Raw genomic sequence first — 57,671 nt, forward strand, 5'->3', positions numbered from 1 at the left:
CAAGTTAGGGCTGTTTCAAAACCAGCTAATAGATAACTAAATGCCTCCATCCTTATCCCCTCCTTACCATCCCCATATATTAACTGGTAATGGAATATTCAATACTATCTTGAAGCCGAAAAATAACACAAACGTAATTGCCGTAGAAATACCAAATGCCGAATACCATTTGTATTCTGGAGCAAGCAATATAAGCAAAACAATGATACTCGCAATGATAAACCCTGTATAAGGAGAAATGATGATAAACAAAAAAATTGAACCTACAATCGTTAATAGCTTAACTAATACCTTCCCTTTTGGAAGTAAATCGAATAGATTGACATGTCCTTCTTTTAAACTATTGATGATATATAGAATAGATAGCACCGCCAGTAAACCACTTAACCAAATCGGGAGTAATCCTGGCCCTGCACCATATTGCCCATAATACTCAAGGGATAGCGATTGCCAAAATATCATACCAGAAAATATCAAAAGCAAAGCGCCTACCCAGACACCGATATTTTTCAAGATAACCAACTCCTTCCGACTTCCAAAATTGCATCAAGTTAAATTTCCATCATATAAACCCGAGTGTTTATAACCCGGGCTTATTCATTTTACCAGCCTAATAAATCTTTTAAATCAGTAATATCCTTTATATCCTGTTCAAGCATGCTAAGATAGTCATCACTATTTGCATAACTTACCTGTGTTCCTAACTTCTCCATTTTCTCAATATGTTCAGCATTGTTGATCGCCTTTTCTAAAGCATCCTGAAGGATTTTCACCTTTTCAGGATCAACACCCTTTGGAGCAGCCAACCCTCTTGTTGCTTGAGAATAAACACCTTCATATCCTGCTTCCTCTAGAGTTGGAACTTCAGGTAAAAATGCTGATCTTTCTTTTGCTGCTACACCTATGACCTTTAATTGCCCACTATTATGAAGATTATAGGCTTCACCTGCACTTGTTACTAAAATATCAATATGACCACCTAAGAAAGCGGTTGAGCTATTTGCCGTTCCTTCAAACTGAACTGCATCAATCTTTGTCCCAAGCTTTTGATTCATTAATAAAGATACCAAATGTTCATCACTTGCAACTCCAGATCCATTTGCTTTTAGTTTATTTGTTTTCGCATATTCAATTAACTCTTCAATGTTTGTAAAACGATCCTCATCTGTACGAATCGCTATGACGCCTGGGTCTGCCACATGATTTGCAAGCACTTGATAACTATCAAGATTCACATCACGTTTAACAGAAGGATTTACAAGTCCACCTGCTATATTAGGAGAATTTAGATAGCCAATTGTATAACCGTCTGGCTTTGCAGTTGCTAGTGCCGTCCAGCCTACCCAACCACTTCCACCCGGTTGATTTATGACGTTTACAGGAACACCCAATTCTTTTTCAAGATACGGTGTTAACGTACGAGCAGTTGTATCTGTCCCACCACCTGCATCATACGAAACAATGACAGAGATTGGCTTAGTTGGGAAATCACTTTCTTTTGAACCTTCACTCTCATTTCCTGATGAATTTGAAGCTGTCCCATGATGAGCTGAGCATGCAGATAGTAGTCCAATTATTAAGAGCATAGTTACAAAATACAATAAACGCTTCATTTTACATCCCCCTTTGATATCTATAACAATTAAGTTGTACACACTTTTGTGGATAACGCTTACATTTTTACTGATATCACCTATGTTGAATTTTAGAATTTATTGCATCAGCGAACTAAGCATGGACGTTTATTATCAAATTTCCAGCCCGGAATTAAATACTGCATCACAAGCGAATCATCACGTACACCTAGCTTCTTATCTTTATAAAGCTTATTTGCCTTCTCGATTTGATCCATGTCAATTTCGATTCCTAAACCCGGCTTTTCAGGGACAGCTACCTTGCCGTTAACAATTTTTAACGGATCATGCGTTAAACGTTGCCCATCTTGCCAGATCCAATGTGTATCAATCGCTGTTATTTTACCAGGTGCTGCTGCTGCAACATGAGTAAACATTGCTAATGATATATCAAAGTGATTATTTGAATGAGATCCCCATGTTAATCCCCAATCATTACACATTTGTGCAACTCGGACTGATCCCTGCATTGTCCAAAAATGTGGATCTGCTAGTGGAATATCAACCGAATTTAGTTGGATCGAATGGCCCATCTCACGCCAGTCTGTGGCAATCATATTAGTAGCGGTCGGTAGTCCTGTAGCTCTTCTGAATTCAGCCATCACTTCACGAGCTGAATAGCCATTTTCTGCTCCACATGGATCTTCAGCGTAAGCTAAAATATGCTGTTTATTCGAACAAAGTCTAATTGCTTCCTCCAAAGACCATGCTCCATTTGGGTCCAACGTAATCCGCGCATTCGGAAATCTTTCAGCTAACGCAGTGACTGCTTCTATCTCTTCTTCTCCATGAAGAACGCCACCCTTTAATTTATAATCGTTAAATCCATATCGTTCATATGCGGCTTCAGCAAGTCGTACAATTGCCTCTGGGGTTAGTGCTGCTTCGTGACGTAGACGAAGCCAATCATCTACAGCATCATGTTCACTTAAATATGGTTGATCTGTTAATTTGCTATCACCTATGTAAAATAGATAACCGAGCATTTCGACAGTTTTACGTTGTTGTCCTTCTCCAAGCAATGCAGCAACAGGTACACCTAAGTATTTACCAACTAGATCTAATAGTGAAGCTTCTATTGCGGTAACTGCATGAATTGTGATCCGTAGATCAAATGTTTGCAGCCCCCGTCCAGCAGTGTCACGGTTAGCGAATTTCTTTCTTACATTGTTTAAAATATTGTTGTATTTACCGATAGACTCCCCGATAACCAATGACTTTGCATCTTCTAATGTTTGGCGAATTTTTTCTCCACCCGGTACCTCACCAACCCCGGTATTTCCTGCATTGTCCTTTAAAATAACCACATTACGAGTAAAAAAAGGGCTGTGGGCACCACTTAGATTTAATAACATACTGTCATGACCAGCAACAGGAATAACAAGCATTTCAGTAATGACAGGAGTGCTAGAAGAGATGTAATCATTTATCTTTTGATTTGTAAGTTGTTGATTCATCGTAACACCGCCTTGTTTTAGTAAAAAATAAACTTGCAATTTATATATAGAAATTTATTTAGGTCGAGGAGAGTAATTTCTTCCCTCCTCATAAATCATTACTTTACAAAAACAGTTTTAATAGCTGTGAAAAATTCCTTCGCGGCTTCTCCTTGCTCACGTGAATGTGAGCTTGATTGCTTCATACCTCCAAATGGCGCTTGAAGTTCAACTCCAGCACTTTCTGCATTGACACGGACAAGCCCAGCATCCACCTCATCAATAAATGACAACATATTCTGTATATTGCTCGTGTAAATTGAGGCACTTAATCCAAACTTCACATCATTTGCAATTGTTATCGCTTCTTCTATTGAATCCACTTTAATTAACGCAATAAATGGACCAAATATTTCTTCTTGGGCAATAATCATGTCTGATGTTACATTATCAAAAATTGTTGGTTCCACAAAATATCCATGATCATATGAAGCTCCGTTTAATCTCTTTCCACCTGCAAGAAGTGTTGCACCATCTTGCTTCCCTTTCTCTATGTAGGAGAGCACTGTATGAAGCTGATTTTCATTGGCCACTGGTCCCATCCAGATACCTTCTTCTAGACCATCACCAATCGTAATATCTTTTACTTTTTTTAGTAGTTTTGTTTTGAATTGTTCATATACTTCACTATCAATAATGACACGACTAGTCGCTGTACATTTTTGACCTGATGAACGAAATGCTCCATTAATTGTACCTTCTACTGCTAAATCTAAATCTGCATCAGCTGTCACAATAACAGGGTTTTTCCCACCCATCTCAAGCTGGTATTTTGCGCCCCTTGCTAAAGCACCTTGGCCCACCCTTTTCCCAACTTCATTTGAGCCAGTAAACGTAATTCCATTTACATCTGGGTGATCGACCAATCCTTGGCCAATAACAGAGCCAGAACCTGTTACCATATTTAAAACACCAGCAGGTATCAAAGCGTCTGCAAAGCATTCAATCACCTTAGCACATGTAACAGCCGTTTCTTGCGCTGGTTTAATAACAACTGAATTACCATAAATTAATGCTGGTGCCATCTTCCAAATAGGAATAGCTACTGGAAAATTCCAAGGCGAAATAACTCCTACAACACCTAAAGGAACTCTACTTGTAAACATTATCGCTTTTGGATCTGTTGATGGTATGACATCTCCAACTTTACGCATCCCTTCACCTGCATAATAGCGAAGAATTGCAACTCCTCTTGCTGTTTCTCCTTTTGCCTCTGGTAATGTTTTCCCCATTTCACGAGTCATTGTTTTTGCAATATCCTCTAGTCTACTTTCTAAAATGTCAGCAGTTTTGTATAAATAAGCTCCCCGCTCACTTCCAGTTAATGCTCGCCACTTTTTTTGCGCACTTTTAGCAGATAATACAGCTTGATCAAGTTCTTCTCTTGTTGAATTTTGAACGAAGCCAACGATATCGTTTGTATTTGCAGGATTACTACTTTCACCAATATTACCACTTGAAGAAGCAACCCACTGACCATTAATATAGTTTAAGTATGTGTTTACCTTTGTTTCTACTGCCATTATAATCCTCCTAATCTATCAAAAATCCAATATATAAAACGCTTACAACTACTAGACTTAATGACTTACTTCCTTATTATCCACAGGATATTTTTCAAAGGCTGATCTAACTATTTGCTCTAATGCCTTGTAATGCTCTTTCTCTACTTGACTGATAGGTGGTCTAACTGTATTTCCTACAGGAAGTCCTACAATTTCCATACCTGCTTTGATAAGTGATACAGCATAACCTTTTCTTGATTTACGAATACGATTAATTGGTAATAGGACGTCAATATACAAATCTCTTACCAATTGATAATTACCTTCTAGTAATGATTTAAAATACAACCGAGAAATATGTGGAATATAGTTTGAAATCGCTGATGAATACGTGTTATAGCCTAAAGGAACATAGGTTGGCATTGTAATTTCCGCAAATGGCATTCCATTGATCCATTCTAAGCGATCTCCGATTGTTTGCGTTTGTTCTACAGTTAATTCCATATTTCCATGTCCATCTTTAAACCCGACAACTTGGGGAAATTCTATTAATCTTTGAAGTGTATCTACTTGTAAAATAGCAGTATCTCGTTGATAAACAATAGCATTCAAATCACTACGCTCTAGGATGGCCTTATAATAATTGAAAATGCCCTCTTGTTCACCTTCTATTAAGTAAGGGGGAAGAATTAAGTATCCATCAGCACCTAAATCTTCAGATAGTTTTACTTGCTCTATAGTTTGAGAAATATTCCCGCCAACGCCTGTATAGACTGGGACCTTGCCAGATACCACAGAGAGCGCCACCTCTATCATTGTCTGATATTCACCTTTATCTAATGCGTGAAATTCTCCAGACCCGCAAGCAATAAAAATAGATGATAGTCCTTCATCTATCAGGAACTGCACATTTCTTTCAAGCGCCTTTTCATCTAGCTTTCCGCAATTAGTAAAGGGTGCAACTGGAAATCCTAAAATACCTGTTGGAGCTTTTTTCTCAATCGTCATCATTGAAACCTACCTTTCACCTAATAAATATATTTTAAGATGATGAATCATCTTGAAATCTACATGTCCTTTATATTCATAAGAACTTTCTTTCTAACATAATCTAGGTGGCGATACATAGCTGTTGATGATTGAATAGGATCACGTTTTTTTAATGCCTCGTAAATATCAATGTGCTGCTGGATTGTTGCTTTAGAATCCCTATGGCGATTTGGTATTTGCTCTAGGGTACGATCATAGAGATTCAACAATGGAGTAATAACACCTTCTAATAAAGGATTACTTGCACTGTGTGCAATAATCTTATGGAACTCCTTATCAATTTCCGTATAATCACTTGTTGCAGAAGACATTGCGTCAATTGTTTGCTTTAATTGTTCAAGTTCCTTATCTGTTATTTTTTCTGCTGCTAACGTAACAAATCCCAATTCAAGTGATAATCTAGTTTCAATTATTGAAGGTAAATTACCCGCAGAAAGCGCTAACATCATTGAGAACGGTTTACTACCGATCTTATCCGAGAAGAATGTACCATTACGAGTTTTACGGTTAACGATCCCCATTGATTCTAATGAGGTTAATGCTTCACGGATAACCGATCTACTTACGTCAAACATTTCCATTAGCTCTAGTTCAGAGGGCAATCGATCACCAGATTTTAATTGACCGCTTAATAATAAATCGATAATTTCATCCAGTACTTGTTTAGAAAGTGTTTTACGATTAACTGATTTAATCTCCACGTTTATCACTTCTTTCTTTTGTCCTTTATACTCAGTCCAGGCAGAATATCCTTTTGTTCATTTGTCATACAATTAACTTTTCTTGTTTTAATTGTATGACAAATGAAATTAACTGTCAATTCTAAAAAGTAAAAAAATAGTTATTGACCCAAAACTTTTATTTTTTGCTAACGCTAAAAACTTAAATTGCACTTTGAGCCAAGAAAAAACCCCATTTCTTACAAAAGGGGCTTAAAACTTTTTAAAAGTATTAGAATTTATAACTTTTCTTACTCAGTTTTGTTGTCTAGCTCTAGCGCCTAGATCCTCGGGTCTGAACAAGGCGCGCCTTGAGCTTTTGTTAATTATTTGCAACTGGCAAGTGCAGTGAAAAAATTGTCTGCTCCCCAGTACTTTTCTTCAAATACATTTCTCCGCCTTGAGCCTTTGCTAGGAGTAAACTAAACGGCAATCCTAAACCAAGTCCTCTTTCAACATGTTTTTTATTCTCACCACGATAAAACCGTTCAAAAATAAATGGTTGTTCTTGTTCTGGTATTCCATAGCCATTGTCCTTTACGTCCATAGTAATAAATTGACCATCCCGGAATAGTTCTACAGAAATTTCCCCATGCTCTCTTCCTTTAACTGCGTGAAGACTATTGTTTAATAAGTTCACTAGGATTTGTTGGAGCCTAACATGGTCAGCTATTGCGAAAAGTTGATCCTCATGAGTAGTAAATTTAAGGTTTATATGTTCAACTTGCGACTGGTAAACAATTTCCCATTGATAGATTATTTCTTTTACTACTCGGCATATATCCATTTTTTCTGGATTTACTTTAATCGATCCAGCACTAAAGCTATTAAAGTCCAATAAGTCTTCAACCATTTTCTGTAATTTTTTCGATTCATTTAATGACATCTGTAAAAATTGTTGTTTCTTATCATCTGATACAACATTATCTTTTACTGCTTGAATCAATGCACTTACAGATGTAATGGGTGTTTTTAATTCATGTGTTACACCAGCTAATAGTTCAGACCTTAATGCTTCAAGCTGCTTTAGTCGATTTGTCATTTCCTTAAAGGAGATCACGAGCTGATGCAGTTCTTTTTCTTGTACATTCTCATTTAGTTCAATCTCATAATTCCCTCTCATTAGCTCTCCAGCAGCATTTGCCACTTCTTCAACTGGCCTAGCTAATTTTCTTGATAAAGAATAGATGACAAACCAGCCTAATACAGCTAACCCTATAAGGAGTAAAGCTAATAACTGATATTCCTCTGTGTTTATATTTGTTAAATCTGCAATGGGTTGAATGATAATAACAGCCCCAATGATCTCTTCATCATAAACAATTGGTGAAAGAACAGCATAAGCCGTGCGGTATTGGTTTGAAGAGATTTTTTCAACCGTTAATTCCTCAGGTATTTCCATTAACTCAACTAGATCCTTATGTTGGTCTTCTTTTTCTTTTTCAGGACCTGGACCTCTAGAACCTGGTGAAAGTAAAATACCATCTTTTGTTTTAATATAGAAATGTAATGGCTCGCGATTATTAAGAAATTTTTCTCGGTCCTCTAAAATAAATGGAAGCTGCGAATTTACCATAATATTTCCTGACGCATCAACAGCTCGATCTGAAAGCTCCTGAGCGACTAATTTGGTCAATTCTAGTTTACTCTCAATCGTGTTATGTCTAATCCAAAGAATCGATACGACCGCGATAATAATGAGTCCAATCACAAGTGTAACTAAATAACGTCTTGTCCAATAATATAATAATGGCGTTTTCGATTTATTTCTATTTAACATAGAATTGGTAACCCAAGCCTCGAAGCGTTTTAATCTCTCCATCCGATGTATCCCACCCACTTAATAATTTGCGAATCCGTTTAATTGCAAGATCAACCGCCCGATCACTTCCTTCATAATCATAGCCCCAAACACTTTCGATTAGCTGTTCTCTTGTAAATGTTTGGTTTGGGTGCTCTGCTAAAAAAAGAAATAAAGATAGATCTCTTGGAGTAAACTGTATTTCAACTCCATTTAGGAAAACCTGATGTGCAAGAAAATTAATTTTAAGTGGTCCATATAATTTTACTTTATCTGCTTCTTCAAGCTGTGGTGATCGTCTTAGAACTGCACTTACTCTTGCAAGTACCTCTTCAGCGATAAACGGTTTAGTAATGTAATCATCAGCACCACCGTTAAATCCTTGTAATTTTTGATTCATATCTGACAAAGCCGTAATCATGATCACTGGACAAGAGCTTTTCTCGCGGATTTTTTCTAATACCCTCCAGCCATCGAGTTGTGGCATCATAACATCTAATAAGATAAGCCCTGGCTTTACTTCCTCAGCCTTTTGTAATGCTTCAATGCCATTGTAGGCATAATGCACATCATATCCATCTTTCTCTAGATATGCGCCAAGCACCATTGAAATCGCGATTTCATCTTCTACAACTAAAATTGTTTTCATAGTCATTTATCCCTTTTTCTTTTGATTATACTTAACTTTTCACAAAACTCCTATCGGTTATCACCACAAGGTGCGGATCGAGCATTCATTAGGAAATTATCAAACAGTAAGAGAATTACATCTCCTCACCTATATAGAAAAAAGGAGTTTGACAACCTAGCATGTCAAACTCCAATCAAAGGAAGCTATTAATGTCTTAAAGCCGCTAATGGACTTAAGCTTGCTGCTTTGTTTGCTGGGAAAATCCCAAAAGCAACTCCAATGATAATTGAGAAGCTCACGGCAACTCCAACAGCTAGCCAAGAGATTGATACGGCCATGTCTAATACTTGAGAAAGCACTTCTGCACTACTAATGCCGATTAGGACACCTAATAATCCACCGAGACTACTTAATACTGTTGCCTCAATTAAAAATTGCGTTAGTATATCTTTCTTTTTCGCACCAATTGCTTTACGAATTCCGATTTCTCTCGTTCTTTCAGTTACAGATACTAACATAATATTCATAATTCCAATTCCACCGACAATAAGTGAAATACTAGCAATCCCCGCGAGTAATAGTGTCATTGTATCTGTTACAGATGTTAAGGCATCTGCTACATCTGATTGATTACGAACATTATAACTTGTTTCATCCCCACTAAATTGGTTGTATAGAAAACGTTCGATTTTTGCCATACCAATTTCGACAGTATCTTCAGAAGTCATCTTTACATCAACTGAGTTAATAACTGTTTGACCTAAAAAACGTTGTGCTGTTGAAAAGGGAATTAGCACCATGTCATCGACAGAGCCTTGTAATTCTTCACCTTGTTCCGCAAGAACTCCAACTACTTTATACGTTGTACCATCTATTTTGACATCATTTCCAACAGGACTCGTAAACCCAAATAATTCTGTTGCCACATTTGAACCCAACAAGGCAATTTTGTTACGATTTTCTTGGTCGATATCTAAAATAAATCGCCCTGAGTTAACCGTAGTATCTTGGACATTTTCATAGGTTGGTGTTACACCGCTAATTGAGACACTATCCATACTTGTTGTGCCATTTTTAACTGTACCGGTTCCAGAAACAGTTGGTGACACAGCCTCTACCTCAGAATAATCCTCAAACGCCATTACTTCGTCATAATCCACGACTTCTTCACTTGTTGAATTTCCTTGAATATTGACAGATACCATTGTTGTACCCAATGATGAAACATCTTCTGATACAGATTGCGAGGCTCCCTGCCCTAGTGATACAAGAGCGATAACAGCTGAAACCCCAATGATAATTCCTAGCATTGTTAAAAAAGCTCTTAGTTTATTCGTCACGATATTTTTAAATGCAATTTTTATAGCTTGATCAAATTTCAATGGACCAGCGCCTCCCTTCGCTCAGAAATTTTTCCATCTTGAATACGAATGACACGTTTTGCTTGTTTGGCAATTTCTAAATCATGTGTAATTAATATGATCGTGTGCCCTTGGTTGTTTAAATCTTTTATTAGATTCATAACTTCTATTCCTGTTTTACTATCTAAAGCTCCTGTGGGTTCATCAGCAAGCAAGATCGGGGGATTTCCAGCAAGAGCGCGGGCAATCGCCACACGCTGCTGCTGTCCTCCAGATAATTCAGTTGGCCGATGTCCAGCACGATCAGCCAAACCAACCTTTTCTAATGCACTCATAGCAATTTCTTTTCTACTATTACTATTTAAACCTCGATAAATAAGAGGCAGTTCTACATTTTCATAGGCGGATTGCTTAGGTAAGAGATTAAACGATTGAAAGATAAAGCCGATTTTCTGATTACGTACATCTGCTAATTGCTTTTGCTTTAGTGAAAAAACATTTTTCCCATCTAGGTGGTATTCGCCTGAGTCAGGAACATCGAGGCAGCCTATCATGTTCATGAGTGTCGATTTACCAGAACCTGATGGACCGATAATCGCGATGAAATCTCCTTTATTGACGGAAAAAGTAACATCATCTAACGCTTTTACCGTTTCACCACCAAGTGAATAATACTTGTTTACATTTCGGATTTCGACTATTCGTTGTTCTTCAATCATTGACTAGTGCCTCCTCTATTACCGCCGCCTTGTCCCATGCCACCTTGAGGCATATCACCACTTGGGAAGCCTCTCATCATATCTTGCATTCCACTTTCAGAATCATCACTTGATTGAAGTGTTGGCAGGACAACTTCTTCTCCTTCACTTAAACCACTAATAATTTCAGCTACTTCTTCATTTTGCAGACCAACCTCAACGGTTTTTTGAGTTGCTTGTGATTCAGTACTTGCTTCTTCACTCGTACTAGAGCCAGAACTTGATTGTGCTTGTTCATTTGTTTGTTCTGTTGTACTTGCTACTTCAGATGACTGTACACGTACATAATATTGATCATCTTGTGTTTGAACAGCTTCAATTGGAATTGTTAAGACATTTGCCTTACTTTCTGTTGTAATCACTGCCTCTGCTGTCATTCCAACTTTAATACCAGTCGGTTTATTGATTTTTACATTTACGGCATATTGTGCAACACTGCTGCTTTCTGATTCATTTGCTTCTTTCGACACGCTTGTAACTGTCCCAGTGAACTCTGAGTCCGTAAGTGCACTAACATCAATTTGTGCAGTTTGTCCCACTTTTACCTTAGCAATATCTAGTTCATCCACGTTTACAACCATTTGTAGATTGCTATAATCAGTAACCTCTATCATTTCTGTTCCCATCGAAAGCGTATCTTCTGCTTCTACATTTAACGTCGTGATTTCTCCAGAGAATGGAGCTTCAATTGGATCTAGATCATCATCTTCAAACGTGATTAAGTCATCACCCTCTTCAACTGTATCACCAACTTCAACTAATACCTCTTCAACAACAGCGTTATTTTCTTCTGCTGTGATGATTTCTTCATTTATTGTTGAAATACTTCCAGTACCACTAACTGTCACCTCAACATTTCCTACTTCAGCGACTGCAGTTTGTGTTTCTATCACAGGTGTACTTGCTTCTTCTTTTTTACTATTGAAAATTCCATATGCTGTTGCCCCGCCACCAATTACTAATACAGCCACTACGACGCTTATTATCCATTTTTTCATTATTTTCTTCCTTCCTATTTATAAAAATATGTTTGGTAGATTTAAAACTTATTAAACCTTCTACTAACTTAGCCTCCTTCTTTTTTTAGTAGATTTATTTGTTTGTTAGTAACTTATGTTGTTTACATTTACTAGAATAAGCTTGGAATGTGTCAGGCGAATGTCAGGATATTATTTTTTTGAAATGGATTTTATGAGGCATATAAATAGCTTTTTCGAAGTTAGGAAAAGTATATAATATAGAAGAAACTTAGATATGAAATAAAAAAAGGCTGACTCACAAACTTTGTTGCTATTTACCAAGTAATGCGGTGTGGTTGATTGCAGCGAGAGTTGCTCGCTTTCCGCGGGGCGGGCGGTGAGCCTCCTCGGCGTAAACGCCTGCATGAGTCTTACCTGACCCGCTACTCCCGCAGGAGTCTCGCAATCCGTTCCAATCAACCAAATAGTTTTTTTAAAAATCAATAATCTCTTAAAAAAGAGTCTAAAAAAAGACCCCGAATTGTCGGAGTCATATCTTCTTATATATGGTTATTATTTCAGCAGATCTTCACGAATAGGTGTAAAGGTATCGAGGAGGATCGATTCTTCTAGTGCAGTGACACCATGTTTTGCATTGCTCGGAATATAAATGGTTTCTCCTTCGGAAATAATTGTTTCTTTCCCGGCAATCCGAAAGGAGATTTTCCCTTTTATACAGTAACTCATTTGTTCATGAATATGGCTATGCTCGTAGCCTTCTGCTCCTTTCTCAAATCGAACCTCCATCATCATTAATCCTACTCCTGGTTGAAAAACCTTACGCTTCACACCAGGCTCAGCATATTCCCATTGTCCAATTTTGCTCATATGTATAACCACTCCAATTTTGTTCTATTTTCTGTATGATCGTGTCACTTGACTTAAAAATGGTTTAACTTTTCCATCTCCATACAAGCAAGAATAAACGCTCCAGCACCATGTAAATCATTTTCACTGCGTTCACGATTTACATAATAATCATAAACTCCAATTGATGTTCCAATACAAATATCTTTGATCACGACTGAATCACTTGTTTCTTCAATTTTATTCTCTACTAGACCCTTGAATCCCAGGCTGGCAATCTCTGCATAATCAGGACCTACATACTTGTTTGTAACAGCTTTCGCAATTGTATAAATAAATAAGCTCGAAGCTGATGACTCAAACCAATTATCCTCCAGGTCACCCTTATCAACGACTTGATACCATAGTCCTGTTTGTTCATCCTGATATTTTGTAAGACCGGCAACTAAATCTTGGATTACCCCAATCCATTCTAATCGTTTCGGATGATCCTCTGGTAATAGCTCAATCATGTCGATAACAGCTAAACCATACCATCCTAATGCTCTTCCCCATATTTCTGGAGCAGTATTTGTCTCAGGATTTACCCATGGCATTTCACCTTTTTCATCCCAGCCATGAAAATACAATCCTGTCTTCTTATCCTTCGTATGCTTTCTCATTAGCTCTTCCTGATGAATCACCATGTTAATTAAATCAGATTCATCAAATTCCTTAGCATATTGCAATGCAAATGGTCCACCCATATATAAGCCATCTAACCACATTTGATATGGATATTTATCTTTATGCCAGAAGCCTCCTTCACTTGTTTTATTTAATGTATGGTATAAGTTTCTAAGTTTATTAGCAGCTATTTTATATTTTTCATTGCCTGTTTCTCTATAAAGTGAGAACAACAGTAAACCAGCTTGAATGGAATCTAATTCGTCTCTTCTAAAATAGAAGTTCCCATTTTCATCAACTAAATGATCTACATATTGTTTATAGTACTGGTAATATTTTTCATTTTTTGTTTTTGTCCAGACATTCATCATTCCACATAAAAAAACTCCTTGATGATAGTGCCAGCTACTTGCTGGTGGTAGTTGTTCTGGAGTGTATTTTTTCATTATCGTATCAGTTAATTTTTCTGCCCAGTAAAGAGGTGTTTTCACTTTTATATTTTCTTTCATTTTTATGTCTCCCTTCTCTTCACCAATGTGATGGGTTTAACATATCTAAAAATTGGTGTGACATCTATAATCATTAGGAAGATATAAGGACTTTAACTCAAATTACTGATGTAATGAATATGATATAACATAATGATTATACCTAGCATCCTAATCTTCATATATAATCAGATTTATATTATGAAAGAATTATAAAAACAATCTGAGTATTTAGGAGGTTTTATCATGACCTATTTTTTATGGCCAGAAGGTGCTCCATTTTTAAAGGCAGAGGAACAGGAATACTCCCCGACAATTACTCCCTACTTAGTTAATCGAGAAGACAAGCATGGTGCAATTATCATTTGTCCAGGCGGCGGCTATCAACATCGTGCCAATCATGAAGGAGAACCTGTTGCAAAATGGCTAAATGATCTTGGTATATCTGCTTTTGTGTTAAACTATCGCGTCTCACCCTTTAGACATCCTGTTCCAGCGCTAGATGCCAAGCGTGCAATTCGCTTTGTGCGTCACTATGCAGAAGAATGGAATCTTGATAAACAAAAAATTGGAATACTAGGCTTTTCAGCAGGTGGACACCTAGCAGCTACTGTTTCTACCAATCATAGTGAAGAGAACACTGAAACTAGTGATACAATAGACCAAGAAAGCTGCCAACCTGATTTAGCGATCCTTTGCTATCCAGTTATCTCATTTACTCAGCACTTTCATGAAGGATCATTAACTAACTTATTAGGAGAAAATTCGTCCGAACAGCTTCGTGCTTTCTTGTCTAATGAACAAAATGTTTCGACTTCTACACCACCTACGTTTTTATGGCATACTGCTGATGATGCGGCGGTTCCAGTTGAAAATAGTCTTCTTTATGCACAAGCTTTAAGTAAGTTTAAGGTTCCTTATGAGATGCATATCTTCCCAAATGGACGTCATGGCTTAGGACTTGCTGAGGATGATTCAGTTGTTGGTAAATGGACTGACTTATGTCAAAGCTGGCTCTCTAAGCAAGACTTTTAAGAGAACTGACCATAACCTTAGCTTTTGGCTAAGGTTATGGCTTGCTTTACTTACTATATTTAGGTTAGAGCGGATAATGTTGGTATTATCCTATTTATTACACAGCTTATAAAAGTCTACCGATTCTTTTAATGGAAAAATGGGGATTCCCACCATTTTGTAAAGTTGCTGACGAATCAATGTTGTTTGTGTGCTAGCATTCATATCACCCTCATATAGCCCTTTGCTTAGTACTACAGGTTCAGGCATATCTGGATAAACCTCTCCTGCTTTTATTTGAGCTACATTTGGAGCTGGTGGTGATGTTTCAATTTCCCGAGAAAACCCACCGTCTGGTCGTTTTAATTTCCTCATATTTTCTATCGTAATATCGATAATTTCCTTTAATTCATTATGTGGAATTTGTAGATTTGCATATGAAAGAAGATCAATAGGATTACGAATATAACACATATCCCCAGCCTCTTCATTACGCAAACAGTGCAAAATACTTTGATAGATTCGATCCGTTTTTGGCATTGGAATTTGAAAACTACTATAAAAGGTATGAAGCTTAAATGTGCCTGATATTCTTACATATAAGCTACCTTCTCCCCATAAACCTGTTTCTGGATCTTGAATACTTTCTAGGAAACTTACTGCTTCCTGTAAAAATGGTATTCTTTCATTCTCTTCCATTTGTCCAATGTATACACATGAGGTTGCTAGTAAATCACAACCTCTCCAACTATTGCCTAAATCAATGCTTTTCCATTTTTTTAAGTAGGTTTCGGGCGATTTTATATAATCCGGTGCTGCCTTTGTCTCCAAAGGAAGTGCATAAAGTGGCTCACTTCCTAAATATTGAAGTGCACTCGTACAATAATTAAGTGCTCTGTGCACCATCACTTCATCTTTTTTCATCGCCGAATGATTATCGAAAAAATAACCTGTAGTCGGATCTTGTTTCCGCTTGAAAAAACTGACCATTGCTTGTTTCATTTTTTCTGGCATATCCTTAAGTAGATTATTTCGAATGATTATATTCAAGGCTTGTGCTGTTGATTCAATATCTGGAGAAAACTGCCTATCAGCAAATGAACTCCTGGCATAGTAAAATCCTCCTGACATTGGATCATACTGCCCTGCAAACCAGCGAAAAAAATCTTTATACACATCCTCCAATTTATCCAAGCGGTCTACCAATTCTTTTTTCTTACTGTCCATCCCAGTACTCCTCACATTGCTTATCATTTTTTAGGATCCCAGCCTTTTAACACATTTTCAATTGTATATAATTTAGCCTCTTCATCCGTTAGCTGCGGACGAGATGGATTAGCTCCTGGTCCTTCATTTTGATATTCATAAAATCGTGCATCCTTTGCACTGAACCCAGACATATCTGTCCATCCTTCCTCATGGATATGAGCTCCTAATTCAGAATTTTTAAAGACAACACTAGCAATTGCACTTGGATCACCACCAGGATGCCATGGTCTTCCTAAGTATACAGTTCCATCTGCTGCTTCACTTTTCAAGCGACTATTTAGAAAGAGGTAGCCATATGGTTCATTAATATTAGTACTTGCTGCTGTAATATATCCATTATTTGTCGTGGATCCTCTATCGACTGAAACGATATCACAGTCCTCAAATACCGCTCTTCCACCTCCGAAAATAAAGTCTACATCACCTTCAATATAACACTGACTAAAATATTGAGTTCCTGAGTTTACATACAGGGTGTCCTGATTTCCGATAAATCGAACATTATGGAATGACATTCTATCACCGCGCGTATAAACGGCAACTGCTTGGGATCCCCCTTCTACTAAGCTTTCATCAAAGGAATTCTCCATTGTTAAATTCTTTGCGACAAAATCACTAGCATAAAGGTACACACTTGCACTTCCACTTGTTCCGTAAGTACCACCTTCTGATTTCGGTTTTTTCGCATAGTTATCATACGTTAAAATTGTTTTTTCAGCACTTTCTCCGATTATTGTAATGAATGGTTTATTAGCAGGTATTTTCACCACTTCTTTATACACACCATTGTGAATAAAAATTTCAACAGGCTCCGTATTATTTGCTGGGACTGCATCAATTGCTTCTTGAACTGTTTGATAGTCTCCACTACCATCCTTTGCAACAACTAGCTTACTAGAGATAGCTCTTAATTCTTCAGTCGCATCTTCCACTCTTTTTAATTCTCCTTTACCTAGTTTTCTACCATAGCTATCCACTGCTTCATTTTGTAAAACTTCAACAAAGACATGATCCTCAAAATATCCAGTTGATTTTGCAATTTCTAACAGCTGTTTTGCGTAGCTGCCTCCCCATGAGTAGCCATCGCGGCGTTCCTTCTCAATTTCCTGGATTGTATGTTTGATCACACCATCTCTTCCAGAGAAAATTGGTTTATTTGTTCCGATCTCATAAAATCTATACCAAGTAACTGCTTGTTGATCCTCAACAAAATACACACCATTCGGGTCTCCGCTTACGTAACGAATTCCTTCCAACTTCACATCATCAAACCATTGAAGCGCACCATTAATGGCTCTTTGAATATCTGGCGTTTGATTAGGACGTGACATTAGAAATTTAACAATCCCAACAGATTCACTTCCTGAAATGGATGGATGCTCGTAGGCACGTGCATGTTGTGGTTCATATGTAACAGGATCATGTTGAGCACACCATGCTGTTAGCTTTCCATCAACCTCAATTTGTGATTTTAGGATATAATCAATCCCTTTTTTCACTGCCATATCCAACTTCTCATCATATTGATCATTTATCAAACTTTGATCAAAAGGATATGCCTCATTTCTTAAATCATCAAAAAGCTCTAAGACATTAATCATCGCATTATCATTAAATGTAACAAAATTCGAATAATACACTGAGTCTTCTGGGGATTCACCACGCATTGGGTATACCTGTGGCCACCCACCACTGTCATACTGCATGGTTAACAGAAATTCAATTCCCTTTAACACACTTTCCTTCAGCTTTTCGTCCTTTGTTTCACGATAAACTTCAGAAATAAACCGAATTTGGTTAATTGTGGCATTATTATCAATGGTACCTAATTCTTCTCCATTTGGTCCAAATTGTTTAGACCGTTTCTCCTGACCATTCCAAGGACGGCTATACTCATTTTCCATACTTTTCGTCCATCCACCATGATCCATTTGCCATGAAACTAAATAGTCTGCTTGTTTTTTCAGCTCTTCTATATTTCCAGAGAATTTATTTTCTTCTTTTCTAACTAGTTTCCCTTCTTGTAATGGTTCTTGTAATTCATAAATGACGACTGTATCACCAAATTTATTTTCTCCTACCGCAGCTCGTGTTGGATACATATTTTGTAAAGACGGATTCAACCCTTTAAAGCTACCGGTTGCAGCGTTTAATGCAAATGTCTTCACATCAAAATCGTCAAATCGACCGTTTACCATCACAGCCACTAAATGTGATGAAACGGCTTGGGCACTTACGACATGAACTTGCTTTGATTGATCGTCTACAGCAGTTGCTATTTTCCCGAAAATGATCTCTGCTTCCTCGAATGTCAATCGATCATTCTTGCCAAATCTTGGTTTACTAGTCATGTAACCATTTGAAACTACCGTACCCACTGCAGCTTCTTCATCCTCTCGGAAACCCTGTTTACCTTTTCCTGGTTGTAAGTCTAATACTTCAACAATGATTTTTGCTGCATCTCTACGGGTAATGCCTTCATTCGGACGGATGTTACCATCTTGATCTGCAGATACATATCCTTCTTGTTTAGCTGTTTCTACAACATAACTCCACCATTTGTCTTTAGGCACTTCCCAAACATTTTGCTCAGGATCAATATTTTTATAGATTTCCTGAGAGTGATAGCCCATTACTTTATTGATATTTGCAAAAAACTCTACTCTGGAAATCTCTTTATCTTTATTTACGTTATTGGATGAGACGATTCCCTCTGTTTTTAGTTTCTTTAAGGTGACTCCCTCAACCAATTCTTCCATCGATACTTCTTCTACCTCCACTGGTTGTGGTCCATCAGTGTTTGAATCAGATTCATTATTATGAATGCGCAAATGGTCAATATTTGCTCCTCCGCTTGCTCCTTTACCTGTCGCGACGATCACATTTTCTCCAGCTTGAAGGGTAGCCTTTGTAATAACCGTTTTCCAAGTTGTCCATTCACCCGTCGAATCAAATGCAAGCTCAGCTTCAATAACTTTGTCATTTACCTTTATCTCTGCTGGTCGATTTTCTGCTGCACCATTTGCATAACGAAATTCGAGTTTGTATTCCCCTGTCACCGGAACATCTGAAGCAGTCCAAGTAATCGTTCCACCAGGAGCATTTGGTTTATAATCAACAAAACCTGTTCCAGTGTATCCTGGATGCTGGGAATCAATAATCGCATCGGTGATAACTGCATCTTCTGCTTCATAAATAGAAGCATATTCTTGAACAATCTCTTCCGCGTAAGCCCTTTCATTTTGAAAAACACTAAATCCTGGTGTCAAAGCCAGCAAAAACATAATCGTAACGAGCAGACCTTTTCGAAAACCTCTCCAACTCTTTCTCAATAACCTTCATCCCTTCAATTGATATTTTCTTGCAAGTATGATTATATACTCGGAAAAATAATAATAAATATAATCAATTTCTTCAGGATAAGGATAAGGTCCTATAAAATGCTAATAAAGGATGCTAGTGAGTATATAAGTTAAAAATGATTATGAACTTTTAACTAGTTCTAAAAGCACTAAATCAAGGTATCTATTATTAATGCCTATTTCCCTTACAAGCATATATTGTTATATTTTCTTTTTAAAAGCGTATGATTATAGTTAATAAGTAAACTATCTGTTAGGAGTGAACTCCTTTTGTGTGTAAAGATGTGCAATCTAACAGCAAATCTAAATAAATTAACCTATTCCCTTTTGTTAGCTGGCTACAAAACTTGTCCTCCAGAATGGCGTAGACAAGGGACACAGCCTAAGCATCATTCTCTGTGGTTTGTCACAAAAGGAAAAGGTGAAGTGATTTTAAACGGTAAAAAACATAAGTTATGTCCTGGTAAACTAGTTGTTTTCACAACTGAAATGGTTTGTGACAAAAAGACTTCTAGGAATCATCCTCTTGAATTTTATTTTGTACGTTTTTCATATGCAATGGCATTTGAGGAAAAAGAAACGTGGCATTTTAAACAATCTGGAGATGTTTCATTTCCTCTTCATGGTGTCTATACAATTAATAATAGCTCAGCAGTCGTTGTACTATTAGAACAGCTCAATGCTTTATCGAAAAGAAGAGGGGAAACGGTTTCTTTTCAGCAGAAGGTTCTATTTCAAGAACTTTTACTAACCATTATCCAAGACTTCCGCTCCCAAACGATTACCGGAGATAGCAAAAAAGCAATTGAAGGAACGATCGAATATATGGTTGATCACTACAATCATCCAATAACCTTGTCTGACTTAGCAAATATAGCAGGATTAAGTACAAGTCACTACTCAAGATTATTCAAAAAATATATTGGATTAAGTCCGATTGATTACTTAACACATCTACGAATTGATCGAGCTAAAGAACTGCTTGTCCTTTCTGATGTTCGTATCAAAGAGGTTAGCCAAAATGTCGGGTATGTCGATGAACTTTATTTCAGTAGAACATTTAAAAGAATTGTCGGTGTATCCCCTTCTCAATTCTGTGATGATCAAAAGTTACTACCTGATTCAATTGATGTCTGAAAGCGATTTCGTATATAAATTAATTTATCGCAACATTCACGGCCTAATAAGCGTTATCGATTCTTATGTCTAAAAGTAAATAGAAAAGGCTCTTTTCTAAGAGATTGCTGCTTTTAAAACGAAAACTATTTAAGGTTGATTGGAGCGGATTGCGAGACTCCTGCGGGAGCAGCGGGACAGGTGAGACTCATGCAGGCGTTTACGCCGAGGAGGCTCACCGCCCGCCCCGCGGAAAGCGAGCATCTCTCGCTGCAATCAACCCCACCGCATCACTTGGTAAATAGCAACAAAGTTTGCGAAAACAGCCATTGAAAATAGCCAAAAGAATAGAACAATATTTTTGCTTAATATTTATAAGCGTAAAATATTGTTCTTTTCCCGTTTTTAAAACATCTATACTTTCAATTTTGTTCGTTGTGATTTGCTCTTATTTTGACTTCTGCATAATTGATAGTAAGCCTGCTTCTTCATCAATAGCTCCTGGTGATTTCCTATTTCTATTACTTTACCTTTTTTTAAGACAAAAATCTTATCTGCATGCTGAATTGTTGAAAGACGATGAGCAATGATAATCGTGGTTCGATGTTTAGAAATGGTTTTCAATGTTTGTTGAACAACGGCTTCTGTTTCTGTATCAATATTAGCTGTTGCTTCATCAAGAATTAATACGTCAGGGTCTGCGATGATTGCTCTTAAAAAAGAGAGTAACTGATTTTGCCCTGTTGACAATACGGTACCTTGCTCACCAAGCATTGTTTCATATTGTTGTGGTAACGAACGGAAAAAGGCATCAATATTAACTGATTTCGCAACTTTAATAATTTCCTCGTTACTTATATTCTGATTGTTAAGACGAATATTATCAAAAACGTTTCCAGAAAACACAAAGCCGTCTTGTTGAATAATTCCTATATGCCTTCTAAGCTCTGATATTTGTACCTCTTTAATATTTACATCATCAAGTGTGATCCTTCCCTTTTGGATGTCGTAGAACCTGTTAATAAGCTGAATAATCGAGCTTTTTCCAGCACCTGTTTCCCCAACAATACCAATTGTTTCACCTGGTTTTATAGAAAAATCGATGTCATTTAGCACCCATTCCCCATTTTTATACGCAAACGAGACATGCTGAAACTCAATTTTACCGCGGACTTTATTTTCAAACGTTTTAGGATGACTTGGATTTACGATTGTTGGTTTCGTATCCAAGGTTTCAAATATTCTTTCAGCTGAGGCAAGAGCAGCTTGAATCTGATTAAACTGATCAGCCAATCCCCTTAATGGCTCAAAAAATTGCCTTACGTAATGGGTAAAAGCATAGACGACCCCAAACGTAATCGCACCTTCCAATACATTACTTCCACCATACCAAACGAGCAAAGCAAGTGAAATATTCCCGAAAAGACCAATAGAAGGGTTAAAAATAGAATTGAGTATGGTTTGACGCATTCCTGCACGGTAATGCTGTTTATTAAGTTCATTAAACCTCTCTAATTGTCTTTCTTCACGTGCAAAAAGTTGAATGACAGTCATTCCTGAGAGATTTTCGGCAAGAAAGGAATTAAGCCTAGAAAGAATAAGACGAATATACCTTTGAGCCTTTCTCATAACTGTCTTGAAATAAAATGTTGTAAGTGCTACAGCTGGAATCATAATTAAACTAATAAGTGTTAATTTTAAACTCATGTGAAGCATAATGAAGACAATCCCAATCAGGATAAGCACTTCTTTTACTAAATTTACAATAACTTGAGAGTATAATTGATTAAGTGCTTCTACATCATGAGTGATCCTTGTTACTAATCTCCCAATCGGATTTTTATCATAAAACGAAATGGGCATTTTTGAAAGGTGGTTAAATATTGTTTGTCTTATATCATAAATAATCGATTGCCCTGTAAATTGGAGTATATTATGTTGATGGTACATGAATACGGATGATCCGATAATTAGTGCGAAATATAAGATCCCTAATAAAATCAGCCCATCGTAATCATTGTTTCTAAAAAGATCAACATCTTTTGAACTTAATTGTGTGACATGATACATCTTTCCATCAATTCTAATTTCATTTGCCGATTTTTCTAGCTGATAGTTTTCTAAGCCCGAGAGACCTACATTCCATCCGTTAACTAGATAATGGACGTTCTTAATCGAAACAATTGCAGCTTTTTCAGTATCTCTTACAAGCCCATCTGTGGATAGGGGATCCTTGATTCGAAAATAGACCCTTTTCTGAAGCGATGCGGTTTTCTCATAGGTAAGCTTTTGTTGTTTCAATTCCTCTTCTAGCTCATTACCTCTAGATTCTTCAACTGAGACCATTGGTGAGTAGATTCCGTTTATATACGAATCGATTGCTACTTTAATTATGTACGGTTGCGCTAAGGTTGCGATGACAATTAAACATGTTAGTAAAATGGATAATAGTATACGCCTCCAATATGGTTTGGCGAAGGAAAGCATTTTATGCAATAACTGGCTATCACTTAGATTTACATTTTTTTTATCTGCTTGGTTACGTATATTTAACCCCTCCTCTTTTTAATCCGAACTGTTCTCTCACTAGAGGACAGGGGAGTTGAATCCTCTAATGTAAACTCATTGGATTGTTGCAAGTACATTTTTTTATATGTTCCATTTCTTTTAAGAAGAGATTCGTGTGTACCTTGTTCTACGATCTTGCCCTCGTCTAACACAATAATTTGATCTGCCTTACGTATTGTCGACATTCGATGACTAATAATGACTGATGTTCTCCCTTTCATTTCTGTTTGTAATGTTTTTAGAATCAGCTCTTCTGTTTTTGCATCAACAGCGCTAAGACTATCGTCAAAAATCATAATTGGCGATTTTTTAATCATTGCACGGGCAATACTCACTCGCTGTCGTTGTCCCCCTGATAATGAAAGCCCTCTCTCACCCAATGGTGTATCAAAACCTTCTGGAAAATCGATGATATCTTTATACACATGTGATTGCTTTGCAGCTTTATAAATATCCTTGTCTTGATAAATAGATGGATCAAATGCGATATTTTCTTTGATGGTTGAGGAAAATAAAAAGTTCGTTTGTGGTACATATCCTATTGAGGTTCGAAGTGTTTTTAATGGAAGATCATGAATATCATAATTGTCTATAAAGATAGATTTTTTAGGGGGATTGTATACACGCAAAAGTAAATTTACAAGTGTAGATTTCCCACTACCAATTTTCCCTACAATTCCTATGCTAGTTCCTTTTTTGATTGTTAGATTAATATTTTGTAATGCATATCCCTTACTATTTTTATATTGAAAAGATAAATTCTGAATCCTAATATCCCCTTCAAATTTGTTTATTGGAATAACACCTTCTTCATCTTTTATATCTGGTGTGGTTGCTAGAACATCGCTAAGTCTTATATCTGCTGCTTTTCCCTGCTGAAATAAGTTAATAACTTTACCTAAGTTTTCAATTGGTGCAACTAAAAAAGATAAATACGTATTAAATGCAACAAACTCACCGAGTGTTATTGTCCCTTTCATAACTAAAATAGAACCAAACACGACAGAGAGTAAATAACTAAGACCAACGATTCCTTGACTAAGTGAGGTAAAAAGTGAATTGGAACGAATTAATTGTTTATTTGCTTTAACATTTTCAACGTTTTCTTTTGTAAACTTTTTCATTTCTTCTTGTTCTTGTACATATGTTTTAATTATTCGTATTCCTGTGCAAAATTCTTGGACTCTACTTGTCAGTGTACCAATTGCTTCTTGAACCTGGCTGGAATGCATCCGGATCTTCGTACGGAATCGATACGCTAGGTAGGTTAAACCAGGTAAAGGGATCAAAACAAGTAAGGTTAAATACAAATCAATGGTTCCCGCCATCATTGTAATAGTGATCGAGATTAAGACCATTGCCTCAACTGTTTGGAATACACCTTGCATGCCAATTTGCCGAAGAATGTTTACATCATTGACAGCATGTGCCATTAAATTCCCAATTCGCTCTTGTTGATAGTAATCAGCAGGCAATGTCTCCCAATGTGAGAACAATTGTGTACGTAAATCTCTTTCAAGCATTCGTGATAATCGGAAAATATAGATGCGACCTGATGAACGAAATAAGAAAATTCCAACACCCAATACACTAAACCAAACTGCCAAGTTCCAGAGGTCTGAGACTTGAATGGATAAATGCTGAATGCCATCTGTAAAATCTTCTAATAATAGCGGGACACCTAATTGGAGGACAAGTGAGATCGTTAATAGCCCTGATCCAAGTAAATAACTCCATTTATGCTTAAAAAGATGCTGATGAAATATTGGCCGTGTTTTCAAAAAACCCCTCCTTCTGCCTTATTGAGTAGTGTTAGATTACAGCACCCTCCCTCAATACACAATGGATTTCCCTATCATGTTATATGGATTATTTTGCTTACTATCATAAAAAAAAGCGACCCTCTATGTATTAAAGGGCGCCATTAGTAAGGAGTATCCTATTTTATTCTGAATCATTCTTTAATACATCCATGGCATTTTTCTTCGAAACAAAACCTAATTCCTGCCTAGCATTTTCAGTTGACCAAGGTTTTCCTGGATTGTCAGAAACACCATAGTATGATCCATATTTAACAGTCGATTGCAGCGCTAAATCAAAGAGCTGTACTGTATCTTCATGTGTTAATAAAGTATGTTGTAATCGTTTCTTTTCTCTCACTGCCTTATGCTCGTCTTCCTGAACACTCCCAATTCGTAAATTTATGACAGAAAGATTATGACCTTTTTCTCTTGCTAAAATATGGCCAATATTTTCTGATGCTAGCTTTAACACTCCGTAAAGCCCTCGTGAAAACGGATAATCACTCGTTGTGATTTCTCTACCTAATGAAGAAACACCGTCTTTTTCATAATAATCTGTTGTATGATTGCTGCTCGCATATACAACCTTTGGGATTCCTAGAGTAATCGCTGCATGTAGTATATAGAAGGAGGAAGTAAAGTGGATATCCGTCATTTTTTGAAACTGATCGATATTTTCCAAGTCATTCTCTGTTTTGATCGTTAGTAAATTAATCAAAGCATGTGAATCCTTAGGAATATATTGTAATAACTGTTCAAAATTTTTTGCATCTATCTGTTTGTAGTTCTCAGTTTGAGAAGGGATGTTTTTATCCAGAACGAAAAATTCATATTTTTCACTTAGACCCTTCATTAAAATACTACCAATTGTTCCTGCTCCACCTATGATGGTTACTTTCTTCTTCATGATGCTCCTCCAATTATGTAAGGATAATGTATAGCCTACTTCTTTTTGCTTTCTTTCATACATGAATTCTATTCAAAATCAAAGTAAAAGGCTCTTTTCTAAGAGATTGTTTCTTTTAAAACAAAAATTATTTCAGGTTGATTGGAGCGGAAGTGCGAGACTCCTGCGGGAGCAGCGGACAGGTGAGACCCCACAGGCGTTTACGCCGAGGAGGCTCACCGCCCGCCCCGCGGAAAGCGAGCATCTGGAGCCGAAATCAACCACACCGCATACTTGGTAAATAGCAACAAAGTTTACGAAAACAGCCAAATAAAAACATGCAAAGGTAAAAACCCTTCTGATTTATCATCTCGTAATCAGAAGGGTTTATTGCTAGCTGTATTTTTTCTTTTGTTTTACTTAAACACAAGATTCGGCTTCTTAGCTAAACGATGTCGACCATCAATAAATCTTGCCGTGCCTGATTTTGTGAAATATAAAAAAAGAGATGAATATTACCTTAAAAGGATAACATCATCTCAACTATTTCTATAAAATAACAAATCTTGCTTATTATGCACTGTACCGTTCTTGTTCAATTTGTTTTAATGATTTTCCTCGTGTTTCAGGAGCCATGACAAACCCAATGACTGCTGCGATTAAAAGGAACCCAATCATGATTAGCCCTGAAATTTTAAATCCTAGAAGCGTAATCATAGTTGGTACGATCAATGAAATCAGACCAACAGCTACACGAGCAATACAGAATAAGAAGCCTTGTGCTTTAGCACGATATTTTGTATGGAATAGCTCACTAGCCCAAAGACCATAAAATGCTTGTGCACCAAAACCAGCTGCAATTCCCCAAAAGATAACAAAGATAAATAATTCGGTTAATCCCATATTACCTAATGATAGTACGGCCCAAGCAATGATTCCCATTACAGCACCAACAGTATATAATACTTTTCTACTTACCTTATCTCCTAGTTTAATAAAGACAAAGTATGTTGAAGCAACGGTTAACACCCATAAAAACGCTTGTAATAAATTCGCTTGTGCAGAAGAAAGTCCACCGACTGTTTCATAAATATATGGCATGAAATAGCCCATTACCCCAGCTACTAGATTCCAGAACACATAAATTCCTAATAATAAAGTGATTGCACGGCGATTTGCTTTTATTGTAAAAAGTTCCTTTATAGGGTTCTCCGTTTTTTGACCTGAGGCCTTTAATTTTGCTTCTTTTTGTTTTTCTTCTTCCCAAATTGTTGATTCATTAATTTGTTGTTGCAAAATCCATGTTACTAAAGCGATTACAAACAATTGTGCAAAGATAATTCTACTGCCTAATAAACCTAATGGAGCTAGTGCTACAGATAGTAATAATGAAACTGCTGGTCCTATTGACCAAGCTAATTGTCCATATCCTACGCGCGCAGCCCGCTCATTATCTGGTGCTTCTTCTGCGATATAAGTCCATGCTGCAGGAATAGCAGCACCTACTGCGATACCTGTAATAATATATCCGATTAATAACATTGGGAAATTAAATGAAAACACAATCAATAATACACCAAGCATATAAACTAATAGATCATATTTATAAATTAATTTACGTCCATACTTATCAACTAAGATTCCACCTACTAATGCACCTACTGCTGCACCAAATCCATTTGCACTTAATGCACCTAGCAAGCCTAATTTAAAATCATCTAAATTTAAATATTCCATCCATAGTGTTAACCCACCAGCACCTGCAACGATCGAACCAGCTTCTAAATAGTTTGACATCGCAACCGTAATCGTAGATTTCATGCCTTTTTTTCCAGCCATGTGCTAAATCTCCCTTCCAAACATAATCAAAGACTATGCTAAGTAAAATACATTCGTTAATTCTTTCGATACTGGACTATTATCTGGGTTTGTTTCCATTAACGGCTCCATATATGCCCACCACTGTTTGCAAATATCAGTTTCAGCCATTTTTCCCCATCTCTCTTCGTCCTCTACCTCTAAATACGCAAATAACTGTCCTGTTTCCTTATCTAAGAAGATTGAATAATTGTGCACTCCATGTGCTTTTAATTCCTTTTCCATCTTCGGCCATAGTTCATCATGGCGACGCTTGTATTCATCAAACTGATCTTTATAAACAAACATAATACTAGATTTTCTAATCAACTTTATTCCCCCTATCCAATTTTCATTTTATATCGCAAATTAGTATCAAACGATAAGGAATACCCTTACATATAGTTGAAAGCGATTGCTGATTGCGCTTTCTCATTGGGTTACTCTTACTATATAAAACTTCCATTATTGATGGTAGGAGACAAAACTAAGGTATGGGGGAGAATATTAAGAAGTTTGGAAAGGTTTACATCGTTACATTTAAATGTTCAAACTATGTTTATCTTCGATTTTGAGAATTTATCTTCGATTTTCGGAATTTATCTTCGATTTTTTATATTTATCTTCGATTTTGGAAATTTATCTACTATTCGACAAAAATACGCAAAAAAGCTTGCGGTACTCCACAAGCTTTTTCCTATGATTTAAAATGAAGTTCACGATACTGTGATGGTGATTGTCCATACCACTGTTTAAAAAGACGGCTAAAATATTTCGTATCTTGATAGCCAAGCTGTGTTGAAATATCATATATCTTCAAATCTGTTGTACCTAATAGGTCCTTTGCTTTTTCAAGACGGCATTTAGTCACATAATCTAAAATCGTCTCACCTGTTTGTGCTTTAAAAAAGTTACTAAAATACGTTGGACTCATATAAACATGTTCGGCGATTTTTTTTATCGTTATGTTTTCCCCAAGATTTTGATGAATCCATTCTTTTGCACGTTGAATGGGGTCTGTTGAGGTCTGCTTCTTTCTGCTCTCTAGTTTCTCCTTCTGCTGTAACACCCAATGTTTAATACTATCTTTAAGCTGATGAAAGTTTGCTGCACGTTTTGTTAACTGAAGAACTTCTGGTAATAGATCTGGTGTTTCTTTAAATATATCGAACTCCATCCATCTATTTACGATCTGAAAGCATAAATAATGGACTGCTTCTTCTATTAATGTTGGTGATTTTAATGTCTCTAGTTCCTGAAAAAATACTTGTAAAGCCTTGATAGTCTCAGCTTCACTGTTTCCTTCTGACGCAGAAATAATTTGTTGAACATGTTTATAAATAGAAGATGTAACATTTTTCGATTGTTGATCAGTAAGATTTTTAAGTAGATCAATCCGAAAAACTTTATTCCCACCTTGGATGATTCGGTATTGCTTTAGTGATAAAAGCTGATCCTTTATACTCGTTAATAAAGTTAAGTCTTCAAACATATCTCCTAATGAAATCGAAACAGTATAAGGAGTCGACCGCTGAATCGAATCCTTACAGTCGTAAATGAATTGAATTGTTTTTTTATCAAAAGAAGGATCATAGCTCTCCTCATTAAAAAGTAATAACCAATAATGAAGCTTACCGCTTCTCCACCACCAATACTTGATAGCTGTATCTCTACATTCATTTTCAATGTGTTGTTGAAAAATAGCTTCAATTTCACGATCCCAGTTTTCAGAAGCAGCTAGTTTTTTGGCTGAAATGGTAAGCTGATCAACGCTTATATAAACTAATTTATATGTTCCTTTAGGAAACTGCTGGGTCCAATCAAGAAGTGATAAGTCCAATTCATCATTCCAGGTTACTTCACTTAATAATTGAATTTGTTTGGCATATGTTAATTGGGAAGCCTTTTCTTGTACTTCAGTCCACTCGTGTTCTTCTGCCCTTTTTTGATAAATTTTGTTTTTGACTTCTTCCATTTGTTCAATAAATTGCTTTTTGTCGACAGGCTTGAGAAGATAATTTACAGCTCCTTCACGCATCGCAGTCTGTAAATAAGAAAAATCATCATACCCGCTAACAATGATGGACATAAATGAATTCGTTTTTTTTAATTGGTTAACTAGCTTTAATCCATCCATTTCAGGCATTTGCACATCTGTTATAAGAAGGTCAAATGAGATTGACTGATTTGTAATGGTGTCAAAGGCCTCTTGTCCATCTGAATACATGCCAATGATCTCCCACTCGTTACCACAGGATTGGACTAGCCGTTCCATTCTTCGACGAATTCTGTTTTCATCATCTACAATAATTGTTTTAATCGTAGACATTATCCATCACCATTTTCTACTTGTTTTTTTGAAAGCTGTGGGATTTTGATTAGAACCTCTGTACCCTTATCTACCGCACTGTTGATGGTCAATCCATATTGATTACCAAACATCATCACGATTCGTGCATGAACATTTGTGATCCCGAAGCCTGAATCTCGATTAATCATTGGATCCTTTTGTAAAAGCTCATTCAATCTCTTCAACTCTTCTTCTTTAATACCAGGACCATTATCTCGTACAACCATGACAATATAATGATCCTTCATTTCGCTTTTTTCATGAATAAAATCGATTTCGATATTTAGTGCTTTTCTTTTCTGCATTCCATATTTAATCGAGTTCTCAACAATTGGTTGCAAAATAAATTTCGGAGTAAAATATACATCATGCTCATAAGCTTTTTGAATGTTGAATGAGATTCTCTCTTCAAATCGGAATTTTTGCAAGGTTAAATAATCTTCAATATGAAGAACCTCTTGTGAGATCGGAACAATTTTATCTTTATTACTTAATGAAAAGCGCAGCATTCTGCCTAAAATCGCCACCATATCAACGACTAGCTCTGATTCCCCATCCTCTATTGATGCACCAATTGTTTCTAATGTGTTGTACATAAAATGAGGATTGATTTGTGATTGTAGTGCATATAATTCTGCTTCCTTTTGTCGAATTTCAATATGATCATTCTTTCTAATTAAGTCTCTAATTTTACTGATCATTGATTGAAAGCTAGAAGCTAGTACGCCAACCTCATCTTTTGAATCAATCGGGATCTTCACATACAGATTACCATTTTCAACATCCTTCATAATCCTACCTAGTAAATTAATTGGTTTTGTTACACTCCAAGCAACAATAATAGAAATCAAGGTTGTAATAACAACGAGGATAAGGAAAATAATGATTGCCACAGTTTTTACGACATCTGTTCCCTCTGTTAAGTAGGTAATTGGAATACTATGAACAAGAACCCATTGCTGTTTTGCTGATTGATTAATACTAATTAATGTTCTATCTTTCTCAATTGTTGTACGAAAGCTTCCATTTAATATTGGATAGTCATCTATTTCTTCAAAATATGTGCCAATTTTCTTCTGAAGTGGATGATAGATGATTTGTCCTTGGTCATCCATTACCCACATCATTGCTCTTTCTTCTTCATCTAGATCTTGAAGAATCTCTTCAATAAACGTTAACTTAACCGCTAAAAACAACGTACCTAGATTTTTCCGGTTATCAAGGTCAACTATCTCTTTTACTACTAGCATATAAGATGGATTTCCCTCAAACGTCAAGTTGACTTCATTTGGAAGTAAGATCTTAGTGTCTCCCCCTAAATCGTGGGCCTCTCCATATGGTAAGGGGGTATTGCTAAAATCAAATCCTTCATATGATACTCTAGTACTAATAAATGAACCATTAGTAGATAATAAAAACGCACCTAAAATGTTCGTGTTATTACTCCCAAGATATGTTCGTGAAAGAAAGCTTTCAACAGTATATTGGTCTTGAAGCATTGATGATTGATCCTTAAATGGATTTGCTCGCAAAACAGCCATCACATCACTAGAGTTGTAAATTAAATTTGGTAAATTTCCTATTTCATTGATTTCATTTTCAATGTTTTTATTTGCCTGATTTAATAGCCTAGGAACATATTCCCCTACCTGTTCTTCGATTGCCTTTGTATTCTGATAGTAAGTGATATAGCCTAATACAGCCATTGGAATTACAGTGAGAAGAATGTAGGTAATGATTAATTTTGTTTTCAGCTGGAAGTTTTTTAATCTTAATCCTTCCATTAATTTAGAAATCATACTGATCAATATTCTCCTTCGTAAAATCAATGGGTTGTCCCATTATGACTGTGTCTTCTTTTACTCTAACATTCCCTATGTTTGAGATATATTGGTTATCACTGATCTCTTGCCCATCTAGCAGTTCCTTTGCAATACTTACTGTTAAATACCCAAGTTTTTTAGGACTCCAAAGAGTGACAACCTGTGCAGAGCCATCTTTTATATATTCCCTCATTAAATTCGGAGTTGATAACCCTACCACTGTAATCTCACCTGATTTCTTAATATCCTTCACAGCTTGTGCGGCTGCGGGTGGACCAACAGATGAACTTCCAATAATCCCGTTAATTTCTGGATACTTTTTTAATAGATTTTTTGAAGCACTATAAGCTTTTTTCGGATCATCATCAGTTTCTACAATATCGACAAGCTTCATATTTGGATAATATTCCTTTTGCTGAACTTTCATCCAATTGATCCACTCATTTAAATTCGCTGCATCGCTAGAGCCAGTTATGATCGCATAACTCCCCTTTTCATTCACTCTTGATGATAATGTATCCATGATATGGCGCCCAACTATTTCTGGATCGACCATATTAATGAACAGCTCTCGATAGTGAGAATTTGTATCTGAGTCCCATGTAATCACTCTTATTCCCTGTTTTCTTGCTTCTTTTAAAACAGTTCCTAGCTTCTCAGGATCATTGGCAGAAATAGCTATTAAATCTACCTTTTGATCAATATACCCTTTAATAATAGCTTCTTGTTGCTTCCAATCGGCAATTAATGAGCCAGAGTAAAGAACATTTATACCTAAATCTTTTCCAGCTTCTTTGACTCCTTCTTCAACTGCATTGAAGTAAGGAATCCCACTAATCTTTGGAATAACAGCAATTGTGTAGTTTTTATGATTTTGAGTTGGCTGAGCTTGCTTTTGTTCGTTATGTCCCTTATAGATGACTTCATACTCCGCTGTTTGCGGCCCTAAATTGCACCCGCTTACAATTAGAAGTATGAAAACACAAAATACAATTCGAAAAAACATGGTATTCTCTCCTAGTTATGAAAAAATTAATGTTAATTTATATTATATCAGTTAAAAATAAATTGTAGGAAAAGTGCTTAGAACTTGTTAAATTCCTCATATTATTTTTTTCATTGACTCAGTTAAAAGCTATGGTTGATTTTTAAGCTGTTGATTGGAGCGTAAGGCGTGAGACTCATGCGGGAGTACGAATCCAAAGGAGTCTCACTCAGGTGCAAAGCACCGAGGAGGCTCCCGGACCGCCCACGGAAAGCGAACGTCTAGGGGGAAACAACAACCAAGTTTTAGAGAGCCTTTTCATTACATAAAAGTTATTCTTATCCTTAGCTTAAGAGCGCTTTACTAATCCTTCCATATTATATATGACATTTGTCATACCTTGTACATGACACCTATGTCTGCAAAAGTAATGATAATAAGATTATAATTTGAGTAACAACTGAGGAAGGGAATTAAAAAATGACTAAACAACTACAAAGAAATTTAAGGAAGCAAGTTGCTCCCTATGAAAAAGCAAATATAAAGGACAGTGTCCGACAACTTATTAATACGATTGGACCATTTCTTATTTTATGGATCCTAGCTTATCAAAGCTTGTCAATTTCTTATTTCCTATCGTTTGGATTTATCATCGTTGCTGCAGGATTTCTAGTCAGAATTTTCATCATTTTTCATGATTGTTGTCATTTTGCTTTCTTTAAAAATCGGACTGCAAATAAGGTGCTCGGAACGATAACAGGGATTTTAACCTTATTTCCATATAGTCAGTGGCAACATGATCATTCGATTCATCACGCAACTAGCAGTAACCTAGACAAACGTGGAACAGGGGATATTTGGGTGCTAACGGTAGATGAATATTTGGCAGAGCCACTTGTTCGTAGGATTGCCTATCGCATTTATCGAAACCCATTTGTAATGTTTGGCATAGGACCAATTTACGAATTTCTAATTAAAAATCGTTTTAACAAAAAAGGTGCAAGAAGAAATGAACGCATAAACACATATATTACAAATCTTTCAATTGTTGTTTTAATTGCATTTCTATGTTGGGCACTTGGAACACAGTCATTCCTTTTAATACAAGGACCAATCTTTCTTATTTCAGGTTCTCTTGGTATCTGGCTCTTTTATGTACAACACACATTTGAGGATTCTTATTTTGAGGAAAATAAAGATTGGGACTATGTGAAAGCAGCTGTAGAAGGAAGTTCTTTCTATAAGCTTCCAAAGCTTCTACAATGGCTTACAGGAAATATCGGCTACCATCATGTTCATCATTTAAGTCCAAGGGTACCAAACTATAAACTTGAAGAAGTTCACAATAATACGCAACCATTACAAAATGTTCCGACGATCACTTTAGCAACAAGCTTAAAATCACTAACATTCCGTTTATGGGACACACAAAACAAAAGATTTGTCGGATTTAATTATTTATCTAAAGTTACTAAGTAAATGAGCATCTTAGTACGACACTAAATGCACCCATCATGGGGTTTCAAGCATTATTTAGATAAAATATGATAAAATGACACTTAAGTTTAAGTATCCTATATAAAGTGGGTTCGATCATGAAAAAAAGGTATGCAATTCTTCAAAAAAGTAATGGAATTTCTCCTTATATTTGGGCGTTTCTTAGCATTTTGCCGTTTTATTTTATTTTTCAATCTTCATCTACAATCGAAATAATTGTCGGGATCATCCTGACAATTTTATTTTTTATCACATTTCGATATGCCTTTATTGCCAAAGGATGGCATGTTTACTTTTTAACATGCGTCCTTATCGGTATTTCGTTTACATCGACATATCTTTTCAACTATTTTTATTTTTCTTTTTATATTGCCTATTTCATCGGTAATATGAAGGATCGATTTCCTTTTATTACTTTGTATATCGTTCACTTAGTCAGCACGGCTGTTTCGATAAACTTCAGCATCGTGCTGCACGAAGAATTACTCTTAAAACAATTGCCATTTGTAATAATAAGTTGTCTTAGTGTAATCTTTCTACCATTCAGTATTTATAATCGCAAAGAACGTGGCCAGCTCCAAGAAAAACTCGAAGATGCAAACAAACGAATCTCTGAGCTCGTAAAAATCGAGGAACGCCAGCGTATCGCCCGTGACCTTCATGATACATTAGGACAAAAGCTTTCTATGATTGGGTTAAAGAGTGATTTGGCGAGAAAATTAATATACAAGGACCCTGAACAAGCACGAAATGAAATGAAAGACGTTCAACAGACTGCTAGAACTGCATTAAATGAAGTAAGAAAGATGGTTTCACAAATGCGGGGCATCAGATTAGAAGAGGAAATGATCCATATAAAACAGATTCTCAAAGCCGCTCAAATTAAATTAGTGACTGATGAAAATTTTACCTTAACGAATGTTCCATTGTTAACTGAGAATATTCTTAGCATGTGCTTAAAGGAAGCTGTTAACAATGTAGTGCGTCATAGTGGGGCCTCTACTTGTAATATCTCCATCGAACAATCGCAAAATGAGACAGTAATTACCGTACGTGATGACGGAATTGGCATTGAAACAAACGACAATTTCACTAAAGGAAACGGACTTGCTGGAATGAAGGAACGTCTAGAATTTGTAAATGGAACCCTGGACATTCTTTCTCAAGAAGGTACTACTTTATTAATAAAAGTACCGAATGTCGTTAAGCAAACAGATTAGGAGGAGCATTTATGATTCGAATTGTCATTGCTGAAGATCAGCAAATGCTTTTGGGCGCCTTAGGTTCACTACTTAATTTAGAGGATGATATGGAAGTCGTAGGAAAAGCAAGTAATGGAGAAGAAGCCCTCACTCTTGTACAGCAACATCAACCAAATATCTGCATCATGGATATTGAAATGCCTGGAATGACTGGACTTGAAGCAGCTGAAAAGCTAAAAGGTGAGGGCTGTAAAGTTATTATTCTTACAACGTTCTCCCGTTCAGGCTATTTTCAACGAGCTTTAAAGGCCGGTGTCAGCGGCTATTTATTGAAGGACAGTCCTAGTGAGGAGCTAGCTAGCTCGATCCGCAGCATTATGTCAGGAAGAAGAATATATGCTCCTGAACTAATGGATGATGTCTATAGTGAAGAAAATCCCCTTACTGAACGTGAAAGGGAAGTTTTAGAGCTTGTGGCAGATGGAATGAATACAAAAGAAATCGCTGATCAGCTTAGTATTAAAACTGGAACGGTGCGAAATTATATTTCTACGATATTAGAAAAGCTTGATGTGAAGAACCGGATTGAGGCGATTACTCAATCGAAGGAGAAGGGTTGGTTTAAGTAAAGGATCGTAAATCCCTTTAGAAAAGCATTTGAATAGTTCCAAAAAAATCCTCTTCAATGAACCTGAAGAGGATTTTTTTTGTTTATTTTATTTTCTTTCTTCTATCGCTTAAAGAAATTGATTAAATCTGATAGTCTACTACTGTAACCACAACTATTAATAAACATCTTTCCATTCAGCAATATTATCTGCGTCAAACTTGAATGGGTCGCCTAGCATAATTTGAGTGCCTTCACCATCTGCAACTACTTCTTGGCTACCAAGGTCACCTGCTTCAAATGTGTCACCTAGTTCTCCTTTTATTGTTCCTTCAACTAATGCATGTGCAGTATGTCCTGCTGCTGCTCCTACATCAATTGGATTCCATAGGTACATCCATGGAGAAACTCCACTCTCAATATAGCTTGCCATTTCACTTGGAAGGCCTAAACCTGTTAATGCTACTTTACCTGCTAATCCTTTATCTGTTAATACTTTACCAGCTGCAGCAATCCCAACTGTTGTTGGAGCGATAATCGCTTTTAAATCTGGATATGATTTTAATAATGCTTCAGTCTCAGATACACTCTTATCTCTTAGGTCATCACCGTAAGCGACTTTAACAAGTTCAATTTTTTCATATTCTGGTTTTTCTAGCTCTTTCTTCATCCATTCAATCCAAAGGTTTTGATTTGTTGCTTGAGAAGTAGCACTTAATACTGCAATTTGTCCTTCTCCACCAATCATTTCAGAAACTGCTTCGATTTGAACACGACCAATTCTTTCTGGGTTTGCTTGGTTTACATGTAAAATACGACTGTTAGCATTTACTGCTGAATCAACTGATAATACTTTAATTCCTTGACTCATTGCCTTCTTTAAAACAGGCTCTAACGCATCTTGATCATTTCCCGCAATCGCAATCGCAGCTACCTTTTGTGTAATTAGTTGTTCAATAATTTGGATTTGACCTTCAGCTGTTGGCTGGTCTGGAGAACGTAGGATTACTTCCCCACCAAGCTCTTCTACAGCTGATTTAAAGCCATCCATCATTTTCTCACCGTATGGATTTCCGGTGTTTTTAAAGACAAACGCGTATTTTGGTTTTCCACCACTGTCTTCCCCACCTTCATTATTTGTGGAGCTTCCACTCTGAGGTGCCCCTTGGCTACAAGCTACTAGTATTGAAGAGAGTAATACAATGGATAGGAACATGGATAAAAATTTCTTCATTCTCTTTCTCCCCTTATTGGTTTATTTTTTTGGCTAGTTTCGCAAACTTTATTGCTATTTACCAAGAAGTGCGGTGTGGTTGATTGCAGCGAGAGTTGCTCGCTTTCCGCGGGGCGGGCGGTGAGCCTTCTCGGCGTAAACGCCTGCGGGGTCTCACCTGTCCCGCTGCTCTCGCAGGAGTCTCGCACTTCCGCTCAAATCAACCTTCAACAGTTTTCTTTTTAAAAGCAACAATCTCTTAGAAAAGAGCCATTTTTTTATATACATAACAGTTTTAAAAACTGAGTATAACGAATTCATTATTTTCTCTTGATGAAATTTGGTAGTTTGATCTTTGGAACTGCAACAGCTAAGATTAGCAATGCACCAACTATAATTAGAAGTGTTTGTGCAGGGATATTAATGAGACCTAATCCGTATTGAAGGTAACCAATAATAAACACCGCGATAACTGTTCCAATTATTTTTCCTTTTCCACCAGCTGTACTAATGCCGCCTAATGCAGCCATCGCAATAACGTCTAACTCATACATGTTTGCTACATTTGGTCTTGTGCTCCCCATTCTTGAAGATAAAAATAATGCCGTTAAACCAGCCATTAATCCAGCTAACGTAAAGACAATAATTTTCACCTTGTCAACTTTCACCCCAGAAAATCTACTTGCTGTAGGGTTGTTACCCATCGCAATAATTTGTCGACCAAATGTTGTTTTATGAAGAAGCAATCCAAAAACAATTGCGACGATCACAAATAAAATTAAGATGAACGGGATTCCAAAAATATAGCCCCACCCAAAGAATCCGAACCATTCAGGGAAATTTCCTGACGATTGGTCTTCTAAGATAACGTAAGCGATTCCACGATAGAGAATCATTGTTCCTAGCGTTACAATTACAGCTGATAACTCTTTAAACTTAACAATTAGCAATCCATTTATCAGTCCACAAAGGGCACCAACCGCCAAACAGATAACGATTGCCAACTCCATTGGAACACCTAAGCTGTTATACATCGTTGCCATTACAACAGATGATAAGGCAACTGTTGAACCAACTGATATATCGATGTCCCGAAGAATCATGATCATTGCCATTGGGAACACAATATACGCTTTGTCTAAGAAAATCATCGTTCCATCTCGTAAACTAGCATAGTTCAAATAATAAGGTGATAAATTTGCATTAATGATTGTGACAACAACTAGGATGATGACAAGCATCCATTCCCATTGCAGGAAAAATTCTTTTAGACTAAATTCCTTTTTATCAAGAATATTTCGTTGTATATATCCTTGCTTATCAAGCATTGATCTCTGTTCCATGGCTTATATTTTCCTCCTCATCAGATTATTTCGATCGACACCTCTTTTAACAAGTGTGTTAATAATAACAGCAACGAGGATAATGAGACCTTGAATACCTGTTTGCCAAAATGGTGATACATTTAATAATGGCAATGCATTATTTAAAATCCCTAAGAGAATAGATCCAAGGATAATTCCTGAAATTTTCCCAGAGCCACCAGCGATACTGACTCCACCAAGAATACATGCAGCAATAACCGTAAGCTCGTAACCTGAAGCTGTATCACCTTGTGCAGATGCAAATTTTGATACCCATAACACACCTGAAAGTCCCGCGAATCCCCCCATAATGGTATATACGAGCAGTAAGATACGATCTTCCTTAATTCCACTTACTTTAGCTGAATCAGGATTACTACCTACTGCATAGATTTGTCTTCCTGTTCTTGTATGGTTAATAAGGTAGAAAAATAAGAGATAAATAATAACAGCAATCACGATTAAATTATTAATACCAAGTGTGGTGCCAGTTGCAATGGAAACAAAGCTTTTAGGCATTTGATAAGAGCTTATCCATTCACCACCACTAATTTTGAACGTAATTCCTCTAAAGATATTCATCATTGCTAATGTTGCAATGATCGGTAAAAGTCCAATCTTCGCAATTAATACTCCATTAATTACTCCGCACACCATACCAATTAATGTGCCTAATAAAATTACAAGAAGAGGATTTAATTCTTGATACGTACTAACAACTTGTGCAACAACCATCCCTGAGATGGCGATCGTTGATCCAATTGATAAATCTATTCCTCTTGTGATTAATACAAGCATCATTCCAAGTGCCAAAATACTAAGGATGGCTGTATTTGTGATCATGTCATTGATATTTTCCCCGCTTAAAAAGCTTGGGTTACGGAACTGGACAGCTAACGATAGGATAACGATAAAAACTAATAATCCTAATTCCCTAAATTTATAAATGCTTGCTAGTTTCGATGTTCTTTCTACTTGAGTCTGTAACTGTGTTGAGTTCTCTATGACGTTTTCAGGCATACTTCTTTTCACCTCATTTTTTTTATGAAATGGGGACGGAACTCCGCTAACTTATTGTGACAACTATCCCATAATCGAAAATAGACGAATTTAGCTTCATTAAAGGATTATAAATCTTGCTTCGTTCGCGCCGCCATATTAGAGTGGGCTTGTAGGAACATACTATTTCCCCCTCATTTAATTGATGGTGTGAATAGTTTATTTACGCTTTTGTAAAGTCTATTAACCTACTTCTTTCCCCTTGATATCACTCATTGCTGCTGCTAAAATAACTTCCTGTGTGGCATCCGCTTTATTTAAGACACTCGTTATTCTTCCTTCTCTCATCACAACAATTCTGTCGCTCATCCCTAAAATCTCAGGCATTTCTGATGAGATCATTATTATTCCATAGCCACTAGCTGCTAAATCATTAATAATTTCATAGATGGCTGATTTTGCACCAACGTCAACACCTTTTGTTGGTTCATCAAGAATAATGATATCTAGGTCTGCGGTAAGTAATTTTGCAACAGCTACTTTTTGTTGGTTCCCACCTGACAGTGAGCTTACTAAGTCAAAAATACTGTTTGCTTTCACATTCACTTTTTCTGCTAGCCTTTTCGCAATCGCGGATTCTTCCTTATTATTTAACCATCCTTTATTTGATAGTTCCTTTAACGCAGGTAAGGTAATGTTTCTGCCAATTCCCCAATCTAAAACCAACCCTTGTAATTGACGATCTTCTGGTAAATAGCCAATTCCTAAGTTCATTGCAGCCTTTGGATTTTTCACGGTTATCTTTTGTCCCTTTAAGTAAACTTCTCCTCGGTCATAGGAAGTAATCCCAAAGAGTGACTGACAAACCTCCGTTCTACCTGCACCAACTAAACCCGTTAATCCTAGGATTTCACCTTTATGAAGTGTAAAGGAAATGTCTGCATAGTAACCCATTTTTCCAAGGCCCTTAACCTCTAGAAGCTTTTCGCCAATTTTAGCTTTCTTGTTTGGATATACTTGAGTAATTTCCCGACCTACCATCGCTACAATAAGCTGGTCATTTGTAATTTCATTTACTCCCCAAGAACCAATATACTTAGAGTCTCGGAATACAGTCACTTGACTTGCTAGTCGATACATATCTTCAAAGCGATGTGAGATAAAAATAACCGATGCACCTTGATCTCGTAAGCGTTCTGTAATCTTATATAATTCTTCACTCTCTCTCGCCGTTAGCGCAGCTGTTGGTTCATCCATAATAATAATTTTTGCGTTTGTAGAAATGGCCTTTGCGATTTCGACGATTTGCTGTTGAGCAACACTTAAGGCACCCATTTCTGTTTTTGGATCTATTGCTGATCCTAAATCTCGTAAAATACTTTTGGCCTCAGCATGCATGTCTTTCCATCGTAATCTCTTCGTTCCTTTTTGAACTTTTTCATGTCCCATAAAGATATTTTCGGTGACACTTAAATCAGGGTAATTCGTAACATGCTGATAAATCGCTGCGATTCCCATCTTTTGAGCATCCTTTGGATTATCGAACTGCACCTTTTCACCGTTTAAAAACATATCACCTGAATTTGGTGAATGAACACCTGTTATAACCTTGATAAATGTGGATTTACCAGCACCATTTTCACCCATTAGGGCATGTATTTCACCAGCCTTTAGCTTAAAATGAACATTATCAAGTGCTTTTACCCCTGGAAATTCCTTTGTTATTCCTCTAAGCTCAAGAACATACTCTGACATGGTTTCACTCCTAACACTTTATTTTCGGTATATATAATTCTTAATAAGAAATGAATTAGCTTCAAGAATACGCTTACATACATCTTAATGAATGTTGGATATTTCGTGTAGGAGACAATATTCGGGTTAGGGGGATAATTTTCTGATGTTTCAAAATAAAATAGCATTTAGCTGAAAATGTTATTTTTTAGGCTCACTTTTCTAAGGGATTGTTTAAAACGAAAACTATTTAAGGTTGATTGGAATGGATTGCGAGACTCCTTCGGGAGTAGCGGGACAGGTGAGACTCATGCAGGCGTTTACGCCGAGGAGGCTCACCGCCCGCCCCGCGGAAAGCGAGCATCTCTCGCTGCAATCAACCACTCCGCAAACTTGGTAAATAGCAACAAAGTTTGCGAAAACAGCCTTTATTCAAAAACAAAAAAACTCCCTTATAAAAGGAAGTTATATTTGTTCAAATTTCATTCTCTCTTTATATTTTGAGGGAACTTCTCCATAATGTTTCTTAAATAACTTACTAAAATATTTCGTGTCAGTGTAACCGACTTTTATTGAAATATCGTAGATTTTCAAGTCAGTCTTCACCAAAAGTTCTCTTGCTTTTTCAATTCGTATTCTCGTTACATAATCAAGAACAGTTTCTCCAGTCTGATTTTTAAAGAATTCGCAAAAATAGGTTGGGTTCATATATACTTGACTAGCAATTTTATGAATCGTAATGTTTTGGTCTAGCTGATTTACGATCCACTTTTTCGCAATTTCAATGTGATCAAGGCTTTGATTTTCGGTTTTTCTATCTAAAATATGTAGAACCTTTTTGATCCATTCAAATACTTCGTTTTTTAATTCTATTAAATTAGCCATTTTCTTCGTTAAGCTAAACACCTCTTGTATAAGTGGAAATTCAGCTTTTCCCTGAGTGTTTTTAATCATATAATTGATGATTTGAATACCTAATAAATGTACTGATTTCTCGATTTCTAGAGGTGATTCTAATGTTTCAATCGTATTCAAAAAACTAGTTATTTCTCGCTTTGTTTTTTCTTGGTTCATACTATCTAATGAAAATATGATTTTATTAATTTTATTTTCTACTTCCTTGTTATCCCTGTCACCTTTATTTTCTTTCAATTTTTCAATAATAGAATTTGAAAAGATTTGATTTCCACCATAAAGTAAGCGGAATTTAATAAAAGTTAAGAGCTCGTCTTTTATACTAGATAACAGAGTTAGTTCTCCGATTTTTTGACTAACTGCAATTGAACAAGTTAGTGGTGTAAACTGCTTAATGTTTTTCCTTAAGTCTTCAGCAAATTGAATACCTCTTTCCTCCAATTTACTTTTATCATCTCGAACATGCAGTAGTAGCCAAAAAGATAAATCTTCTCCTTTCCATTTCCATGATTGAATGGAAGATTGCTTTAGTTTATTCATCATTTCATCAGATATGTTTTCAATCGCGAATGTCCAAGCATCCCAATCTTCTTTATTGAATGACTTTGCCCTAGTTACAAGATTGTCCATACTTACATACAATAAGAGATAATCTCCATTTGGAAACTCCTTCGTCCATTCAAGTTCAGAAAGGTCGATATCTTGTTGCCATGTTATTTGACTTAACTTTTGTATTTGCTTTACATACGTAAGCTGAGATGCTTTTAATTCTATTTCTTCTAAATGCTGAAACTCGTCCCATTTAGTCATGATTTTTTCTCTTATCTTCTTCAATTGATCTCTAAATTCATCACGATCGATCGGCTTAATCATATAATCACTAGCACCTTCACGAATGGCTGTTTGCAGAAATTGAAAGTCATCGAAACCACTAATAACCATTGCATGAAAGGTAGTTACTTTTTTTAACTCTTTTATCAGTGTTAGTCCATCGATTCCTGGCATCTTAACATCAGTTATTAAAAGGTCAAACGCAAGATCTGTTTGTTGAAAGGCTTCTAAACATTCCATACCACTACTATAACTACCAACTATTTCACAACCATCATCACATGATAGTACTAAGCGTTCTATTCCTCGTCTAAGTCTCGCTTCATCATCAACGATTACCGTTCTTATTTTTTTACGCATGATCCACACCCCCACTCACATCGCTTACTTCTTCTCTTGTTATTGCTGGTATTTTAACGATTACCTCTGTCCCTTTGTTAAATTCACTTTTTACTTGTAAACCATATGTTTCGCCAAAGATCATAGCAATCCTTGCATGTACATTAATTAGACCAAATTTTGAATCTCTTCTTGCCATTGGATTAGACCTTAATGATTCATTTAACTTTGCTAAAATCTTTTCCTCGATCCCTGGTCCATTATCCTTAACCTTTAACAAGATTTCATCTTCACCCGTTTTAGTAATGACAATTTCAATTACAGATGTATGATGTTGTTCGAGTCCATATTTTATCGCATTTTCGATAATAGGCTGCAATATAAACTTAGGTGTAAAAAATCTGTTTGTATCAACTTCTTCATTAATTGTAAAATCAATTCGATCTTCAAATCTAAATTTTTGGATCGTTAAATAATCATTCATATGTCTCACTTCTAAAGAGATAGGAACTAACTTTTCTTTATTATTAAGTGAATACCTTAACATTCTGCCTAGCAATGAGACCATTTTTACAACAGCTTCTGTTTCCTCTTCTTCAACTGCATATCCGATCGTTTCAAGCGTATTGTACATAAAGTGTGGATTAATCTGTGATTGAAGTGCGTAGAGTTCTGCATCCTTTTGACGTAATTCGATTTGATAATTCTTTTTTATTAATTGGTTAATTTCCTGTATCATCGAATTAAAGCTATTGGCTAGTATTCCGACTTCATCCTGTGTATCAATTGGGAGATCTACATTGAAATTACCTTTTTCAACTTGTTTCATTAATTTAGTAAGTTTATTCAATGGATTTGATACATTCCAAGCTAGAATAATTGAAATGATTGTGCTAAGTATTACAAAAGCAATAAACACGATAATGGTTCCATTCCGAACGACATCTGTTTCTTTTGTTAGATCACTTATTGCTATAGTATGAAATAAATACCAATCATTACCTTGAAACTTATCCACACTAATTAATTGGTTGTCCTCATGTTCAGTTGTGCGAAAACTTCCATTAATTTTTGGATAATCTACAAACTCCTCATCAAGTTCACCGATGAAATGTGGATCTGTGTGGAAAATGATCTGACCACTTAGATCTGTAATCCAAATATTTGATTTATGATCTTGATCAAGACTTTTTAATGCTTTTTCAATGAAGGTTAACTCCACAGCAATAAAGATGGTTCCGAGATTCTCTTGATTCTCATAATCTCTTAATTGCTTCATCAAGAGAATGAAAGGAGGATTACCTTTAAATGATAGATTTGTTTGATAGGGAAGAATGATTTCTTCCTTTCCTTGTAAATCAATATCCTGTCCATATGGTAATGGGGCAGTTTGCAAATCAAAACCAGTAAACGTTGTTTTCGTACTAGTAAATATTCGATTTTTAGAAAGGAGGAATACACCTAGTAGATCTGTATTACCACCATTAATATATGTTCTTGATAAATAACTGTTTACTAAAAATTCATCCTTTAACAAGATCGATTTACTTTGAAACGAATCCTTTCTTAGCACTTCAATGACCTGTGATGAATTGTATATTGAATCCGGAAGCTGTTTTAACTCGATTAGTTGGTTATTAATGTTTTCATTTGCCTGCTCTAATAATTTCGGAATGTATTCACCTACTTGTTCCTCTATCGATTTTGTATATTGACTATAAGCAATGTAACCTAATAGAGAAATGGGTATGACAGTTAGTAGCAAATAGGTGATCATAAGCTTTGTCATTAATTTATAATTTCTTACTTTTAACCTTTTAAAAATCATATTGATCAACATTTTCCTTTGTAAAGTCAATTGGTTCACCCATAATGACCATATCATCAATCATGCGAATTTTGCCTACTCCTGGAATTTCTTGATTATCATGGGGCAATGAACCTGTTACGATATTATTGCTAAGTGCTACTGTTAAATAGCCTAATTTTTTAGGGCTCCATAATGTAATGACTTGTGCTGAGCCATCTTTTAAATACTCATTCATTGGATTAGGAGAAGATAGCCCAACAACGGCAATGTCTCCAGCTTTACCTGCTTCTTTAACAGCTTGGGCAGCAGCAGGTGGACCTACAGAGGAGTTTCCAATAATCCCCTTTAAGTTTTGATGTTCCATGAGAAGCTGTTTTGCGATGGTATAAGCTTTATGTGGGTCATCATCTGTTGCAGATATTTCAACTAGTTTCATTTTCGGATAGTGTTCCTCCTGCTGTTTTTGTATCCACTTTAGCCACTCATTTAAATTAGAAGCAGAATGTGCACCTGTCATAATTGCATATTCGCCTTCTTCACCTACATTCCATGCAAGAGTATCCATTAAATGTCTGCCTAATGTTTCTGGGTTCACCATATTAATAAAAAATTCCCTTCCTTCTGGAAGAGTATCAGCGTCCCATGTAATGACTCTAATTTGATTTTGTTGTGCTTTTTTTAAAATAGGAACTAATGTTTCTGGATCATTTGCTGATACTGCGATGACATCAACTTCATCATTTTCAATAAATTCATTAATGATTTTTATTTGCTGAGCTGAATCTGCAACACTAGGTCCCTTGAAAATAACATTTACCCCTAGATCATTTCCAGCTTCGATTGCACCTTCTTCTACTGCATTAAAATAAGGGATATTTATCACTTTAGGTATGATGGCAATTGTGTAATCTGTTTTTTCTTGGATTTCATCCTTTGGTTGTTGTGGTTCATTATTATAGATTACCTTGTATTCATTACTACTTGATGACATGTTGTTGCAACCGCTTACAAATATAAGTAAAAAGATCTGTAAATAAGATAGATTCTTAATCATCCTTAACCCCTTTAAAATCAGACTATTTATCTATTTTAGAACGTTAAAGAGTCCTAACTCACAATTAATATATAATTATGTGTTTTTATTTAAAGAATACCACATGCTTATATTCTTTTGAATATTCTATATTTAGTTTCATTACATATTTAAACTAATCATTTTTAGGAAAGAAGTAAAATCATACTAAATATCACATGCCGAACAAGTAGGAGCAACCAAAGTAAAAATCTCCCCTGTAAACTTCAAAGGAGAGATTTATTGCTTTCTTATAAATATAGTTTGTTGCTTTATTTTATTGGAATTTCAAATCTATCAAAATTCGGTAAATCTACAACTACTTTGTCGCTGGCAATTTCCACACTAGGTGGATCATTCCATTTATCTTCACTTTTCCCTGGCTCGCCAAAAACAGCACTAACTAACCAACTAGTTCCAGGCTCTATTCTTGTTTTTATTGTTGGGATAACCGTACGAGAATTTAGTAGGTTGGTATTTGCATTAGGATAGATTAGCTCAGCTTTTCCACCAGTGCTAAGACTTTTAATTCCGCTAGCACCCCATGAATATCTAACTAAGCATTCATTCTCGTTCTGAATATTTTTAAAATCTGCACGATCTTCATTCTTATTTTCAATCCCTAAGGCAAAGCCACCATCAGCAGCATCCAATATCCTACTTGTTTTTATATAGTGTATTCGTATATGCCAAGGAGTACCAGGTATGATCCAGGTTTTTACTTCTACATCATTCCAAGGCTTCCAATAAGTATAGATATAGTTATCTTCTATCAAGTATTCCTCGCAATGTCTTTTCACTCGATAGATATTATCACCTTCACTTAGGGCTAACATTGAATCATAAGCACCTTGTGAAAGCCCCCACTCTGCCCTCGGTACACTAAATCCAAAAAAAATTAGAGTAAACAAATTTTTCATATTTTGCTGAAGTGTGTGTATGTTCGTTTGTAGATAGATGCCCCGAGTTAAAAGCCAGAATATGATTTTTATCATCATCTCTACTTATTACCATATGTGGCTGCTTTTGAATCACAGTGTTATCTAACTTAGGTAGTGGCTCTTCCTCAGCCTGCCAAAATGGATGTTCAGAATGTAATGCAAGTGGTAAAAACGTTTTTAATGACCAATAAGGCGAACCAGGAGAATTATAGTTTTCAGCCATCACTAGATTAGGATACGTGTAACCTATTGTTAAGATACCAGCATCATTAAAAATTGGTTGGTTAAGCCACCAGCGCAAGTTTCTAAGGATTAGTCCTTTCATGACACCTAATGAAAAAGGTTCAATTTCTGCAAAAACAGCAGCACTCCAAAATGCTGACTGGGCAAATCTATATGCTAGGCTTCTACCATATGGTAATGAAGATCCGTCTTTGGAAAACCAATAGATAAAATCCTTGGCAAAAGCTTCCGCTCTCATTTTATATCGCTGTGAACGAATGGGATCTTCCATTTCCATCACCTTAGCATAAATGAGACCATAATAATGGATGGCAAACGGGACGTAGTAATCACTGTGACCATTTATTCCGTCTGAATACCAGCCATTAGATAAATAGAATTGATCGATTCTAGCTAAATTTTCCTCAATTCCTTCTTGATCATAAGGAAGCCCAACATTTCTGAGACCCAAATTAACAAGAACAGGAAAGAATAGCCAATTGCAATCCCAAACTTTACATTGATTTATTTGCTTCAGCCAATTATTTAGATTTCGTTTCTCTTGTTCATTAAGAGGCTCCCAAATCTTCTCAGGTATTAATAGTAGTGCTAAGCCAAACACTGCCATTTCTACGATTTTCTGATCATAATCATGGATATCGCCCCAATATTCCTCATGATGAGGGTCTGTGCCATTTTTTATTCCTTGGAGATGCCTTTCCCATAATTCATATTCCTTACTTTCTCCAGCTAGAAGAGGAACAAGGCCCCATAATACACGTGAAAAACCTTCCATTTGAGCAATCGAATCAGTATAGCCTGCACCTGAATTTCCTAAACTCAAGCCTGCATATCCTTTACTATAATAAGGTTTTAGGGGATTACATATTTGTTTTAATACTACACTAAGGTCTTCTCTTGTTTTTATTTCATGCTTTGAAAAGGTAGAATGTAAGGTAGGCATTTATTAAATTCACTCCTAATCCTTTGGGTTTTTTTCTATTCTTCCATCTAACAAGATTACCAAAATAGCTTTCTATCACCTTTTAAGATAGCAAGTCCTTCTACAAAATAATAATCACCATAAATAAGTGGGACATCAATATTTTTCCCTTCTGGATAATGACTTGTACCCTGGAGAATTAGCCCATCTTGCTCTGGATTTTCCCAATCACCATAGTTTTTATATAATGATTTAAGAATTTTCACCCCAGCATCTTTATAAATTTTCTCTTCCGTTGCTGGGACATGCTCAGCAAGTAGTAACAGCCCGCATGATGCGATTGCTCCAGCTGATGAATCACGGTATTTTGTTACCTCCTCTGGAAGCCTAAAATCCCAATGTGGGACATAATCTTCTGGTAAATTGGCGATAAAAAAGTGGGAAACATTTTTTGCCGCTTGTAAATACTTATCCTCTTTTGTATAGTTGAACAATAATGTTAATCCATAGATTGCCCAAGATGCTCCTCTAGACCATGCAGAATCAGGGGCGAACCCTTGCCCACCTATCGCCTCCACTCTTTCACCTGAAACTGGATCAAAACGAATGATATGATGAACAGAGCCATCTTCTCGAATAAAGTTTTTGAGAACTGTCTCTCCATGTTTTTTAGCTACTGCACTAAATCTTGGATCTCCGGTTTCCTCTGTGGCCCAAAATAATAGCGGTAAATTCATTAAGCAATCAATAATTGCCCATCCTGAATTATCTTCCCCTTCCTGCCAAGGATTCCATGCGCGAATATAATTTCCTGATGTGTTGAATCTTCCTGCAAGTAAATTAGCGACCAATAGTGCACGTCTTTTTGAATCTTCTTCACCTAAAAGCTTAAATCTCGCAACACTTGTTAACGTCCACATAAATCCCATGTCATGGTCAAGCTTATAATAATCTGTAATCACACTGTCAAGTCTGTCTTCACATTGTTCAGCTAATTGCTTTAACGACTCATCCTTACTTTCACGATATACTAACCATAGTAAGCCAGGCCAAAATCCTGCGGTCCACCAATAAGGTTCCTCTAATTGATACGTTCCATTGACACTTGCATGAGGGAAATTCGCACCAATTTTTTTACTCGTTCTGTCAATCTTTGCTTGAACTTTTTTCCACGCCTCATCTACCCATTCCAAATTGTTTGTCATATCTATCACCTTTCTTCTTTTGTTTTTAAGCCTTTACAAATATTAAAAGAAAGCAATTATGCCTCCCTTTATCTTTCTCCTCTAAATTCCAATGGAGTAACCCCTACATAATTTTTAAAAACTTTTATAAAATAGCTCTGATTGTCATATCCTAATCGTTCACAAATTTTCCCTACTGGTTCAATCGTCTGTTCCAGTAACTCTTTTGCTCTTGACATTTTTAATTTTGTCACATATTCAACAAACGTTTCTCCAACTTCTTTTTTAAACAAGCGACTAAAATAACTTGGGTTTAAATATAGATGGTTTGCTACTTCATCAAGGCTGATTTTCTTTTCTAAGTTCACTGATACATATTTACATGCTTCAATCACTTCTTTGCGTCGTGACTGTGTCGTAATATCTCCTACAATTGTAAGAACTTCTTTGAAATACTTAACTAACCACTTTTCCAACTCGATTAACGAATCAATGCTTAGAATTTCTTCATGGATAACATCAACAGTATAATTTGTTCCAAAAAATTGAAGAGCTTTTAATTTTAAATTAACATCTAATAAAAGTTTGAGTACCCAATCCTTAACTATTTCTGATGAAAACTGTTTTTCCTGAAATATTTTTATCCAACTAGTTACAGTAGGAACAACTCTGTTTACATCTTTTTCAATAATAAGCTGCCTAATTTCTACCGATGCATGATCATACCATGAAAAAATATTTTCGTTGGAATTGGTTATAGGTCGTTTTTTATCTATTGAACAGAATTCCATATAATATCGCTGATTAGTGGTTTTTAATAAGCTTGTTAATTCTGATTTAAGAACTTCTTGATTTTCGCAAATTTCACCAATAACAAAAGAGACTGATATATTTAATGTATTTAATAGAGTTCTTTGAATTTTTTTCATACAATCAGTAGCTATACCATAACAATTAGATTTTACTGTTGGGCTATACGGAAAAAAGATAAATGATTCTCTATTTCCTAGCGTAAAATGGACTGAGTCATTATACTCTTGAAGTATCTCTCCTATTACATTTTGTATTGAAAATAGCAATGTATCCTCAGAAATAAAAGAATCCTTTGCAACACGATACCCCTGAATAAAACATAATGTTGGAATAAATTTCATACTCTTTAAATTTAACCCTAAAGAATAGGCTTGTTTATACCATTCATTATGATTATAAGTTGTTTGGTAAATTGTTTTTCGAAGAAATTCTCGTTTCATCGATTCTTTATTTCGCTCTACAATATGTAGCAGCTGAAATTCTATTAGTTTTTTTTGGTTTTCTTTTTCTAGATTTTCTTTTATTTTAATTAATACAGAACAGAGATCTTCTGGATCTAATGTATCTTTCAATAGATAATCCTGTATATTCAGCTTTAATGCCTGTTGAGCATATTGGAATTCACTGTGGCATGTTAACACACAGACTTGTAAATTAGTCTTTTTTTCTTTTAATTGTCTTGTTAACTCAATTCCATTCATTTTCGGCATGCCAATATCAGTTATTAAAATATCAGGCATATCATTCAAGGCATATTGAAGTGCACTAGCTCCATTTTCATGAATACTTTGAAGTGTTAATCCAAGTCGTTCCCATTCAATCGTTTCAGACAACAATTCTAATACAGGATAATCGTCGTCTACTAGCATCACTTTATACATTAGGTCTGTTACCTCCTCTAGAAACACACATAATGACCCTTGTTCCGTTTCCTTCTAAACTATTTACTTCCATTTGGAAATATTCACCAAATGTCATTCTCATTCGTTCATAAACATTGGATAAACCGATTCCTGAAAAGCCCTTTCTATTATGTTCGAGGGATGTTTCTAGGTTAACTGTAAGTTTTTTTCTCAACTCATTTAAATTCTCTTCGTTCATTCCTTGTCCATTATCATCAATGATGATAATAAAATCATTCCTTTTTACATTTGCTTCCAGTAATATTGTACCTGCACTTTGGTTTAATCCATGAATCATAGAATTTTCAATAATTGGCTGTAAAATAAATCGTGGAATTTGTTCATAATAAGCAGCAGCAGAAACATTGATCTTTAAATCAACTTTTTCTTTCTGTCGCATATTCATTAACTTAACGTAATCTTGCACAATTTCAACTTCTTCTTTAAAGGAAATCGTTCCCTTATCTTTATCAATTGTCATACGTAACAATTTTGATAAAGAACTAATCATATCCGCACTTTCTTTATCTCCCTTTCTCATCACTTTCATTCGAATTGAGTTTAAAACATTAAAAAGGAAATGGGGATTAATCTGTGCTTGTAACATTGCAAATTCTGCTTTTCGTTTTCTTACTTGTGTTTCAGTAATCTCTTTTATCATTTCATTAATCCTATCAAGCATTTGATCGAGAGAGTTTGATAGTCTACCAATTTCATCCTTACTACGTATATTTGAGCGGATTTTTAAGTTACCACCTTGAACAGTTGTTGCAACATTTCCTAAATGAACAAGAGGCTTTGTAATCGTTTGCAATACATATGTTAATACAAGAAAGAAAAAGATGAATGAGATCAATTGAACAAGAAAAATATTGTTAAAAATGGAATTGATTTTAAAAATGGCTTGTCTATATGGGTTTAAAGAAATAAGTCTCCATCCAGTATAAGAAAGACTGTAGTCAGTAATAAGATAATTTTCATTTTCAATACTAATAATATTCGAAAAATTTTTCTCCTGCATTTGGTTCACATAGGGAAATTCCTGACCGATTCTCGCTTTATCACGATGTGATAATATACTGTTAGAAGAATCGATAATCATCATATCTTCATTACCGGGCATATTATCAAACACTTGATTAATTTTATTTTCCATTATAGTAACAATCACATATCCATATATTCTTAAGTTCGCATCTCTTAACGTTCTAGCCACTGAAATTTGGTAAGGGTTTTTCTCTTGCTCGGATCTAAACACTGTGGGCTGGCTGCCTATCCAAATTGTTTCATAACCGTATACGTTCTGTAGTTTATTAAACCAAGGCTCCTCAAAGAATTTTTGTGGATCATAATCATAATAAGGATAGTTTGAATAATGCTTACCATTTTTCAGAAGAATAGTAACATACGATTTTTCACCTAATAATGTAATGTTTTCAATCGTTTTTACGACTCGATTATATTCCACATACTCATTATAACCATTGTTGGGAAGGGTATTTGGATTTTTTTCTACTGTATCTTTTGCATTTTTTTTTAATATCGTATTGATTTCCGAATCAAATTGTACATAGTTTGCAACATATAACATATCTTCAAGTAATTTTGTCACATATTCACTAGCTAATTTTAACTCTCTATTCGCATTTGAAATGGCCTGTTCTTTCATCGCATCTTTTGTCAGATAACTGTTCATAAATAATGTGATAATAGCAGGAATAACAATACAAATGACCGATGTCATAATGACCTTAAAACGAAAAGAACGGGGCGCCAGCATTTGCTGTATCCGATTCCACATAACCAACCTCCTCAGAACAAAAGCACAAGCGCCTTGATCAGCCTCAGGCAAATAAGATGATTTAGAATAGAAGGCGTTCTTTGCCTTCAATTCTAAATTAGCTAGACCCTAGAGGGGCTAGGCGCTGGAGCTGGATGTTGTTCGCTTATCCACAGTTTAAGAATTTAATAATTTCCTAGACAATGAGAAAAACTTAGCTTATCACCAAGTACTATGGCGAAATTCCATAGTTTTTCTTATACTATCACATTATTAATCCAGATAGTATAAAGAAAAGATGGGAGCAGAAACGGTTTACGCCCCTTGGATTTTAGATTAACATTTCTTTACTTATTATTATCAATAATCTCTTGTACACGTTCCTGTGTTACTTTATCCGTTGTATCTATATCTTGCTCGCCTAAGATCATTTTTTCATACTCTTCATTGATTACTTTGTAAAGCTCAGATTGATATGCCACAGGTGGAATAATCTTTGAAGATTTTGCATTTTTCAACACGTTCACTAATGTCTCCTTATCAACCTTATCTGGTGTTGCAGTACCAGCTAGAATGCCGTCAATAATAGTCCCAAAATCATCTTCACTAATACCATTCCAAGATGGGATGTTTTTACCTTGTACAATTTGTCCTTCTGTCGTATACCAACGAATAAATTTATATGCTTCTTCCTTATGCTCAGAATTAGCGGCTACTGACATAAAGTCGGTTGTTACTGGCGTAAAGCCACCTTCATCACTAGCATCATTTTTCGGATACGGTGCTATTGCTACATTAAAGTCTAGTGGAAATTGTTCAGTTCCTCCTAGTTCAGTATTCATCCAGCTTCCAATTAATACTGTACTTGCATCTTGACCAAAGAATTGATTACGATAATGAAGCTTTTGAGAAATGATATCTGAATATGGTGTTGCTGATTTATCTTCTTTTTCCATTTTATAACGCATTTCCAAAGTTTTGCGGAACAGTGGATTATCAAGATTTGATGTTCCATCTGCTTTTACAAATTCTGTGTTGTCTTCTTCACTAGCAAGTGCTAGTTTCATAAACTCCATCCAGCCACCACCTTGTGGCCCATGAAAATACGTTCCATAATGGTCTTTAGTCGTTAACTTTTTAGCATATTCCATATACTCATCCCAAGTCCAGTCCGTTGGAACTTCAAGTCCAGCTTCATCTAAATGGTCTTTATTTAATAGAACGTACCAAGGATTAAATTTGCCTGGAAGAGCATAGTAGTTTTCATCTAATTTTGTATCTACTTTATAATCTTCAGTTACTGTATATCCTTCTTTTTCAATAAACTCATCTATTGGAGCAACCATTCCTAATGCAACACGTTGTGCATAGCTAGCTGGATCACTAAACATTAATACATCTAATTGTTCACCAGATGCTGCAGCTAAATCTAACTTTTGAGTTGCTTCTTGAGTGTCTCCTTTTTCACTTAGAATGACTAAGTCAACATCAATTTTGGGATACTCTTTTTCAAAAGCTGCTATTGTTTCTTTCCAATTATAACTAGATTCATTTCCATGTGTATGAAATTTGATAGTCACTGCCTCTTCTGTGGAGCCACTTTCTTTCCCTTCATTCGAACCTGAGGTGCTTCCTCCACCACCACCCGAACATCCTGCTAGAGCACCTATTAGCATTGAAGATGCAAAAACAGTTGACCAAAACTTTTTCTTCATAATTATATCCCCCTTATTATCGTAATTGTTTTCAAGAAAGCCCTTACAACACGAATTATAGCAAAGGGCTTTCTTAACCGGATGTAAATAATTTTACCTATATTCGAAATTATTTGACATTAATTTATATAATTATTATCCTTTTACGCCTCCAAGCGCAATACCATCGATAACTTGCTTTTGACCTATAATAAAAACAATTAATAATGGAAGTATAGCAGACACTGCAGCAGCCATGATTAGTGAATAGAATTCACCATTAATCGTCGTAAATTTCTGCATTGCTAATTGAATCGTATAAAGTGCATCTGTACGTAAGAAAATAAGTGGATTTTGATAATCATTCCATGTCCAAATAAATCTTAAAATCGCATATGTTGCAACTGCTGGTCGAACAATTGGTAATGCGATTGACCAAAAGATCCTCCAGTGGCCTGCACCATCAATTTTCGCTGCATCAATATACTCATTATGAATCCCCATAAAAAATTGACGTAACATAAATGTACCAAGAACACTAAAACTACCTAATAGAATTAATCCCAAATGACTATCAAACAACCCAATATTTCGATATAAAATAAACTGAGGAACTAAACTAGCTTGTGGAGGGACCATATAAGTTGCTAAAACAATGATAAACAACCATTTCCCTGCTGGAAAATTCACTTTTGAAAATCCGTAAGCTGCCAACGCAGAGACAACACAAGAAACAAGTGTCGTTAATACTGCTACTTTTATCGAATTCCAATAGTAGATATAGAATGGAAACTCACCAAACCAGACTTCATTATAATTATTAAATCCATTCCATCTCTCTGGTATCCATTGAATAGGAAAGGTAAAAACATCAGCTTCGATTTTGAATGACGTAGATAGCATCCAAGCAAAAGGCAATAAAAACATAATACTAACTATAAAAACGATAATCGTTGTAATAATTTTTGATAGATTAATCGACTTTGTCACAATATTCCCCCCTTAATAATTAACCCATTTCTTCTGACCTATCCATTGGAATATGGTTATGATGAATACGATTAAGAACAATATAACCGCCATTGCCGATGAATAACCGATATCTAAGTTAACAAAAGCAGTATCATATAAATGCCAAACAATCATACTTGTCGAATGAATTGGACCACCTTTTGTTAGAACTGCAATTAAATCAAAAACTTTAAATGTAGAAATAATTCCTGTAATTAATAGGAAGAATGATGTTGGTGACACCATCGGGAACGTAATCTGACGAAACTTTACCCATGAATTTGCCCCATCCATATCAGCTGCTTCATAAAGTTCTTTCGGAATAGATTGGAGGCCAGCTATATAGATGATTAAATTAAACCCTACAGAAATCCAAACTTGGATCAACATAACAGAAATTAATGCAAAACTAGGATCTGCAATCCATTTTGGAGGATTATCAATTCCTAATGACATAAGCGTTTGATTAATTGGCCCTGAAGATGGATGAAATAACACCTGCCAAACAACTGCGATTGCTACAACACTAGAAATATAGGGCATAAAAAATGCTACTTTAAAGAAACTCTTCATGTAAACGCTTTTATCAATAACTACAGCAAGTACCAATGAAATAATCATACAGATAGGTACAGTAAATAGAAAGAGTGCATTATTTAAAAGAGATTTTCTAAAGACTTTATCTTGCATTAATTCTATAAAATTATTAAAACCTACCCATTTTAATTGATCGATATTCTGAATGAATTTCCAATCAGCAAAACTTAATATAAATGTTGCGAAAATCGGAAGTAAGACTAAGATAGTAACACCAACTAGCATTGGTGAAACAAATAGAAAACCAACTAAGTTTTCATTTCTTTCAACTGATGATCTTTTCTTTTTTACTTGCAGTACCTTTGAGGTAGTAGATATATCTGCTTTTGAACTCATTGGTTATCACCTCTCTTTTTAATATAATTAAATTATATGAAATAAAACGCCTAAAACCTTAACGCTATTTTGATGAAGTTTGCAATAATTTTTACCTTTTTCACCTTTTTTCTTCTAATGAGTACAATATTGAGTTTCTATTAATAATAGTATTTAAACAAAAACCCCTTTTGACTAGTTTCAAAAGGGGGTTACACATTAATTTGCACGTGCATCAATCGTAGTAAAGATCGTATAGGAAATATACATAATGACGAAACCTATACCACTTGCGAGAAAGAGAATGCCTACACCTGGAAAGATTAAACTAAGTAAAATTCCAGCACCACTTGTTATTGTAATAATGATAGTGCGAATTGGAAAAGAAGCACCTAAAAGAAATGCTGATTTATAATAATGAAGAATCGAGCCTTCAAACTGAACATAAACCGGAAAAATGTAAATTAAAACTACGACTAAGAGAACTGAAATTATAATAAAGCAACCTAAGAAAAGATGATGAAGCATTCCATTCATAGAATTTATTAATACCCAATCGATATACAGCATAATGAAAATACCAACTAACGACATCCATAAGAAATTTGCCTTCATAAATTCCTTTTTATATACCAACCAAAATGAAGAGAAAATGGAAAGGTTCCTCTCTCCCATAAGCCATTTACGAATAATAGAAAACATGGCAACAGTTGCTGGAC

Annotated in this window: 45 protein-coding genes (2 of these 45 cut by a window edge); 5 read left to right on the plus strand and 40 right to left on the minus strand. The window is 35.8% G+C overall.

The window, feature by feature from the left end; translation table 11 throughout:
* From I7822_RS02940 to I7822_RS03005, 14 genes are all read right to left on the minus strand, one after another.
* Window positions 1-50, minus strand: the 5' end (the start) of a protein-coding gene (locus I7822_RS02940; RefSeq protein WP_207975295.1) for a tripartite tricarboxylate transporter permease. 1,456 nt of this gene lie to the left of the window's left edge; only the first 50 of its 1,506 coding nucleotides appear in the window; the start codon lies at window positions 48-50; its stop codon lies off the left edge, out of view.
* Window positions 51-63: 13 nt separating this feature from the next.
* Window positions 64-513 carry a tripartite tricarboxylate transporter TctB family protein gene (locus I7822_RS02945; protein WP_207975296.1) on the minus strand — a complete coding sequence of 150 codons (450 nt, stop codon included), beginning with the start codon at window positions 511-513 and terminating at the stop codon, window positions 64-66.
* Between the two features lie 89 nt (window positions 514-602).
* Entirely contained in the window at window positions 603-1,613 is a 1,011-nt protein-coding gene (locus I7822_RS02950) for a tripartite tricarboxylate transporter substrate binding protein (RefSeq protein WP_207975297.1), read from the minus strand.
* 107 nt (window positions 1,614-1,720) lie between these two features.
* On the minus strand, window positions 1,721-3,091 hold the full coding sequence (gudD, locus tag I7822_RS02955; RefSeq protein WP_207975298.1) for a glucarate dehydratase: 1,371 nt from the start codon (window positions 3,089-3,091) through the stop codon (window positions 1,721-1,723).
* A 98-nt stretch (window positions 3,092-3,189) separates the two neighbouring features.
* The gene (gene gucD, locus I7822_RS02960; protein ID WP_207975299.1) at window positions 3,190-4,653 is read right to left on the minus strand and encodes an alpha-ketoglutaric semialdehyde dehydrogenase GucD; all 1,464 of its coding nucleotides are present in this window, start codon (window positions 4,651-4,653) and stop codon (window positions 3,190-3,192) included.
* 57 nt (window positions 4,654-4,710) lie between these two features.
* Window positions 4,711-5,643 carry a 5-dehydro-4-deoxyglucarate dehydratase gene (kdgD, locus tag I7822_RS02965; protein ID WP_207975610.1) on the minus strand — a complete coding sequence of 311 codons (933 nt, stop codon included), beginning with the start codon at window positions 5,641-5,643 and terminating at the stop codon, window positions 4,711-4,713.
* Between the two features lie 59 nt (window positions 5,644-5,702).
* The gene (locus tag I7822_RS02970; RefSeq protein ID WP_307847678.1) at window positions 5,703-6,392 is read right to left on the minus strand and encodes a FadR/GntR family transcriptional regulator; all 690 of its coding nucleotides are present in this window, start codon (window positions 6,390-6,392) and stop codon (window positions 5,703-5,705) included.
* A gap of 334 nt (window positions 6,393-6,726) precedes the next feature.
* Entirely contained in the window at window positions 6,727-8,226 is a 1,500-nt protein-coding gene (locus I7822_RS02975; RefSeq protein WP_207975301.1) for a HAMP domain-containing sensor histidine kinase, read from the minus strand.
* The gene (locus I7822_RS02980; RefSeq protein WP_207975302.1) at window positions 8,174-8,854 is read right to left on the minus strand and encodes a response regulator transcription factor; all 681 of its coding nucleotides are present in this window, start codon (window positions 8,852-8,854) and stop codon (window positions 8,174-8,176) included. Before I7822_RS02980 ends, I7822_RS02975 begins: the two co-directional genes overlap by 53 nt.
* 188 nt (window positions 8,855-9,042) lie before the next feature.
* On the minus strand, window positions 9,043-10,218 hold the full coding sequence (locus I7822_RS02985) for an ABC transporter permease (protein WP_243459236.1): 1,176 nt from the start codon (window positions 10,216-10,218) through the stop codon (window positions 9,043-9,045).
* Entirely contained in the window at window positions 10,215-10,916 is a 702-nt protein-coding gene (locus I7822_RS02990; protein WP_243459237.1) for an ABC transporter ATP-binding protein, read from the minus strand. The genes I7822_RS02985 and I7822_RS02990 overlap by 4 nt, the downstream gene beginning before the upstream one ends.
* A complete protein-coding gene (locus I7822_RS02995; RefSeq protein ID WP_207975303.1) occupies window positions 10,913-11,953 on the minus strand; it encodes an efflux RND transporter periplasmic adaptor subunit in 1,041 nt (346 codons plus the stop codon). Before I7822_RS02995 ends, I7822_RS02990 begins: the two co-directional genes overlap by 4 nt.
* A gap of 534 nt (window positions 11,954-12,487) precedes the next feature.
* Window positions 12,488-12,802, minus strand: coding sequence for a cupin domain-containing protein (locus I7822_RS03000; protein WP_207975304.1), 315 nt, complete (start codon window positions 12,800-12,802; stop codon window positions 12,488-12,490).
* 53 nt (window positions 12,803-12,855) lie between these two features.
* A complete protein-coding gene (locus I7822_RS03005; RefSeq protein ID WP_207975305.1) occupies window positions 12,856-13,956 on the minus strand; it encodes a glycoside hydrolase family 88/105 protein in 1,101 nt (366 codons plus the stop codon).
* 225 nt (window positions 13,957-14,181) lie between these two features.
* Between I7822_RS03005 and I7822_RS03010 the strand changes: the two genes are divergently transcribed.
* Window positions 14,182-14,970: an alpha/beta hydrolase gene (locus I7822_RS03010; RefSeq protein WP_207975306.1), complete on the plus strand. Its 789-nt coding sequence runs from the start codon at window positions 14,182-14,184 to the stop codon at window positions 14,968-14,970.
* Between the two features lie 90 nt (window positions 14,971-15,060).
* Here the strand turns inward: I7822_RS03010 and I7822_RS03015 are convergent, their stop codons facing one another.
* Window positions 15,061-16,176, minus strand: a complete 1,116-nt coding sequence (locus tag I7822_RS03015; RefSeq protein WP_207975307.1) for a prenyltransferase/squalene oxidase repeat-containing protein — start codon at window positions 16,174-16,176, stop codon at window positions 15,061-15,063.
* Between the two features lie 23 nt (window positions 16,177-16,199).
* Window positions 16,200-19,550 (minus strand): pectate lyase, encoded by a 3,351-nt coding sequence (pelA, locus tag I7822_RS03020; RefSeq protein WP_207975308.1) that lies wholly within the window; start codon window positions 19,548-19,550, stop codon window positions 16,200-16,202.
* 300 nt (window positions 19,551-19,850) lie between these two features.
* On the opposite strand from pelA, the gene I7822_RS03025 reads away from it, so the two are divergent.
* On the plus strand, window positions 19,851-20,717 hold the full coding sequence (locus tag I7822_RS03025; RefSeq protein WP_243459238.1) for an AraC family transcriptional regulator: 867 nt from the start codon (window positions 19,851-19,853) through the stop codon (window positions 20,715-20,717).
* A 393-nt stretch (window positions 20,718-21,110) separates the two neighbouring features.
* Here I7822_RS03025 and I7822_RS03030 read toward each other — a convergent pair whose 3' ends face one another.
* From I7822_RS03030 to I7822_RS03065, 8 genes are all read right to left on the minus strand, one after another.
* Window positions 21,111-23,183 carry an ABC transporter ATP-binding protein gene (locus I7822_RS03030; protein ID WP_207975614.1) on the minus strand — a complete coding sequence of 691 codons (2,073 nt, stop codon included), beginning with the start codon at window positions 23,181-23,183 and terminating at the stop codon, window positions 21,111-21,113.
* A gap of 62 nt (window positions 23,184-23,245) precedes the next feature.
* Window positions 23,246-25,045: an ABC transporter ATP-binding protein gene (locus tag I7822_RS03035; RefSeq protein ID WP_207975309.1), complete on the minus strand. Its 1,800-nt coding sequence runs from the start codon at window positions 25,043-25,045 to the stop codon at window positions 23,246-23,248.
* A 163-nt stretch (window positions 25,046-25,208) separates the two neighbouring features.
* The gene (locus tag I7822_RS03040; RefSeq protein WP_207975310.1) at window positions 25,209-25,973 is read right to left on the minus strand and encodes an NAD-dependent epimerase/dehydratase family protein; all 765 of its coding nucleotides are present in this window, start codon (window positions 25,971-25,973) and stop codon (window positions 25,209-25,211) included.
* 552 nt (window positions 25,974-26,525) lie between these two features.
* On the minus strand, window positions 26,526-27,791 hold the full coding sequence (locus tag I7822_RS03045) for an MFS transporter (RefSeq protein ID WP_207975311.1): 1,266 nt from the start codon (window positions 27,789-27,791) through the stop codon (window positions 26,526-26,528).
* Between the two features lie 33 nt (window positions 27,792-27,824).
* Window positions 27,825-28,139, minus strand: a complete 315-nt coding sequence (rhaM, locus tag I7822_RS03050; protein WP_207975312.1) for an L-rhamnose mutarotase — start codon at window positions 28,137-28,139, stop codon at window positions 27,825-27,827.
* A gap of 367 nt (window positions 28,140-28,506) precedes the next feature.
* Window positions 28,507-30,138 carry an AraC family transcriptional regulator gene (locus I7822_RS03055; RefSeq protein WP_207975313.1) on the minus strand — a complete coding sequence of 544 codons (1,632 nt, stop codon included), beginning with the start codon at window positions 30,136-30,138 and terminating at the stop codon, window positions 28,507-28,509.
* Window positions 30,138-31,958, minus strand: coding sequence for a cache domain-containing sensor histidine kinase (locus I7822_RS03060; RefSeq protein WP_207975314.1), 1,821 nt, complete (start codon window positions 31,956-31,958; stop codon window positions 30,138-30,140). The genes I7822_RS03055 and I7822_RS03060 overlap by 1 nt, the downstream gene beginning before the upstream one ends.
* Window positions 31,948-32,988 carry an autoinducer 2 ABC transporter substrate-binding protein gene (locus I7822_RS03065; RefSeq protein WP_207975315.1) on the minus strand — a complete coding sequence of 347 codons (1,041 nt, stop codon included), beginning with the start codon at window positions 32,986-32,988 and terminating at the stop codon, window positions 31,948-31,950. The genes I7822_RS03060 and I7822_RS03065 overlap by 11 nt, the downstream gene beginning before the upstream one ends.
* A 459-nt stretch (window positions 32,989-33,447) precedes the next feature.
* On the opposite strand from I7822_RS03065, the gene desA reads away from it, so the two are divergent.
* From desA to I7822_RS03080, 3 genes are all read left to right on the plus strand, one after another.
* Window positions 33,448-34,446, plus strand: a complete 999-nt coding sequence (gene desA, locus I7822_RS03070) for a Delta(5) desaturase DesA (RefSeq protein ID WP_207975316.1) — start codon at window positions 33,448-33,450, stop codon at window positions 34,444-34,446.
* Between the two features lie 116 nt (window positions 34,447-34,562).
* Window positions 34,563-35,684: a sensor histidine kinase gene (locus tag I7822_RS03075; protein ID WP_207975317.1), complete on the plus strand. Its 1,122-nt coding sequence runs from the start codon at window positions 34,563-34,565 to the stop codon at window positions 35,682-35,684.
* 11 nt (window positions 35,685-35,695) lie between these two features.
* On the plus strand, window positions 35,696-36,295 hold the full coding sequence (locus I7822_RS03080) for a response regulator transcription factor (protein ID WP_207975318.1): 600 nt from the start codon (window positions 35,696-35,698) through the stop codon (window positions 36,293-36,295).
* Between the two features lie 156 nt (window positions 36,296-36,451).
* On the opposite strand, the gene rhaS is transcribed toward I7822_RS03080, so the two are convergent.
* The 16 genes from rhaS to I7822_RS03155 all read right to left on the minus strand — a co-directional run.
* Complete coding sequence (rhaS, locus tag I7822_RS03085) at window positions 36,452-37,507, minus strand: rhamnose ABC transporter substrate-binding protein (protein WP_207975319.1); 1,056 nt, start codon at window positions 37,505-37,507, stop codon at window positions 36,452-36,454.
* Between the two features lie 299 nt (window positions 37,508-37,806).
* Window positions 37,807-38,829: an ABC transporter permease gene (locus I7822_RS03090; protein WP_243459239.1), complete on the minus strand. Its 1,023-nt coding sequence runs from the start codon at window positions 38,827-38,829 to the stop codon at window positions 37,807-37,809.
* Between the two features lie 3 nt (window positions 38,830-38,832).
* Window positions 38,833-39,870, minus strand: coding sequence for an ABC transporter permease (locus tag I7822_RS03095; protein ID WP_207975320.1), 1,038 nt, complete (start codon window positions 39,868-39,870; stop codon window positions 38,833-38,835).
* Between the two features lie 222 nt (window positions 39,871-40,092).
* Window positions 40,093-41,604, minus strand: coding sequence for a sugar ABC transporter ATP-binding protein (locus I7822_RS03100; RefSeq protein WP_207975321.1), 1,512 nt, complete (start codon window positions 41,602-41,604; stop codon window positions 40,093-40,095).
* A 444-nt stretch (window positions 41,605-42,048) separates the two neighbouring features.
* Window positions 42,049-43,689 (minus strand): response regulator transcription factor, encoded by a 1,641-nt coding sequence (locus I7822_RS03105; protein ID WP_207975322.1) that lies wholly within the window; start codon window positions 43,687-43,689, stop codon window positions 42,049-42,051.
* A complete protein-coding gene (locus I7822_RS03110) occupies window positions 43,682-45,526 on the minus strand; it encodes a cache domain-containing sensor histidine kinase (RefSeq protein WP_243459240.1) in 1,845 nt (614 codons plus the stop codon). Before I7822_RS03110 ends, I7822_RS03105 begins: the two co-directional genes overlap by 8 nt.
* The gene (locus I7822_RS03115; RefSeq protein ID WP_207975323.1) at window positions 45,486-46,532 is read right to left on the minus strand and encodes an autoinducer 2 ABC transporter substrate-binding protein; all 1,047 of its coding nucleotides are present in this window, start codon (window positions 46,530-46,532) and stop codon (window positions 45,486-45,488) included. The genes I7822_RS03110 and I7822_RS03115 overlap by 41 nt, the downstream gene beginning before the upstream one ends.
* Window positions 46,533-46,822: 290 nt before the next feature.
* Window positions 46,823-47,386, minus strand: a complete 564-nt coding sequence (locus tag I7822_RS30395; RefSeq protein ID WP_307847668.1) for a DUF2264 C-terminal domain-containing protein — start codon at window positions 47,384-47,386, stop codon at window positions 46,823-46,825.
* Between the two features lie 46 nt (window positions 47,387-47,432).
* The gene (locus I7822_RS03120) at window positions 47,433-48,677 is read right to left on the minus strand and encodes a DUF2264 domain-containing protein (RefSeq protein ID WP_307847669.1); all 1,245 of its coding nucleotides are present in this window, start codon (window positions 48,675-48,677) and stop codon (window positions 47,433-47,435) included.
* A gap of 56 nt (window positions 48,678-48,733) precedes the next feature.
* Window positions 48,734-49,861: a glycoside hydrolase family 88 protein gene (locus tag I7822_RS03125; RefSeq protein ID WP_207975324.1), complete on the minus strand. Its 1,128-nt coding sequence runs from the start codon at window positions 49,859-49,861 to the stop codon at window positions 48,734-48,736.
* 68 nt (window positions 49,862-49,929) lie between these two features.
* Window positions 49,930-51,534 carry a response regulator transcription factor gene (locus I7822_RS03130; RefSeq protein ID WP_207975325.1) on the minus strand — a complete coding sequence of 535 codons (1,605 nt, stop codon included), beginning with the start codon at window positions 51,532-51,534 and terminating at the stop codon, window positions 49,930-49,932.
* Entirely contained in the window at window positions 51,527-53,356 is a 1,830-nt protein-coding gene (locus I7822_RS03135) for a sensor histidine kinase (RefSeq protein ID WP_207975326.1), read from the minus strand. Before I7822_RS03135 ends, I7822_RS03130 begins: the two co-directional genes overlap by 8 nt.
* Before the next feature lie 326 nt (window positions 53,357-53,682).
* On the minus strand, window positions 53,683-55,050 hold the full coding sequence (locus tag I7822_RS03140; RefSeq protein ID WP_207975327.1) for an ABC transporter substrate-binding protein: 1,368 nt from the start codon (window positions 55,048-55,050) through the stop codon (window positions 53,683-53,685).
* 135 nt (window positions 55,051-55,185) lie between these two features.
* Window positions 55,186-56,019: a carbohydrate ABC transporter permease gene (locus tag I7822_RS03145; protein WP_372442084.1), complete on the minus strand. Its 834-nt coding sequence runs from the start codon at window positions 56,017-56,019 to the stop codon at window positions 55,186-55,188.
* A gap of 12 nt (window positions 56,020-56,031) precedes the next feature.
* Window positions 56,032-56,973: a carbohydrate ABC transporter permease gene (locus I7822_RS03150; RefSeq protein ID WP_207975328.1), complete on the minus strand. Its 942-nt coding sequence runs from the start codon at window positions 56,971-56,973 to the stop codon at window positions 56,032-56,034.
* A 198-nt stretch (window positions 56,974-57,171) separates the two neighbouring features.
* A protein-coding gene (locus tag I7822_RS03155) for a YesL family protein (protein ID WP_207975329.1) crosses the window boundary here: on the minus strand, window positions 57,172-57,671 show its 3' portion. Its footprint extends 121 nt past the window's final position; the window shows 500 of its 621 coding nt (coding positions 122-621); its start codon lies off the right edge, out of view; it ends in the stop codon at window positions 57,172-57,174.

This window comes from Metabacillus bambusae (assembly GCF_017497975.1).
In the GTDB taxonomy this organism is placed as follows: Bacteria; Bacillota; Bacilli; order Bacillales; family Bacillaceae; genus Metabacillus; species Metabacillus bambusae.

Excerpts from the sequence above, each read along its gene's own strand:
- I7822_RS03055 (WP_207975313.1), bottom strand. The coding sequence starts at position 30,138 with ATGTCTACGATTAAAACAATTATTGTAGATGATGAAAACAGAATTCGT.
- I7822_RS03045 (WP_207975311.1), bottom strand. The coding sequence starts at position 27,791 with ATGGCTGGAAAAAAAGGCATGAAATCTACGATTACGGTTGCGATGTCA.
- I7822_RS03005 (WP_207975305.1), bottom strand. The coding sequence starts at position 13,956 with ATGAAAGAAAATATAAAAGTGAAAACACCTCTTTACTGGGCAGAAAAA.
- I7822_RS30395 (WP_307847668.1), bottom strand. The coding sequence starts at position 47,386 with ATGTTAGCCCTAAGTGAAGGTGATAATATCTATCGAGTGAAAAGACAT.
- I7822_RS03105 (WP_207975322.1), bottom strand. The coding sequence starts at position 43,689 with ATGCGTAAAAAAATAAGAACGGTAATCGTTGATGATGAAGCGAGACTT.
- rhaS (WP_207975319.1), bottom strand. The coding sequence starts at position 37,507 with ATGAAGAAATTTTTATCCATGTTCCTATCCATTGTATTACTCTCTTCA.
- I7822_RS02995 (WP_207975303.1), bottom strand. The coding sequence starts at position 11,953 with ATGAAAAAATGGATAATAAGCGTCGTAGTGGCTGTATTAGTAATTGGT.
- I7822_RS03150 (WP_207975328.1), bottom strand. The coding sequence starts at position 56,973 with ATGAGTTCAAAAGCAGATATATCTACTACCTCAAAGGTACTGCAAGTA.
- desA (WP_207975316.1), top strand. The coding sequence starts at position 33,448 with ATGACTAAACAACTACAAAGAAATTTAAGGAAGCAAGTTGCTCCCTAT.
- I7822_RS03095 (WP_207975320.1), bottom strand. The coding sequence starts at position 39,870 with ATGCCTGAAAACGTCATAGAGAACTCAACACAGTTACAGACTCAAGTA.
- kdgD (WP_207975610.1), bottom strand. The coding sequence starts at position 5,643 with ATGACGATTGAGAAAAAAGCTCCAACAGGTATTTTAGGATTTCCAGTT.
- I7822_RS03010 (WP_207975306.1), top strand. The coding sequence starts at position 14,182 with ATGACCTATTTTTTATGGCCAGAAGGTGCTCCATTTTTAAAGGCAGAG.
- I7822_RS02990 (WP_243459237.1), bottom strand. The coding sequence starts at position 10,916 with ATGATTGAAGAACAACGAATAGTCGAAATCCGAAATGTAAACAAGTAT.
- I7822_RS03040 (WP_207975310.1), bottom strand. The coding sequence starts at position 25,973 with ATGAAGAAGAAAGTAACCATCATAGGTGGAGCAGGAACAATTGGTAGT.
- I7822_RS03115 (WP_207975323.1), bottom strand. The coding sequence starts at position 46,532 with ATGATTAAGAATCTATCTTATTTACAGATCTTTTTACTTATATTTGTA.
- I7822_RS03120 (WP_307847669.1), bottom strand. The coding sequence starts at position 48,677 with ATGCCTACCTTACATTCTACCTTTTCAAAGCATGAAATAAAAACAAGA.
- I7822_RS03140 (WP_207975327.1), bottom strand. The coding sequence starts at position 55,050 with ATGAAGAAAAAGTTTTGGTCAACTGTTTTTGCATCTTCAATGCTAATA.
- I7822_RS03125 (WP_207975324.1), bottom strand. The coding sequence starts at position 49,861 with ATGACAAACAATTTGGAATGGGTAGATGAGGCGTGGAAAAAAGTTCAA.
- I7822_RS03065 (WP_207975315.1), bottom strand. The coding sequence starts at position 32,988 with ATGTTTTTTCGAATTGTATTTTGTGTTTTCATACTTCTAATTGTAAGC.
- I7822_RS03135 (WP_207975326.1), bottom strand. The coding sequence starts at position 53,356 with ATGTGGAATCGGATACAGCAAATGCTGGCGCCCCGTTCTTTTCGTTTT.
- I7822_RS03015 (WP_207975307.1), bottom strand. The coding sequence starts at position 16,176 with ATGGACAGTAAGAAAAAAGAATTGGTAGACCGCTTGGATAAATTGGAG.
- I7822_RS03130 (WP_207975325.1), bottom strand. The coding sequence starts at position 51,534 with ATGTATAAAGTGATGCTAGTAGACGACGATTATCCTGTATTAGAATTG.
- I7822_RS03100 (WP_207975321.1), bottom strand. The coding sequence starts at position 41,604 with ATGTCAGAGTATGTTCTTGAGCTTAGAGGAATAACAAAGGAATTTCCA.
- I7822_RS03060 (WP_207975314.1), bottom strand. The coding sequence starts at position 31,958 with ATGATTTCTAAATTAATGGAAGGATTAAGATTAAAAAACTTCCAGCTG.
- I7822_RS02980 (WP_207975302.1), bottom strand. The coding sequence starts at position 8,854 with ATGAAAACAATTTTAGTTGTAGAAGATGAAATCGCGATTTCAATGGTG.
- I7822_RS03080 (WP_207975318.1), top strand. The coding sequence starts at position 35,696 with ATGATTCGAATTGTCATTGCTGAAGATCAGCAAATGCTTTTGGGCGCC.
- gucD (WP_207975299.1), bottom strand. The coding sequence starts at position 4,653 with ATGGCAGTAGAAACAAAGGTAAACACATACTTAAACTATATTAATGGT.
- I7822_RS02950 (WP_207975297.1), bottom strand. The coding sequence starts at position 1,613 with ATGAAGCGTTTATTGTATTTTGTAACTATGCTCTTAATAATTGGACTA.
- I7822_RS03090 (WP_243459239.1), bottom strand. The coding sequence starts at position 38,829 with ATGGAACAGAGATCAATGCTTGATAAGCAAGGATATATACAACGAAAT.
- I7822_RS03000 (WP_207975304.1), bottom strand. The coding sequence starts at position 12,802 with ATGAGCAAAATTGGACAATGGGAATATGCTGAGCCTGGTGTGAAGCGT.
- I7822_RS03075 (WP_207975317.1), top strand. The coding sequence starts at position 34,563 with ATGAAAAAAAGGTATGCAATTCTTCAAAAAAGTAATGGAATTTCTCCT.
- I7822_RS03030 (WP_207975614.1), bottom strand. The coding sequence starts at position 23,183 with ATGCTTTCCTTCGCCAAACCATATTGGAGGCGTATACTATTATCCATT.
- I7822_RS02975 (WP_207975301.1), bottom strand. The coding sequence starts at position 8,226 with ATGGAGAGATTAAAACGCTTCGAGGCTTGGGTTACCAATTCTATGTTA.
- gudD (WP_207975298.1), bottom strand. The coding sequence starts at position 3,091 with ATGAATCAACAACTTACAAATCAAAAGATAAATGATTACATCTCTTCT.